Source organism: Trichococcus flocculiformis, from assembly GCF_963662535.1.
GTDB classification, from domain to species: Bacteria; Bacillota; Bacilli; order Lactobacillales; family Aerococcaceae; genus Trichococcus; species Trichococcus flocculiformis.
Map to the genome: position 1 here is coordinate 480,001 of NZ_OY759718.1, position 57,165 is coordinate 537,165.

The 57,165-nt window shown below is 47.0% G+C and carries 55 protein-coding genes, 3 tRNA genes, 3 rRNA genes and 1 riboswitch (2 of these 62 cut by a window edge); of the genes, 45 read left to right on the forward strand and 16 right to left on the reverse strand.

Annotated elements, in window-relative coordinates; translation table 11 throughout:
• The 7 genes from ACKPCD_RS02560 to ACKPCD_RS02590 form a co-directional block, all read left to right on the forward strand.
• Positions 1–573: ribosomal RNA gene (locus ACKPCD_RS02560) — 23S ribosomal RNA — on the forward strand (it extends 2,341 nt beyond the left edge of the window).
• A 94-nt stretch (positions 574–667) separates the two neighbouring features.
• Positions 668–783 (forward strand): 5S ribosomal RNA (rrf, locus tag ACKPCD_RS02565).
• 49 nt (positions 784–832) lie between these two features.
• Positions 833–948, forward strand: a 5S ribosomal RNA gene (gene rrf, locus ACKPCD_RS02570).
• Positions 949–1,450: 502 nt separating this feature from the next.
• The gene (locus tag ACKPCD_RS02575; protein WP_068562662.1) at positions 1,451–1,735 is read left to right on the forward strand and encodes a GNAT family N-acetyltransferase; all 285 of its coding nucleotides are present in this window, start codon (positions 1,451–1,453) and stop codon (positions 1,733–1,735) included.
• Between the two features lie 522 nt (positions 1,736–2,257).
• Positions 2,258–3,202, forward strand: coding sequence for a homoserine O-acetyltransferase MetA (metA, locus tag ACKPCD_RS02580; RefSeq protein ID WP_068562661.1), 945 nt, complete (start codon positions 2,258–2,260; stop codon positions 3,200–3,202).
• A 174-nt stretch (positions 3,203–3,376) separates the two neighbouring features.
• A tRNA-Thr gene (locus ACKPCD_RS02585) sits at positions 3,377–3,449 on the forward strand.
• Between the two features lie 160 nt (positions 3,450–3,609).
• A complete protein-coding gene (locus tag ACKPCD_RS02590) occupies positions 3,610–4,263 on the forward strand; it encodes a hypothetical protein (protein WP_086989496.1) in 654 nt (217 codons plus the stop codon).
• 14 nt (positions 4,264–4,277) lie between these two features.
• On the opposite strand, the gene ACKPCD_RS02595 is transcribed toward ACKPCD_RS02590, so the two are convergent.
• On the reverse strand, positions 4,278–4,715 hold the full coding sequence (locus tag ACKPCD_RS02595; protein WP_321433905.1) for a PTS sugar transporter subunit IIB: 438 nt from the start codon (positions 4,713–4,715) through the stop codon (positions 4,278–4,280).
• Between the two features lie 131 nt (positions 4,716–4,846).
• On the opposite strand from ACKPCD_RS02595, the gene ACKPCD_RS02600 reads away from it, so the two are divergent.
• Positions 4,847–6,226, forward strand: coding sequence for a DUF2254 domain-containing protein (locus ACKPCD_RS02600; RefSeq protein WP_321433906.1), 1,380 nt, complete (start codon positions 4,847–4,849; stop codon positions 6,224–6,226).
• 78 nt (positions 6,227–6,304) lie between these two features.
• On the opposite strand, the gene ACKPCD_RS02605 is transcribed toward ACKPCD_RS02600, so the two are convergent.
• A complete protein-coding gene (locus ACKPCD_RS02605) occupies positions 6,305–7,525 on the reverse strand; it encodes an MFS transporter (protein WP_321433907.1) in 1,221 nt (406 codons plus the stop codon).
• 349 nt (positions 7,526–7,874) lie between these two features.
• On the opposite strand from ACKPCD_RS02605, the gene ACKPCD_RS02610 reads away from it, so the two are divergent.
• Positions 7,875–8,537, forward strand: a complete 663-nt coding sequence (locus tag ACKPCD_RS02610) for a TVP38/TMEM64 family protein (protein WP_321433908.1) — start codon at positions 7,875–7,877, stop codon at positions 8,535–8,537.
• Between the two features lie 47 nt (positions 8,538–8,584).
• Here ACKPCD_RS02610 and ACKPCD_RS02615 read toward each other — a convergent pair whose 3' ends face one another.
• On the reverse strand, positions 8,585–9,172 hold the full coding sequence (locus tag ACKPCD_RS02615; protein ID WP_321433909.1) for an ECF transporter S component: 588 nt from the start codon (positions 9,170–9,172) through the stop codon (positions 8,585–8,587).
• 176 nt (positions 9,173–9,348) lie between these two features.
• Between ACKPCD_RS02615 and yidD the strand changes: the two genes are divergently transcribed.
• From yidD to ACKPCD_RS02655, 8 genes are all read left to right on the forward strand, one after another.
• Positions 9,349–9,633, forward strand: coding sequence for a membrane protein insertion efficiency factor YidD (yidD, locus tag ACKPCD_RS02620; protein WP_086989501.1), 285 nt, complete (start codon positions 9,349–9,351; stop codon positions 9,631–9,633).
• A gap of 45 nt (positions 9,634–9,678) precedes the next feature.
• On the forward strand, positions 9,679–9,960 hold the full coding sequence (locus ACKPCD_RS02625; RefSeq protein ID WP_068561291.1) for a phasin family protein: 282 nt from the start codon (positions 9,679–9,681) through the stop codon (positions 9,958–9,960).
• A gap of 30 nt (positions 9,961–9,990) precedes the next feature.
• The gene (locus tag ACKPCD_RS02630) at positions 9,991–11,574 is read left to right on the forward strand and encodes an ABC1 kinase family protein (RefSeq protein ID WP_321433910.1); all 1,584 of its coding nucleotides are present in this window, start codon (positions 9,991–9,993) and stop codon (positions 11,572–11,574) included.
• Positions 11,575–11,701: 127 nt separating this feature from the next.
• A tRNA-Tyr gene (locus ACKPCD_RS02635) sits at positions 11,702–11,785 on the forward strand.
• 1 nt (position 11,786) lies between these two features.
• Positions 11,787–11,858 (forward strand) — tRNA-Gln (locus ACKPCD_RS02640).
• A 136-nt stretch (positions 11,859–11,994) separates the two neighbouring features.
• Positions 11,995–13,356, forward strand: coding sequence for a metallophosphoesterase (locus ACKPCD_RS02645; protein ID WP_276641771.1), 1,362 nt, complete (start codon positions 11,995–11,997; stop codon positions 13,354–13,356).
• Between the two features lie 36 nt (positions 13,357–13,392).
• Complete coding sequence (locus ACKPCD_RS02650) at positions 13,393–13,632, forward strand: type 2 periplasmic-binding domain-containing protein (RefSeq protein ID WP_321433911.1); 240 nt, start codon at positions 13,393–13,395, stop codon at positions 13,630–13,632.
• Between the two features lie 162 nt (positions 13,633–13,794).
• Positions 13,795–13,995, forward strand: coding sequence for a hypothetical protein (locus tag ACKPCD_RS02655; RefSeq protein ID WP_086989504.1), 201 nt, complete (start codon positions 13,795–13,797; stop codon positions 13,993–13,995).
• A gap of 335 nt (positions 13,996–14,330) precedes the next feature.
• Here the strand turns inward: ACKPCD_RS02655 and ACKPCD_RS02660 are convergent, their stop codons facing one another.
• A complete protein-coding gene (locus ACKPCD_RS02660; protein ID WP_086989505.1) occupies positions 14,331–14,753 on the reverse strand; it encodes a cupin domain-containing protein in 423 nt (140 codons plus the stop codon).
• Positions 14,754–14,974: 221 nt separating this feature from the next.
• Here ACKPCD_RS02660 and cdaA point away from each other — a divergent pair, with 221 nt between their 5' ends.
• The 10 genes from cdaA (at position 14,975) to glmS (ending at position 28,649) form a co-directional block, all read left to right on the forward strand.
• On the forward strand, positions 14,975–15,817 hold the full coding sequence (gene cdaA / locus ACKPCD_RS02665) for a diadenylate cyclase CdaA (protein ID WP_321433912.1): 843 nt from the start codon (positions 14,975–14,977) through the stop codon (positions 15,815–15,817).
• A complete protein-coding gene (locus tag ACKPCD_RS02670) occupies positions 15,814–16,923 on the forward strand; it encodes a CdaR family protein (protein WP_321433913.1) in 1,110 nt (369 codons plus the stop codon). The genes cdaA and ACKPCD_RS02670 overlap by 4 nt, the downstream gene beginning before the upstream one ends.
• Before the next feature lie 63 nt (positions 16,924–16,986).
• A complete protein-coding gene (gene glmM / locus ACKPCD_RS02675) occupies positions 16,987–18,339 on the forward strand; it encodes a phosphoglucosamine mutase (RefSeq protein ID WP_086989508.1) in 1,353 nt (450 codons plus the stop codon).
• 226 nt (positions 18,340–18,565) lie between these two features.
• Positions 18,566–20,257, forward strand: a complete 1,692-nt coding sequence (locus tag ACKPCD_RS02680) for a PTS transporter subunit EIIC (RefSeq protein ID WP_321433914.1) — start codon at positions 18,566–18,568, stop codon at positions 20,255–20,257.
• Positions 20,241–22,274, forward strand: coding sequence for a BglG family transcription antiterminator (locus tag ACKPCD_RS02685; RefSeq protein WP_321433915.1), 2,034 nt, complete (start codon positions 20,241–20,243; stop codon positions 22,272–22,274). Before ACKPCD_RS02680 ends, ACKPCD_RS02685 begins: the two co-directional genes overlap by 17 nt.
• A gap of 17 nt (positions 22,275–22,291) precedes the next feature.
• Positions 22,292–22,726, forward strand: coding sequence for a PTS mannitol transporter subunit IIA (locus ACKPCD_RS02690; protein ID WP_086989511.1), 435 nt, complete (start codon positions 22,292–22,294; stop codon positions 22,724–22,726).
• A 298-nt stretch (positions 22,727–23,024) separates the two neighbouring features.
• Positions 23,025–24,773 carry a PTS mannitol transporter subunit IIBC gene (locus ACKPCD_RS02695; protein WP_321433916.1) on the forward strand — a complete coding sequence of 583 codons (1,749 nt, stop codon included), beginning with the start codon at positions 23,025–23,027 and terminating at the stop codon, positions 24,771–24,773.
• 16 nt (positions 24,774–24,789) lie between these two features.
• On the forward strand, positions 24,790–25,227 hold the full coding sequence (locus ACKPCD_RS02700) for a PTS mannitol transporter subunit IIA (protein ID WP_068561278.1): 438 nt from the start codon (positions 24,790–24,792) through the stop codon (positions 25,225–25,227).
• A 12-nt stretch (positions 25,228–25,239) separates the two neighbouring features.
• Positions 25,240–26,388 carry a mannitol-1-phosphate 5-dehydrogenase gene (locus tag ACKPCD_RS02705; RefSeq protein ID WP_321433917.1) on the forward strand — a complete coding sequence of 383 codons (1,149 nt, stop codon included), beginning with the start codon at positions 25,240–25,242 and terminating at the stop codon, positions 26,386–26,388.
• Positions 26,389–26,840: 452 nt separating this feature from the next.
• Positions 26,841–28,649: a glutamine--fructose-6-phosphate transaminase (isomerizing) gene (gene glmS, locus ACKPCD_RS02710; RefSeq protein WP_321433918.1), complete on the forward strand. Its 1,809-nt coding sequence runs from the start codon at positions 26,841–26,843 to the stop codon at positions 28,647–28,649.
• A 333-nt stretch (positions 28,650–28,982) separates the two neighbouring features.
• Here the strand turns inward: glmS and ACKPCD_RS02715 are convergent, their stop codons facing one another.
• The 3 genes from ACKPCD_RS02715 to ACKPCD_RS02725 are packed head-to-tail and all read right to left on the reverse strand — an operon-like array spanning position 28,983 to position 29,792.
• Positions 28,983–29,249, reverse strand: a complete 267-nt coding sequence (locus ACKPCD_RS02715; protein ID WP_321433919.1) for a Txe/YoeB family addiction module toxin — start codon at positions 29,247–29,249, stop codon at positions 28,983–28,985.
• Positions 29,234–29,488, reverse strand: a complete 255-nt coding sequence (locus tag ACKPCD_RS02720; RefSeq protein WP_321433920.1) for a type II toxin-antitoxin system Phd/YefM family antitoxin — start codon at positions 29,486–29,488, stop codon at positions 29,234–29,236. The genes ACKPCD_RS02715 and ACKPCD_RS02720 overlap by 16 nt, the downstream gene beginning before the upstream one ends.
• A 43-nt stretch (positions 29,489–29,531) precedes the next feature.
• Entirely contained in the window at positions 29,532–29,792 is a 261-nt protein-coding gene (locus ACKPCD_RS02725; protein WP_068561273.1) for a hypothetical protein, read from the reverse strand.
• Between the two features lie 134 nt (positions 29,793–29,926).
• Here ACKPCD_RS02725 and ACKPCD_RS02730 point away from each other — a divergent pair, with 134 nt between their 5' ends.
• The 11 genes from ACKPCD_RS02730 to ACKPCD_RS02780 all read left to right on the forward strand — a co-directional run bounded on the left by ACKPCD_RS02730 (position 29,927) and on the right by ACKPCD_RS02780 (position 39,950).
• Positions 29,927–30,730, forward strand: a complete 804-nt coding sequence (locus ACKPCD_RS02730) for a sorbitol-6-phosphate dehydrogenase subunit (RefSeq protein WP_068561272.1) — start codon at positions 29,927–29,929, stop codon at positions 30,728–30,730.
• Positions 30,731–30,745: 15 nt separating this feature from the next.
• On the forward strand, positions 30,746–32,626 hold the full coding sequence (locus tag ACKPCD_RS02735; protein ID WP_321433921.1) for a BglG family transcription antiterminator: 1,881 nt from the start codon (positions 30,746–30,748) through the stop codon (positions 32,624–32,626).
• Positions 32,627–33,079, forward strand: a complete 453-nt coding sequence (locus ACKPCD_RS02740; protein WP_083546478.1) for a transcriptional regulator GutM — start codon at positions 32,627–32,629, stop codon at positions 33,077–33,079.
• 40 nt (positions 33,080–33,119) lie between these two features.
• Positions 33,120–33,668 (forward strand): PTS glucitol/sorbitol transporter subunit IIC, encoded by a 549-nt coding sequence (gene srlA, locus ACKPCD_RS02745; protein WP_068561270.1) that lies wholly within the window; start codon positions 33,120–33,122, stop codon positions 33,666–33,668.
• A 63-nt stretch (positions 33,669–33,731) separates the two neighbouring features.
• Positions 33,732–34,739 carry a PTS glucitol/sorbitol transporter subunit IIB gene (gene srlE / locus ACKPCD_RS02750; RefSeq protein WP_321433922.1) on the forward strand — a complete coding sequence of 336 codons (1,008 nt, stop codon included), beginning with the start codon at positions 33,732–33,734 and terminating at the stop codon, positions 34,737–34,739.
• A gap of 252 nt (positions 34,740–34,991) precedes the next feature.
• Positions 34,992–35,360 (forward strand): PTS glucitol/sorbitol transporter subunit IIA, encoded by a 369-nt coding sequence (locus ACKPCD_RS02755; RefSeq protein ID WP_068561268.1) that lies wholly within the window; start codon positions 34,992–34,994, stop codon positions 35,358–35,360.
• A gap of 6 nt (positions 35,361–35,366) precedes the next feature.
• Positions 35,367–36,029 (forward strand): transaldolase family protein, encoded by a 663-nt coding sequence (locus ACKPCD_RS02760; protein ID WP_321433923.1) that lies wholly within the window; start codon positions 35,367–35,369, stop codon positions 36,027–36,029.
• A gap of 95 nt (positions 36,030–36,124) precedes the next feature.
• Positions 36,125–36,251, forward strand: a riboswitch (TPP riboswitch).
• A gap of 147 nt (positions 36,252–36,398) precedes the next feature.
• Positions 36,399–37,073, forward strand: coding sequence for a thiaminase II (tenA, locus tag ACKPCD_RS02765; protein ID WP_068561266.1), 675 nt, complete (start codon positions 36,399–36,401; stop codon positions 37,071–37,073).
• A 35-nt stretch (positions 37,074–37,108) separates the two neighbouring features.
• Positions 37,109–37,687 (forward strand): ECF transporter S component, encoded by a 579-nt coding sequence (locus tag ACKPCD_RS02770; RefSeq protein WP_086941883.1) that lies wholly within the window; start codon positions 37,109–37,111, stop codon positions 37,685–37,687.
• A 14-nt stretch (positions 37,688–37,701) separates the two neighbouring features.
• Entirely contained in the window at positions 37,702–39,189 is a 1,488-nt protein-coding gene (locus ACKPCD_RS02775) for an ABC transporter ATP-binding protein (protein ID WP_321433924.1), read from the forward strand.
• A complete protein-coding gene (locus ACKPCD_RS02780; RefSeq protein WP_086989517.1) occupies positions 39,186–39,950 on the forward strand; it encodes an energy-coupling factor transporter transmembrane component T family protein in 765 nt (254 codons plus the stop codon). Before ACKPCD_RS02775 ends, ACKPCD_RS02780 begins: the two co-directional genes overlap by 4 nt.
• Positions 39,951–40,260: 310 nt before the next feature.
• On the opposite strand, the gene ACKPCD_RS02785 is transcribed toward ACKPCD_RS02780, so the two are convergent.
• Complete coding sequence (locus ACKPCD_RS02785; RefSeq protein ID WP_321433925.1) at positions 40,261–40,617, reverse strand: hypothetical protein; 357 nt, start codon at positions 40,615–40,617, stop codon at positions 40,261–40,263.
• 249 nt (positions 40,618–40,866) lie between these two features.
• Between ACKPCD_RS02785 and ACKPCD_RS02790 the strand changes: the two genes are divergently transcribed.
• Together ACKPCD_RS02790 and ACKPCD_RS02795 are read left to right on the forward strand one after the other, a co-directional pair.
• Positions 40,867–41,181 carry a hypothetical protein gene (locus ACKPCD_RS02790; RefSeq protein ID WP_233436867.1) on the forward strand — a complete coding sequence of 105 codons (315 nt, stop codon included), beginning with the start codon at positions 40,867–40,869 and terminating at the stop codon, positions 41,179–41,181.
• A gap of 241 nt (positions 41,182–41,422) precedes the next feature.
• Positions 41,423–41,599: a hypothetical protein gene (locus ACKPCD_RS02795; protein WP_407702681.1), complete on the forward strand. Its 177-nt coding sequence runs from the start codon at positions 41,423–41,425 to the stop codon at positions 41,597–41,599.
• A gap of 122 nt (positions 41,600–41,721) precedes the next feature.
• On the opposite strand, the gene ACKPCD_RS02800 is transcribed toward ACKPCD_RS02795, so the two are convergent.
• Complete coding sequence (locus tag ACKPCD_RS02800; RefSeq protein ID WP_321433926.1) at positions 41,722–42,303, reverse strand: GNAT family N-acetyltransferase; 582 nt, start codon at positions 42,301–42,303, stop codon at positions 41,722–41,724.
• A 137-nt stretch (positions 42,304–42,440) separates the two neighbouring features.
• Between ACKPCD_RS02800 and ACKPCD_RS02805 the strand changes: the two genes are divergently transcribed.
• A complete protein-coding gene (locus tag ACKPCD_RS02805; protein ID WP_321433927.1) occupies positions 42,441–43,007 on the forward strand; it encodes a P-loop NTPase family protein in 567 nt (188 codons plus the stop codon).
• A gap of 29 nt (positions 43,008–43,036) precedes the next feature.
• Here the strand turns inward: ACKPCD_RS02805 and ACKPCD_RS02810 are convergent, their stop codons facing one another.
• Positions 43,037–43,849 carry a helix-turn-helix transcriptional regulator gene (locus ACKPCD_RS02810; protein ID WP_068561249.1) on the reverse strand — a complete coding sequence of 271 codons (813 nt, stop codon included), beginning with the start codon at positions 43,847–43,849 and terminating at the stop codon, positions 43,037–43,039.
• Between the two features lie 1,014 nt (positions 43,850–44,863).
• Here ACKPCD_RS02810 and ACKPCD_RS02815 point away from each other — a divergent pair.
• Positions 44,864–46,267: a hypothetical protein gene (locus tag ACKPCD_RS02815; RefSeq protein ID WP_321433928.1), complete on the forward strand. Its 1,404-nt coding sequence runs from the start codon at positions 44,864–44,866 to the stop codon at positions 46,265–46,267.
• Between the two features lie 454 nt (positions 46,268–46,721).
• Here the strand turns inward: ACKPCD_RS02815 and ACKPCD_RS02820 are convergent, their stop codons facing one another.
• Both ACKPCD_RS02820 and ACKPCD_RS02825 read right to left on the reverse strand, forming a co-directional pair.
• Positions 46,722–48,743 (reverse strand): ABC transporter ATP-binding protein/permease, encoded by a 2,022-nt coding sequence (locus tag ACKPCD_RS02820; protein WP_321433929.1) that lies wholly within the window; start codon positions 48,741–48,743, stop codon positions 46,722–46,724.
• Between the two features lie 105 nt (positions 48,744–48,848).
• The gene (locus tag ACKPCD_RS02825) at positions 48,849–49,505 is read right to left on the reverse strand and encodes a TetR/AcrR family transcriptional regulator (protein WP_068561246.1); all 657 of its coding nucleotides are present in this window, start codon (positions 49,503–49,505) and stop codon (positions 48,849–48,851) included.
• A gap of 158 nt (positions 49,506–49,663) precedes the next feature.
• Here ACKPCD_RS02825 and ACKPCD_RS02830 point away from each other — a divergent pair, with 158 nt between their 5' ends.
• From ACKPCD_RS02830 to ACKPCD_RS02840, 3 genes are all read left to right on the forward strand, one after another.
• The gene (locus ACKPCD_RS02830; RefSeq protein ID WP_321433930.1) at positions 49,664–50,647 is read left to right on the forward strand and encodes a lactate/malate family dehydrogenase; all 984 of its coding nucleotides are present in this window, start codon (positions 49,664–49,666) and stop codon (positions 50,645–50,647) included.
• 233 nt (positions 50,648–50,880) lie between these two features.
• The gene (locus ACKPCD_RS02835; RefSeq protein WP_068561244.1) at positions 50,881–52,689 is read left to right on the forward strand and encodes a DUF4153 domain-containing protein; all 1,809 of its coding nucleotides are present in this window, start codon (positions 50,881–50,883) and stop codon (positions 52,687–52,689) included.
• 168 nt (positions 52,690–52,857) lie between these two features.
• Entirely contained in the window at positions 52,858–53,748 is an 891-nt protein-coding gene (locus ACKPCD_RS02840) for a DMT family transporter (protein ID WP_288925134.1), read from the forward strand.
• Positions 53,749–54,117: 369 nt separating this feature from the next.
• Here the strand turns inward: ACKPCD_RS02840 and ACKPCD_RS02845 are convergent, their stop codons facing one another.
• The 4 genes from ACKPCD_RS02845 to ACKPCD_RS02860 form a co-directional block, all read right to left on the reverse strand.
• The gene (locus ACKPCD_RS02845) at positions 54,118–54,972 is read right to left on the reverse strand and encodes a MurR/RpiR family transcriptional regulator (protein ID WP_321433931.1); all 855 of its coding nucleotides are present in this window, start codon (positions 54,970–54,972) and stop codon (positions 54,118–54,120) included.
• Between the two features lie 11 nt (positions 54,973–54,983).
• Positions 54,984–55,907 (reverse strand): exonuclease domain-containing protein, encoded by a 924-nt coding sequence (locus tag ACKPCD_RS02850; protein WP_321433932.1) that lies wholly within the window; start codon positions 55,905–55,907, stop codon positions 54,984–54,986.
• A gap of 49 nt (positions 55,908–55,956) precedes the next feature.
• Positions 55,957–56,247 (reverse strand): hypothetical protein, encoded by a 291-nt coding sequence (locus ACKPCD_RS02855; RefSeq protein ID WP_321433933.1) that lies wholly within the window; start codon positions 56,245–56,247, stop codon positions 55,957–55,959.
• A gap of 384 nt (positions 56,248–56,631) precedes the next feature.
• A protein-coding gene (locus tag ACKPCD_RS02860; RefSeq protein WP_086990338.1) for a Crp/Fnr family transcriptional regulator crosses the window boundary here: on the reverse strand, positions 56,632–57,165 show its 3' portion. 177 nt of this gene lie beyond the right edge of the window; the window shows 534 of its 711 coding nt (coding positions 178–711); its start codon lies off the right edge, out of view; its stop codon occupies positions 56,632–56,634.

The window sequence follows — 57,165 nt, forward strand, 5'->3', positions numbered from 1 at the left end:
AAGGCAGAAGGGAGCTTGACTGCGAGACCTACAAGTCGAGCAGGGACGAAAGTCGGGCTTAGTGATCCGGTGGTTCCGCATGGAAGGGCCATCGCTCAACGGATAAAAGCTACCCTGGGGATAACAGGCTTATCTCCCCCAAGAGTTCACATCGACGGGGAGGTTTGGCACCTCGATGTCGGCTCATCGCATCCTGGGGCTGTAGTCGGTCCCAAGGGTTGGGCTGTTCGCCCATTAAAGCGGTACGCGAGCTGGGTTCAGAACGTCGTGAGACAGTTCGGTCCCTATCCGTCGCGGGCGTTGGAAATTTGAGAGGAGCTGTCCTTAGTACGAGAGGACCGGGATGGACACACCGCTGGTGTACCAGTTGTTCTGCCAAGAGCATCGCTGGGTAGCTATGTGTGGACGGGATAAACGCTGAAAGCATCTAAGCGTGAAGCCCCCCTCAAGATGAGATTTCCCATCACTTTAAGTGAGTAAGACCCCTGAGAGATGATCAGGTAGATAGGTTGGGAGTGGAAGTACAGCGATGTATGGAGCGGACCAATACTAATCGGTCGAGGACTTAACCAATTTTTAAAAAGAAGAAAACTCAAGCGGTGTTTTCGGAATCCCTTTACTTTTGTAGATTCAGTTTTGAGAGAACAACGTTCTCTAATTAAAAATGTGCGGTGACGATGGCAAGAAGGTCACACCTGTTCCCATCTCGAACACAGAAGTTAAGCTTCTTAGCGCCGATTGTAGTGAAGGGTTTCCCTTTGTGAGACTAGGACGTTGCCGCGCTTTTTTTTGAAATAAAACATATAAAAAATTATATATCAGAATCACCATGTGCGGTGATGATGGCAAGAAGGTCACACCTGTTCCCATCTCGAACACAGAAGTTAAGCTTCTTAGCGCCGATTGTAGTGAAGGGTTTCCCTTTGTGAGACTAGGACATTGCCGCGCATGTTTTTATATAAATAATCAGAAAGCTATCGGCGTAAATGTCGGCAGCTTTTTTTGATATACAGGAATTTATAAAATTTTCCAGAGTGAAAAGTGCATCACCGTAGGTGTTTCACAATTTTGCAACATGTTTCATGCATCTAAAATTATGTCCAGCTTCATGGGTTAGCCCTTCGGAAAGGATAAAGGAACCCCTTGTCTCTGTGAGCCAAGGATACTATTCGACTAACCTGCTGACGCAGGAAGTCTCTCAGCATATTGCGCTCTTCGATGCTCAGTTGCATGGGACTCTTAGGGATTCATCCCTTAGAGCCCCAGTACAAGGTGACCGTAGGGAACGTTGCGTGGACAGATTTCCTAAATTTCTTTCAGGGCTGAACGAACCCGTTCAGCTTTTCTCAGCTTTAGGATTATTCGGATTAAGTCGACTTAGTATATAAAATTGTGGAACCGTGCTAAACTATATTCAAGAGTAATTGTCAGAAGGTGAGGGATTAAAAATATGGTAGATTTTGTTAAGACTAAAAACGGCTTCGCTTTGAATGATGAGAACGAACGTATGATAGCTGAAATTACTTATGCACCTTACGGTGAAGATAAAGTTATAGCCAACCATACTTATGTGGATTCGTCTCTGAGAGGACAAGGCATCGCTGAAATGTTACTGGATCGCCTTGTCGAAGAGATGCGGGAGGAAGGCAAAAAAATTGTTCCGCGTTGCTCCTATGTCGTAGCGATGTTCGATCGCAAACGCGAAAAATATGCCGATATCAAGGCAGAATTTTAATACTGTTCTCTCTTATTTTAAATATAGATGAGAGTAGCGGGCCGGAATTAGGGGAAGTAGTTCCGGCCTGCTATTTTTTATTTGGTGGAAAGGTTCAATGATGATCGGTTTTACCTATTGACAAGATTAAGGAATAATGATAATTTAATTATATTAATATAATTCGAATCTGACAATAGAATGGGCAATGATAAGAAGAGTAACTTTGGGAAGTACGTAAAGAGAGCTCCTGTGTTGGTGAAAGGGAGCGTATCGGAACAAAGTGAAGATGGTCTTGGAGCCTTTAATCGGGTGAATAATCAGCCAGATTACGTACGCAGGCGATATTCTGCAGAGTATATAAAGGATGAGCGATCATGCAATCACTTTACGTACTTTTTGAGGTGAGGATTGTGAAGTCCTTATAAAAATGGGTGGTAACGCGAAGCTTTCGTCCCATGGTCGTAAGACTGTGGTGATGGGAGCTTCTTTGTGCATAATAGAGTTGTTGAATGGACCGGTTAATAAAAAGGAGTGGAAAATATGCCGATCAAAGTATCGAAGGATTTGCCCGCCATCAAAGAGTTGGCCAAAGAGAATATTTTCGTCATGGACGAGCTGAGGGCCGTCACGCAGGATATCCGTCCGTTAAAAATCATCATCGTGAATCTGATGCCGACAAAACAAGCGACAGAAACGCAGTTCATCCGTTTACTTTCGAACACATCCCTGCAGGTGGAAGTGACCTTGCTGCGGATGGAAAGCTATGATTCCAAGCATGTTTCGGAAGAATACTTGGACTATTTCTACAAGACTTTTTCGGATATCAAAGATCAATATTTTGATGGGATGATCATCACAGGGGCACCTGTTGAGAATCTTGCTTTTGAAGAGGTGGAATACTGGCCGGAACTTGTGTCCATCATGGAATGGTCGGCAAGTCATGTTTTTTCAACGATGCATATCTGTTGGGGAGCTCAAGCGGGTCTGTACCATCACTATAATATCGGAAAGTACCCTCTGAATGAAAAACTGTTTGGTGTGTTCAAGCACACGATCACCGATAGCCGAACGATGCTGCTCCGCGGTTTTGATGATGAATTTTATATGCCGCATTCCCGCCATACAGATGTGCGCAAAGCAGATATAGAGTCTTGCAGTGCGCTTGAAATCCTTGCGACATCCGAAGAGGCAGGGGTAAGCATTGTCCGCAGCAGAGACAACCGTTTCGTTTTTGTGACGGGTCATGCTGAATACGATTTTGATACGCTTGATAAGGAATTCAAGCGTGACGTTGCTCTGGAGCGCCCCATCAATATCCCGATCAACTATTATCCTGATGACAATCCGAGCAAGCGTCCGGTAGTACGTTGGCGCGGTCATGCCAATATCCTTTTCGTAAATTGGCTGAATTATTTTGTTTATCAGGAAACACCATATGATCTGCAACGTATCCATGAGCTGCGGAATAAGCCTGCTCAAGATTAAAATTCTTACTGAAGACTGTTGTTGTTGAGTTGTCCTGGATCTAAGCTAAGCTATTTCTGAAGGTATGCAGAGAGGGTAATTTCAATTTGATGAAATTGCCCTCTTTACAAACCAGCAAAATTTATTTATAATTTATTGTGTTGTGGCTCACTTTTTGAGTGAACCTACTGCAAGGCCGGCTTAGCTCAGTTGGTAGAGCATCGCACTCGTAACGCGGAGGTCACAGGTTCAAATCCTGCAGCCGGCATAATAGTATGAACACAGATATATCAAGGTCTCCATTACCTTTGATGTATCTTTTTTTTGTCCATTTTTAACTGAAAAGAATAACGTACTTGTTGAAAAAGAATTTACCCCCTGAATGCGTATCTATTGAGTGAACGGCATTCGTGAAGGAGGCAGCAAATTTGGAAAAAAGCGAGCAGCATCATTTACTGGTTAACATGGACAAGAAAAAAATCATGGAACCGGCCCGACTGACTTGGGCAGGGGATAGCACGATTACAGGGATAGCTGCAACGCATCCGCAGTTGGGCAATCCTTTTCAATATGTGGTGTTCCAATTGTTGATGGACGAATGGAAAGGCGACAGGATCACTTTGGTTGTCGATTCCAAAGAAGTGAGAGATTACTTGTTGAAGGAAGAGGAGTATGCGTTCTATGCAGGATACAAGAAAAAATTATTGCGCCGGAGCCGGAAAGAAGCGGGGATAGATGTTGTCTCGATTGATCCATCCGAAGTTATCCGCTGGAAGAAACAGTGGGGGGAGTTCATCAACCAATACGTGCTGATCAATTATGACTCGCACCTATTCATGACTATTGATCGTCGGTTGTTCAAGCGCACGAAAAATTTGATGCCCTATTTTGTTCTGGCGCAAGCGGAAGAGCAAGCCGAGAGTAACGGCAGTTGGGCCGGGAACAGGATCGGGATTGAGCCGATCGATACGGATACGTTTGACAATGATGTCTATTTTGAAATGTTCCGGATGATAGGGGACAAATCAGCCTGCCAACTGGGTGTCGAAGATTTTCATCGGCGCCATGGCGGGATGAACTAGAAAATACAAAGCCACTATAATGAAGTGGCTTTTTTCGCTTCTTTTTGGAGCACTTTGTTGCGTCGGTAGGCCACGGATCGGGTCACGCGCATGATGTTTTCTTCACCCGGGAAGTGGACGGGGTTGATTGGGCTCCGGCCGTACATTTCGAGTACATCCAGGACATCGGTCGACAATTCACGGATATCGATCAGTCCATACATGCGCGGCGGCAGGATGTAGATGGGTTTATCCGGACTGGCGTTTTGGACCATCTTTTTGACGTCGTAAGTCAGGTGCGGGCAACAGACGACGATATCGAATCGGTCCATTTTTTCTTGGGCGATCATGAACGGAGAGAATTCGATTTCAAATTGGTCTTCCAACTGGTATTGCTGGATGTCTTTTTTTACTTTTGCCGCCAGCGCGCTGGATGAAAATCCGCCGCCGCAGCATAACAGGATATGGACCATATGACTTCCTCCATTTTTTTGATAGGTCCATCATATCATTCAATGGAAGCGCTTGAAATGTTTATGTGCTTTTTGCGGAAGGATATCCTTCTTTGCATACCATATTTTTTTCAATGGAAGGGGCATATGGTATGATGAAAGAAATAAAACGAGCAGGATTTTTACTGAAAGGGGTGAGGGATGTGCTGCAGGCATTCCGATTAACTTTTGAAGAAAAGCGCATGTGGATGACTTTGGGCGGCAGTGTTCTCTTTGCGTTCGTGCTGGCCATCGCGGTCATTCTGCTCGATACGCGATTGGTCACGGCGCTTGATTATTTTCCGGCTTTTTTGCTGACGAGCGTCAACTTGGCCAAATCGATACTGAGCCTATTGGCGGGGTCGCTTTTCTCGGTGGCCACCTTTACGTTTGCTACGATGCTGTCCGTCATTTCCTTCTACTCCTCCAACTTCAGCCCGCGTACAGTCGAAAATTTTCTTTTGCACAAGACCTCTATGCAGACGTTGGGCATTTTTCTGGGGGGATTCATTTACTGTCTCTCGTCCTTGTTCTTTATGCGCAGTTCGGAAAATGAACAACTGGTCATTTCCGCGACGGTCGCCCTCGTCTATGCCCTCGCATGTGTCGTCTACTTCATAAAGTTCGTCTATAATGTCGCAACGTCCGTGCAGTTGGAAAAACTGGTGATTAAAATTTACAAAGAGGCGGATACGATAGTCGATGAGACGATCGCGTACTTTCAGGAGAAACCGGTATTTGACCATCTTCCCCAATTAGAGACTTTGCATCAGTACACGGTCCATGCTGATAGGAATGGTTATGTGGAATATATCAACTTCGATCGTTTGGTGGAGCTGAGTACAGAATTTGAGGGGATTACGGTATTGCGCTTCAGGATTGGGGAATTTCTTTCCGGCAATGAACCGTTGGCCATTTTTTACACGAACCAGAAATTGGAGGATGAGCCGCGGCTGCAGGAAGTGCTGAACCGTAGCTTGACTTACGAAACGGAACCCTCCACGATGTTCGATCCGAATTTTGCCCGTAAAAAATTGATTGAGATTGCGCTGCGGGCAGTTTCGCCGGGAATCAACGATCCGAACACGGCGATTCACATCCTGCATTACAAGGCCTTGTTGGATGCCAAGTTTGCCCGTCTACCTGGAAGATTCGTTTTGATGGGAGAGGAAAAGAAGGACTTCGACGAGGAAGCATTACGTTACAGCGGCTGCGTATTTTATGACTTCAATAATTTCTCCAAAGACTTATATGAAAGCTATTGGCAGCTGATCCACTACATGAAGGCGGATATTTCCGGAGTAGCGGCCCTGTTTGATTCGTTGCTGACTGTCGCTTATGCGGCTCATCCGAAGAAATTGAGCTATATAAAGGATTACAGCAATTATTTGTCCAATCTGACGAGTCCTAACTTCACGGAAAGATTGGACCGGCAAAATATCGAGGAGAGGCAGCAGCGCATTCTGGGAATCGTCTGCGACGAAGAAAAATAAAGAAGAGGAATTCGAGCTCGCTCGAGTTCCTCTTCTTTATGCTGTACGGCACCACTGAATGCATGGAAGGTGGCTAATTCATATGTCTTTATTGTTGCGCTCATAAAGACTGCTGACGGTGAGCGACGTTCCGATCAAGCCTAAAATGATGATGTAACCGGCAATGAACCCAGCCGAGATGTATCCGCTGAGCGTCAATGCAAAAGCCGCCAACAGGTCAGCACCTTGGTAAGATAGGGAGCTGAAGGCCAAATAGGAAGCTTGCTTATCTTCCGGCACGAGATCGACTTTGCGGGCATTGATGTTCGGGGCGGAAGCCAGTTCGCCGATGGTCGCCAAAATCATCAACGGAATCAGAACGTAGATGTTGTTCATGACAGCAATCAATCCATAGCTGACGACATAGATCACAAGACCGTAAAGAATGGTCGCCTTTTCGGATCGCTTATCAGTGAAGCGCGATACCAAGAAAGTGAAGCCAACAACAAGCAATGTGTTGAGGACCTGCAGCAGACTGAGCATCCGGACGCCGTCGATCGGAACCGTGAAGAGTGTCAGCGTTTCGAACTCTTTTGAAAGCCGGACAGCGGTGTAGGTCTTCAGCGAGAACTCGGCCGTATTGAACAACGCCATACCCAGAATCAAAAAGAGCCATCGTGTATCTTTCGCGGCGATCCGGTAGTTCGATAATAGATCTTTTAGCCTGTTACTATGACGTTTCTTCGTGGTGGCGTTCGTGTAGTCCAACTGACTCCGAAACAATAAGGCCATTGCCAATTGCGCTATCCCGGCCACCAGGAAGAGCTGGAAAAGGTAGTGCTGAAACAGGAAGCCGCCAAGTGAAAAACCCAGAGCCATCGACAAATTGAAGGTCCAATATTGCCATTGGTAGGCTTGTTTCCTATTTTCGATGGTAGTGCAGTCCATCAGTACGGCATCGTATGCCGGCGAATACAGATTGAAGGAAATGCCGCAGACAAGGTAACCGAGAATCAACCAACCATCTGCCGAAAGCAGGCCTGAAAATCTGAAGGCGATCAATAATAGGGATCCTCCGTACAGGCTCTGGAAAATATACAGGATTTTTTTTCTTTGGAAATTATCGGCAAGATAACCGCCGATGATGCCGGCCAAGAAGCATACGACCACATTTGTCATGACGAGCAAGCCAGTCAGTTGTTGATTGAAGACGCCGGCCAGATAGATGACCAGAAAAGGAATCGTGCAGGAATAGATCAAACTGTTTATGAAAGAACTGGCCAAAGTCGATCGGATGTTCTTTGAAAATGTAGTTGCCATAAATCACCTATCTTATTAAAGTTTCTATACACTGAAAGTATCACAGCTGCCGGTATTTTTCCAGCCGGAGGCGCCTTTTAGCGCAAGATGTCCTTATTTTTAACGCTTATAAAATCTTAACTTTCTTTTTATGGACAAAATACCGGTAAGTGTTTATAATCGGTTAAGAAAATCCGACTTTTGTCCGAGGCAGACATCGGGCGTTTGCGTTATAGTGGAGACACACAAAAAGGGAAGCGCTATCAAATTTTGAGCTTCACGGAACCGATAAGGTAAATTCACAGAAAGTTTATTTTCGTCAGGTATAATCGGAAATAGGAGCAGCGAAAAAAGAATAAGAGGTGAAGAAGTGGAATTGGAGAACACCACCCATCAAGGGATTACATTGAACCGCAAAATCGTCCAGTTTTTGACGGTAGTGGGAACAGTCGTGACACTCATCTTAGGCATTTGGATCTATCGGACAGGCTTCTTTGAAGCTGAAGGCAGTTTTAAAGCGTTGTTGGATGGAATGGGTATCTATGCTCCTCTCACTTTCTTGCTGATCCAAATTATCCAGGTTGTCTACCCCATCATTCCGGGCGGAGTGACGGTCGTAGTGGCGCCGCTCGTGTTCGGTCCGCTTTGGGGGTTCATATACAGCTTTATCGGTGTGCTGATCGGTTCGAGCATCAATTTCATCCTCGCCCGCAAATACGGGAAGACATTCGTCAGAGCATTCGTTTCGGAAGAAACATACAGAAAATACTATGGCTGGCTGACGAAAGGCAAACGTTTCGAATGGCTGATGGCTTCAGCTTTTGCTCTCCCCGGCTTCCCGGATGATTTCCTTTGCATGGTCGCCGGTCTGACGGAAATGTCAATGAAACGTTTCATGGCCATCTTCCTCCTGTTCAAACCGATCACCCTGTACTTCTACGGCATCGGCGGGGCATCGATTGTGACATGGGTGTTCCTGAATATGCCGACATTCATCAAAGGGTGGCTAGCCATCCAGCCGGTATTGCAATAAAATCCAAAATAAAAACGATGAGCCACGGAGGCTTATCGTTTTTTTGCTTATTTTCTTCTGACTTTCATCAATGCCTTGGCGATGAATGGAGCGATCAGACCGGCGGCGACGGCTTCGCCGAGTCCGTTGGTTGCGACGATGCCGGCCAATACCTTCAACAGGTTGGAGGGATCGACATTCAGGGCTGTGGCGTATTCATTGCCATAGAAAAGGGCGATGAATCCCAGGACAAGCACGGTATTGGTCAAAGATCCCAAAACGGCAGCGGTGACCATCCCGACTTTCTCCTGTTTGCGTTTCAGGAAAGCATGGAAAACAAGTCCTGCGACAAGCCCTACCATGACACGCGGAACGACCGCGATGATCGGATTGGTCCAGAGCAGCAGATCCAACGGGGAAGCGGGCAGTGTGTAAGCTTTGACCATGCGCGCCAAGCCCCAGACAAGCCCAACAAGCATGCCATCCTTCGTGCTCAGGACGAAAGCGGCCACGATGACGGTGATGTGGATGATGGTCGGATTCAGTGGCGGAATCGGAATGTTGCCCAGGAAGGGAACGAATGTCTGGACGATGATGAATGCGGACAGAATGCCAAGAATGGCGATGCGGTACGTTTTATTTTTTTGTGTATTCATGAAGGCTCAACCTCTTTTGTGTTTGCATTTCGGCAAGCGCCGATATATAGGTATTCTACCAAATTGTTCCAAAAAAAAATAGCGGCAGCGGAAGTCCTTTTATTATGATGCGCAATTATTTTATTTTAGGGAGAAAAAGGGTAAAATAGCAGTATAGAGCCAGAAAGGAAGCCGCCATGAAAAAAATTTTTATAGGTTTGATACGTGGTTACCAGAGATTTATATCGCCACTGTTTCCGCCGAGTTGCCGGTACTATCCGACCTGCTCGAATTATTCGGTCCAAGCCATCCAAAAACATGGCGCAATCAAGGGCAGTATAATGGGCATCTCACGCATTCTCAGATGTCATCCTTTTGTCAAAGGCGGCTACGATCCGGTGCCGGAACAATTCAGCATCCGCCGCAACAACAAAGAAGACGAACACAATCATTCGGAGCATGAACATTCCCATGAGCACTAAGATTTTTCGGATTTTCCCATTCCAACAATCAAAGGAGCGAGTACAATGGATGAATTAAAGAAGATTTTCTTAGCAGGTGTCGGCATGACCTCCACTTCGATCGAGAAGGCTGAAAAGCTGATCAATGAGATGGTCGAAAAAGGGCGCGTTACGGTCCAGGAAGGCAAAGAACTGCAGACGGAATTGACCCGGAAAGCATCCGGCATCGTGCCGGCGACGAAAGCGGAACTCGATAATCTGCCGTTCGCCAAAAAAGAGGATGTGGAGGCGCTGGAAGCCAAAATGGACGCGATCAACGCCAAGCTGGATCAATTGTTGAGCAAATAAGCAATCGCAAAAGTTGAAGGAGGGGTCAGGATGGCAAGAGACGAACGGTTGCATGAAATAGTCCGGATCCTGTCCTCTTACGGGCTGCAATTCCTTTACCACAACCAGGTGAAGCCAAGCCGAAAAGATCAGGATCCGGAGAACCTTCGCCTTGCTTTCGAGAAACTGGGGCCGAGTTTCATCAAAATCGGCCAAATCCTTTCCACTCGCATCGATATTCTCCCGCAGGCCTTCGTTGAAGAGCTGGCGCATCTGCAGGATAAAGCGCCGGAGTTTCCGTTTGCGGAAGTCGAACGCATCTTTATGGAAGAAACCAAACTGTCATTAGGCGAAGCCTTCCTGTCCATCGATGAAAAACCGCTCGCCAGCGCGTCGATTGCGCAGGTCCATCGGGCGGTTCTCCGGACGGGGGAGGAAGTGGTCGTGAAAGTGCAGCGCCCGATCATCGATGATCTCTTGATCCGCGATTTGGACATCCTGATCCGGCTCAGCGGAAAGATCCCGAAGGAACTGGTTGAGGTGGTCGATCCGAAAGAAGCTTTGGAGCAGGTGAAAGCGAACACTTTGATCGAACTGGATTTCCGCAACGAAGCCCAATTGTTGCAGCGCTTTAGGGACCTCAATGCCACTATCGCTTGCATCGGCGTTCCGAAGGTTTATCCAGGGCTTACGACGCGCAGGGTATTGGTGGAAGAGTACATCGAAGGCACCAAAATCACCAATCGGGAACAGTTGGACTTGTTGGGCTATGATTTGGATGACATCAGCCGCAAATTGATGCTGGCCTATCTGAAACAAGTTTTCCACGACGGCTTTTTCCACGGAGATCCCCATCCAGGAAACCTGATCATCAAAGAAGGCAAAATCTATTTCATCGATTTCGGCATTATGGGAGATCTATCGGAGACCACAAAAAAATCGCTGAATGATATTCTCCAGGGATTGGCCTCGAAAGATCTGGATCGGATGGTGAAAGTCTGTCTAGAATTGGGGACACCGAAAGGACGGGTCGATAAACGCAATCTGTATGCCGATGTCGAGGTGCTGTTCGATATGTATCTTTCGAACAATATGCTGAACGTGAACCTTGGAACCTTCATCACCGATTTTATCAGAATGTTCAAACGGCATAACATCGCCATTCCGAGCGATCTGACAATCCTCGCGAAGTCTTTGTCGATACTGGAAGGTGTTTTTCTGGAAATTTCCCCTGAATTGAACCTGATTTCGATCGCGAAAGACTATCTGAAGGAAAGTTTTACGCTGACGACGCTGATGCAGAAATTTTCTGCTGAAAAGTTGGCGTTGAGGGGCTATGCCTTCATCAAGGACAGCAGTGAAATCCCAAGCAGTCTATTGGCTCTGTTGAAGCAAACGGCAAGCGGCAGGACCATGTTGCGGATTGACGTCGATCAGTTGGATGACAAGTGGAAGGACGTCAAAAAGATGTCCAATCGTGTTGTCATTTCTTTGATCGTTGCCGGCCTATTGCTGTCATCCGCCATCATGTCCGGTACACCGGGAGGTCAATTCCTGGGGCAAGCGGGCTTTGTGATTGCAGGTTTGTTCAGCATCTGGTTGCTGATTTCCATCTTCCGTTCGGGGAACCTGTAAGCTTAAGGGCTTATGCTTTTAAGGAGTTGCGACTGCATTAAAATATCTTAAAAATTGAAAAGAACCTCTTGAAAATCGATTGCCGCTGTTATATCATATATTGGTCAGCTTTTTCAGGAAAGCTAATGGAGGGATAGCGAAGTGGCTAAACGCGGCGGACTGTAAATCCGCTCCTTCGGGTTCGGCAGTTCGAATCTGCCTCCCTCCACCATTGGGCTATCGCCAAGCGGTAAGGCAACAGACTTTGACTCTGTCATTCGTTGGTTCGAATCCAGCTAGCCCAGTCATAAAAATGAAGAAGCGTTCCGGAATCATACCGATGATTTCCGGAACGTTTCTTTTTTATTAGGGAACAACTCGACAAGCGGCAAGCAGAACAACTATAATGAGTCCAAATGATCCACAAGGGGACAGAAATTTATGAAAAGAATATTCAGGGCACTGACTGTATTGCTGACGGGTCTTTTTCTCTTTGGTTTGAACAATCAAAAAGATGAGGAACGCACGGTGCAGTCGATCGCACCTTTAGTTGGGAAAGACGAAAATTTAAAGATTTGGATGGTGACGGATATCCACTACCTCTCTCCGGATCTGTTCGATGACGGCGAAGCATTTGCTCGAATGAAGGCAACTTCTGCCGGTAAAGACTTGGAGCACGTCCCGGATATGATGGAGGCGCTTGTGTGGGAAGCAGCGAAAGAACAGCCGGATCTGTTGATCGTCAGTGGTGATTTGACCTTCAACGGTGAATACCAAAGCCTGGTGGAGCTTGCTGCATTTTTTGAAAGAATCGAAAAAAATGGGACGCAGGTCAGTGTGATACCCGGAAACCACGATATCCACAGCGGCTGGGCCCGGAAATTCGAAGGCGAAGAAATGGCTGTCGTTGAGCAAGCAACACCAGAGGACTTCCAACAAATTTTTGCGGACTATGGCTATGATCTCGCCATCAGCAAAGACCCGGAGTCCTTGAGCTATGTGATGGAGCCGAAAGCGGGATTTCCTTTTTTGATGATCGACACCAATATATACAGCGAAACGAAGAGCACAAAAGCCCCGAAAACGGAGGGAAGAATCAAGGAAGAGACATACGCCTGGTTGGATGAATATTTTGCGCTGCAGGAAGAGCACCTGCAGACGATCCAGCTGGTCGGGCATCATCCGCTGCTGAACCATACCGGCAGATTAGGCGGAGGGTTTATTTTGGAAAATGCGGAAGATGCAACCGACTATTTTGCCGGAAAAGGCGTCCAAACGAGCTTTGCGGGGCACATCCATGCACAAGATATTTCCGAGGCGACGGATCGGGAGGCTCCTTTCTATGAAGTCGTAACCGGAGCACTTTCGATATTCCCCAACGCGATCGGAGAAATTACATTAACAAATGAAGAATTAGCTTATCAGCGCAAAACCTTGGACATTGAAGGTTGGGCGGAAGTTACAGGGGTTGAAGCGCCTGAATTGCTTGCCTACACGCAGACTTCCCATGACTTGTTCAAGCGCGATGGCGAGAATCTGGCTTTGCAGATGATGTTCGAAGAACAGTGGCATGAAGAGATCTATGAAGAAGCTGTCATGGATTATGTCGGAAAGATGAATGTCCGCTTTTTTTCCGGGGAGGATTACGTCGAGGATGAGCGTTCTCTGGGAGAATGGACCAGCCATGCCGGCTATCAAATCATTCAACAAAACAGTGATAATTTTCTTAAGAAATACACGAACCAATTGCTGCAGGATAAAAATCTGGATGATCGGCACATTGTGATTCCACAGCGGCAATAAGGAAGAGGTTGGGCGGGTTGCCTAGCCTCTTTCTTATTGCCGTTTTTTTTTGCCGAAACAGGTTTAGGGATCGAAATCCGTCAATACGATACGCATGAAGGCCCGCAAGAAGATACACTGAAAGGTCAAGTCGCGTTTCCCTTTGCTAAAGATGAAGCAGGCGAAAAATTGCGTAAAGCGTTTGGTGAAAAATTACAGAACTTGCTTGCTGACGGTACAATCAAAGCCTTGTCTGAAAAATACTATGGCGTCGATGTGACAGAAGTAACGGAATAATCCACTCCAGCAAACCTCCTAGGGCGATCTGATCGGCTTTCCCGCTCTTGAGATAAAAGTTCATAATTTGGAAAAATGTTTCATCAGAAAAACATGATATGATGGATGAGGCGTATGTTTCAAAAAAATAGACAATTATCGAAGAGAAAGCAGGGGAAATACATGGCTAAATGCACAGATTGTAACGTCGATTTGATTGAAGGGCTAGGTTTGTATTCGCAAGGGGTTTATCTTGTTGAATTGGCGAAGGAAAAAACATTGAACGGACACACAAAAGCGGCTTTGGAAGCGGCAGTTTGTCCAAAATGCGGCAAAGTATCGTTCTACTTGCCTGAAGAGCAATTAGCGAAATTGATTGATTGATTCTTGTGAATAATAAAGGGGCTGTATCAAACCAGAAAAGTACGTTCTGGTTTGATAGGCCCCTTTTATTTCATTTGGGAATTGAATTCACGCTCAGAAATAACCCGTCAAACCCTTGTTGGCGGGGAAAATCAATTCAAATCACAGTCGGAAAACCCGCCAAAGCCTCCTTGGCGGGGAAAAATGTTCGCGGACAACACGAGATTCCCCGTCAAAACCATTTTGACGGGGAAGTACGCTATGAACGCAATCCCCAAACTATACAATCATGCCATCAAACCAAAAAGAACGGGACTGCCTCAATTTTTGAGACAGTCCCGTTCCGCTTTTCCTCATTAATGTTCGTTCGGGTCGTTTTTTGCATCTTCATGGGTCGGGTGGACGGTTCCGGGCACATGGTCAGGGCCTGCATAAATCGTATACAGTTTGAGTGGTTTGTCGCCTGTGTTGGTGATGTTGTGCCATTTGTCGGCAGGGACAAAGACAGCGTCATCGTCGGAAACTTTCTGTTTGAAGTACAGATCGTCCTCTGAGTCGCCCATCACGCACACGCCGTCGCCTTCTTCGATGCGGATGAATTGGTCGATGCCATGGTGGACTTCCAATCCGATGTCATCGTTCGGTTGGATTGTCATCACCGTCACCTGTAATTTTTCGCCGGTCCAGATCGTGGTGCGGTAATTCTCGTTCTGCAGGGTTGCATCCTCGATGTTCACTACATAAGGTTTTTTGCCGTGATCCTTAAAATCGATACTCATTTGAATTCCTCCTAATTTAAATTAATTATCTTATTGTAATAACTATAAACTAAGTATAGCAAAGTGAGCCGGATTTGCAAACGATATGCTTCAGCTGTGATCGATTGCCCATCTGCTTCCATTGTAACGCTTATAAAGCGCTTTCTCAAGGAAACGATGCCATTGGGTAAGTTTATTTGTGATATAATTGATGATATAACTTTAAACATGGAGGTGCGCATGTGTCAATCGATTGGGGAGAAGTGATCACTTGGAGCAATGCCTTTGATATAGTGGATATCCTGTTGGTATGGTATCTGGTCTACAAGTTGATCATGATTTTAAAAGGTACACGTTCCATTCAATTGCTGAAAGGAATCGGGATTATTGTGCTGATCAAACTGGCTGCGGTCACGCTTCAGTTGCAGACTATAGATTGGATCATGAATCGCGTCATCCAGTGGGGTGTCGTGGCGGTCATTGTCGTTTTTCAGCCGGAAATCCGAAAAGGATTGGAGCATTTGGGAAAGACTGGATTCAGAAAGAAAGCCAAACGTTCAATCAATACGAGTGAACGTTTGGTGATGGAACTGGATAAAGCGGTCCAATACATGGCAAAGCGAAAAATTGGAGCTTTGATCTCCATCGAGCAGCAGGACCTGTTGGACGAGTACGCTGCCACGGGGATAAGAATCGGTGGGGAAGTGACTAATCAGCTGCTCATCAATATTTTTATTCCCAATACGCCTCTTCATGACGGAGCAGTCATTATTCAGGATTACAAAATCGCAACCGCAGCCAGTTATCTGCCCTTGTCGGAGAGTTCTTTCATCCCGAAAGAGTTGGGAACAAGGCATCGTGCCGCAATCGGACTTGGTGAAGTCAGTGATGCCATCACCATCATCGTTTCGGAAGAAACAGGTGGTGTCAGTATAGCCCATAAGACAAGCCTGCTGCGCGAAATGAGCCGAGATGATTTTGTCGCCTATCTGACAGACCAACTCGTTGTGGAGGAAGAGGAAGAAAAAACTACCAATTTCATACAAGATTTCTTTGACAATACGAAATGGGGTGGTTCTGAATGAGAAAACAGCAGGATGATAAGTTTCTGGAAAATAAGTGGGTCGTCAGAGGCCTGTCTTTCTTGATCTCCTTATTGTTGTTCACCTATGTCTACTCAGAAAACTACGGCTGGTCCACGAGCACCAGCAATAGTTCCATCAGCACCAGCAAGCGGGAAACCATTTCGAATGTCCCGATCCAGGTGAATATCGATACAGACGAATATTTTATTTCGGGATTGCCGGAAACGGTGGTTTTGACATTGAATGGGCCGGAGAGCGTGCTCGTGCAGACGATTTCGGCCGCGGATTACCGCATCGTGACGGAGAATCTGGATGAATTGGGGCCAGGGACGCATACGATCCAATTGACGGCCGAGAATCTATCGAATGAAATCGATTATGCGATTACGCCATCACGAGTGAATGTCGTCATTGAAGAGCGGGTTGCCATCGAGAGCCCGGTGGAAGTCCGCTTCGATGAATCTTTGGTAGATCCTAAATATTTGGCAGGCGTTCCGGAACTGAGTGTGGATACTGTAACGTTGACTGGTCCGGCTTCGACCATCAGCCGTGTGGATAGTGTTTATGTGACAGTCGCAGCTGAAAATGGCTTGACAAACACCGTGAATATGAATACTGTAGTACAAGTAGTGGATGCAAGTGGGAATAAGTTGAATGTTTCCGTCGATCCGCAGGAAATTTCCGTCCGCATTCCGATTTCACTGTACGGGAAAAAAGTTCCGTTGGTCATCCAACAGATCGGGGTTCCGCTTGAAGGGAAAGCCTATACGATTGACGTAGATGGAGAAGCCAGTGTGACCTTGACGGGCGATAAGTCTATTCTTGCTGATATTGATGAGGTATTTCTGCCGGTCAGTGTCACAGGCGTAGAGAGCAATACCACCCAAACACTCACGATTCCGGTAGTGAATGACACTTTGACGGCCACACCGACAACAATCAAGGTAAACATCCGTGTGTCGAATGCTGCCGAGACCCCAGCTGATTCGGAGACGACCGCTGATGAAGGAGAGTCCTCCTCTTCCGCCGACGAAAGCAGTGCTGTCGCATCTTCGGCTTCAGATAATCCGAAAAGCGAAGAGGGTCAGTCGGATAGTAGTTCATAAATTAAAAATCAAACGAATCCATGCAAAGAAAATAAATGAAAAATCTAAAGGAGATTATAAGTAATGGGTAAATATTTTGGAACAGACGGTGTCAGAGGCGTTGCGAACAGCGAATTGACGCCGGAATTAGCTTTCAAATTAGGCCGTTTTGGAGGATATGTTCTAAGACAGCACGCTAAAGATATCGCACATCCGCTTGTGTTGGTTGCGCGTGATACGAGAATTTCCGGTCAATTGTTGGAATATGCATTGGTTTCCGGCTTGTTATCAGTCGGTATCGAAGTATTGCAATTGGGAGTCATCCCGACACCGGGCGTGGCTTACCTGACACGCATTCAAGGTGCCGTTGCAGGGGTCATGATCTCTGCTTCGCATAATCCTGCAGGCGATAACGGTATTAAATTCTTCGGATCGGATGGCTTCAAACTGTCGGACGAACAGGAATACGAGATCGAAGCCTATTTGGACCAAGAAGGAGATGATTTGCCGAGACCTTCCGCAGACGGATTGGGCACGGTGGATGAATATCCGGAAGGCGTCCTGAAATACGCACAATACCTGCAGACGACCATTCCGGATGATCTTTCCGGCATCACAGTCTGCTTGGATGCGGCAAACGGGGCAGCTTCGCCTGTCGTCAACCGTCTGTTCGCAGACTTGGAAACAGACTTTTATACAATGGGTGCAAATCCGGACGGCATAAACATCAACAAAGGCGTCGGTTCGACTCATCCGGATGTCCTAGGTAAATTTGTCGTTGAGAAAAAAGCGGATGTCGGCTTGGCATTTGATGGCGACGCCGATCGCTGTATCGCTGTAGATGAGAATGGACGCATTATCGACGGCGACCGCATCATGTTCATCTGCGGTAAATATTTGAAAGAGCGCAACAAATTGAATCAAAACACAATCGTCTCGACAGTCATGAGCAACCTGGGTTTCCATTTGGCTGTGGAAGCTGAAGGCATGACGGCCTTGAAGACGCAAGTCGGCGACCGTTATGTCGTGGAAGAAATGCGCAAAAATGGTTACAATTTGGGCGGCGAGCAATCCGGACACGTTGTCTTCCTGGATATGAACACGACTGGGGATGGTCTTTTGACGGGTATTCAATTGTTGAACGTCATGAAACAGACCGGTAAAAAACTTTCTGAATTAGCTGATGAAGTGACGCTTTACCCACAAGAATTGGTGAACGTACGCGTTTCCGAAAAAGACGGCGTAATGGAGATTCCGGCTGTGAAAGCTGTCATCGAAGAAGTTGAATCCGAAATGGCAGGCAAAGGACGCATTTTGGTGCGCCCAAGCGGAACAGAACCGTTGTTGCGCGTTATGGCTGAAGCTGAAACAGATGAAAAATGCCATGACTACGTTATGCGCATCGTAAATGTCGTAAAAGCCGAAATCGGCATCTAAGAGATAGAGCCTGTAAACGATTTTATGGTCGTGGAACACTGCAGAGGTGGTGTTCCACGGCATTTTTTGTTTAGTGATCAGTGGTGAAGTATAGCTCCCATGAGTGGTTTGAAGCCATCCTTCAGAACAATGATTGCAAATATACACAATCATAAGTTTATGGTTATAATGTAAGCGAAACCAATGCGTAACGAAATCGACAGGTTAATGATAGGTAGGTGCAATCATGATAAAACCAAAACGATTCTATGTGCAAGCAGATCTTTTCGAATTACCGAAAACAAGGCGGGTCGGTCATTATCTCAGCGGAATGATCATGCCGAACGTGAGTGTCTTCATCACGTGGGGAATCATTACCACACTAATCCAATATCTTCGGGGACCGCTCCAAAGCTCTTTTCTTGAAATGGATCGCCTCATGATTCAGTTTCTCTTCCCTGTGCTGATCGCTTATACCGGGGGACGATTAATCGAAAATCGCGCCGGAGTAGTGGCGGCTGTCGCAGTGATCGGAATGCTCACGGAATCAGAAGATCCGCAAATACTGGGGGCCATGGTCATCGGCCCGTTGATCGGCTGGATTGTGTTTCTGTTCGACAAATATGTGTTGCCTAAAGTAAAGCCAGGTTATGAAATGCTTGTCCGTAATTTTTCGGCGGGAATCCTAGGCATGCTGTTCGGCTATTTGAGCCTTGTATTTATCGGCCCAATCATTGCGGGCATCACGAATCAGATTGGATTTTTTGTAGGCTGGCTGATCCAGCGGAATCTGCTGTTGTTCACGAATCTTTTTATAGAACCGTTGAAGGTATTGTTCTTGAACAATACGCTCAACCATGGCATCCTTACGCCGCTGGGGATTGAACAGGCAGGGGATGCGGGGACCTCGATTTTGTTCTTGATCGAGACCAATCCCGGACCGGGTCTGGGGGTTTTGTTGGCGTTCATCCTGTTCAGCCGAAAGGAACTGAAGGCCACAGCCAGTGGTGCTTTCATGATCCATCTGTTCGGCGGGATCCACGAGATTTACTTCCCGTTCGTTTTGTTGAATCCGCTGCTGTTTGCAGCCGTCATTTTAGGCGGGATGAGTGGCACTTTGATTTTCGAAATGTTTCAAGTGGGACTGAAAGTTCCGGCTTCACCGGGATCAATCGTGGTGATTTTGGCGAATGCACCGCAAGAGATGTTACTGGGGGTTGCGAGTGGCATTGCAGGAAGCACACTGGTAAGTTTTATAATCGCTGCCCTCGTGATCAGGAAAGACCAGACAAAAAAAGAAATTTCAGAAAAGGTGACGAAAGTGACAGAAATCCGGACAATTTTATTCGCATGCGATGCAGGAATGGGTTCAAGTGCGATGGGAGCCAGCCTGATGCGCCAGCAATTGCAAGCGAGCGGGATTTCGATCCCGGTGGACTACACGTCGATTTATCGCGTGAACGATGATCCCCATCTTTTGCTCATTACCCAAAATGAGTTGAAGCACTTGGCCGAAATCCAAGCCCCACACGCACAACTTGTTACAATCGGAAATTTTTTGGACCAGGAAGAGTACACGAAAGTTATCACGATGCTGACTGATGAACAAGAAAATGAAATGATTCCGGAAGCAATTGGAAAAAAACTGCCGTACCAGAAAGTCATCTTTTTGTACGCGGATGGCGTGCGTGGTTCACAGACGATGGCCGTACAAGCGTTTCGGAATCTGGCGGAAAAGCAAAATATCGGAGTTGATGTCGAAAAGCAGCCATTGGAACAGTTGATTGCGGACCAACATAATTTGTATATCGTCACGGAGGCCTTTGCTGCTGAGAACGAGCTACCAAAGGGGCCGTTGCTGGTCGTCGAACATCTTATCGCAACGAATAAATACGAGAAACTATTAAGGGGAGATTTGTCAGATGTTTCTAACTCCTAGAGAGACCCTCATTCTAAAAGAATTGCTGCATTCCGCCTCACCGGTTACCGTGGAACGCTTGATGAGCCTGCTGAAAGTCAGCAAGCGAACGGTCTACCGTGAGTTGGCAAATCTCGAGCTTTCTTTGGAATCCATCGGCGCAAAGCTGGAGAAAGAAAGCCGGGGCCGCTTTCGCTTGCTTGCGGAGGATGCCGCAAAAGCAAAAATCCTTTCCATTGTGTCTGAGGATGAACCTTCCGAATTATCCGCCACGGAGCGCCAGCATGCCATTTTGCTGCAGCTGTTGAACAGTGACGAGCCGATCAGCATGCAGACGTTTTTGGACGAATACTTGATCAGCAACACCACGTTTTTTGCCGATATCAAACAGTTGGAGCTACGTTTGGCGCGTCTGCCCTTAACGATCGCGAGAAACCGCGGCTATGAACTGGTAGGCAGCGAAAAGTATCGCCGACTTCTGTTGGCCAATATTCTGGGAATCGAGATCAATGAGTACCACTTCTTTCACTTTTCTGAATTGGAAGATAAAGAAAGTTTCTTTATGCAATTCGTCAATCAGGAGCAGCTGCTTTTTGCTCAAAAATTAGTGCGAGAAATCGTCGAGCCCCGCTTTTCCGACTTGAGTGATCGGAAGCTGGAGTTTTTGATTTTGATGCTGACGATTTCCATGGATCGCGTCCCGCGAGGCCGCCAACTTGTGGAAGAGTCCTATGCGGGACAAATCAACAAGGAAATTTTGGATCTGTCGAAGCAGATTTTTGCTAAAATCGCAGCCCATACGAAGCAATTGTATGCGGTCAGCGAAGTCGTTTTCTTCGCTAATCTGTTGGGCGATTTCTTCAGTGACTTGGATAATGATTTTTTTAACGAAAGCTTCGATCCGCGTTTGGCGTACCAGGTGAAGCAATTGATCGAGAACGTCAGTCAGGATGCCGAAGTCAATTTCTTTGAAGACAGCAATCTTTATAAAATGCTTTTGACGCATCTTTCCGCGGCGTTGAGCCGCGCCATCCTGAATCAAGGGAGCCTGAACAATCCCATCCTGGAGCGGATCATGGGGCAATACTCGGAAGTTGCGGGTGCGATCCGCAAAGCCTTGCCGAAGGTGTTCCCGCAGCAGGAATTTTCGGAAGAGGAGATTGCCTATATGGTGCTGCATTTCGCCAATTCCCTCGAACGCAGCCCGAAAGTCATCGCGGTGGATATTGCCGGCATTTCCCCGAGCGGCTTGGCCTCTACGCGGATGCTGGAAATGCGTTTGCGGAAACATTTTCCTTTCATAAATGAAATCGTCTTTTTCCGGATAGCCGACCTCGGAAAACTGAATCTGGAAGAGAAGTTTGACTTGACCATCTCCACTTCCTTGTTGCCGGGGTACAGCGGGAAATACTTATTGATTTCCCCGTTGCTCCTGGAGGACGAGATCAAGCAACTCAAAGAAGCGTTCCGCGCAATCGATCATACGACGCGGCATGTTCAACCCATGGCGAAGTCCAGTCTGCCCGACAATGATGACTATCAGGAAGTCATGACATTTATCGATGAAATCAACCAGTTGCTGAAATACTTCTTCGTCAAGATGCTGGAAAACAGCGCCAGCATTTCCGAAACCGTCGCTTTGGCAGTGGAAAATATTTCAACTGAAATCATTGCGGACCCGGCAAAAGTCCGGGATAAATTGATGAACCGCTATCAGCAAGCGCCGATCGGGATACCAAATACCCATTTCGCTTTGTTCCACGCCTCCCATGCTGCGGTCCTTCAGCCTTGTTTTTGTGTCTTTGATCTGCAGACACCCCTGGAAATAGTCGGTATGGATAAGGAACCGATGACTTTGACGCGGATGTTGGTCATGCTGGCGCCCGATCCGATCGAAGAGAATGTCGCTAAGATGCTGGGGAAAATCAGTGGAGCGATCATCATGAACGATTTAGGGATGGAGATTTTCAATTCCGGTAATGAAGCAATCATCTACCAATTGTTGTCGGCGCTCCTGATCGAAGAAGTCAAGAAGTAAAGAATTGAGGAATCCGTATGATTACAATCAAAGATGAGCATATATTGTTGGACCAAACCTACAACAACGCCGAAGCCGCAATCGTTGCCGCCGGTGAATTCCTAGTGGGGCAAGGATTGGTGTCGCCGCCTTACATCGATTCGATGCTGGCGCGCCAACGTAAAGTGAGTGTCTATGTCGGCAATTTTGTCGCCTTGCCTCACGGGGATGGCGAGGGACAGCCCTATATTGAAAAAGAAGGTATCTGCTTGATTCAGGTGCCCGACGGCGTCAACTTCGGCAGTAGCAAGGAGCCGCAAATCGCGACTATCCTATTTGTGGTGGCATTGAAGGAAAAACAATTGGAAGCTTTGCAGGACATCGCTTTTTTCTGCTCGGATATCGAAAACGTGATGGCGTTGAGCGATGCCAAAGATCTGCGGGCGATCCAGAATATTCTCCAAAACAGTTAACAGGAACAAGTAAATATCAGTGCAAAAAGCAAGCAACATCCCCTCCGGTGGAATGTTGCTTGCTTTTTTTGTGCGCCTGCTGACAGGAGAAGAAGGAAGGAATGAGGAATGAGGGCGCAGCTCCGGTAAAGAGTCCGTTCCCCGGAGAAGAGTGAAACAGATCTCAGCAACGATGCGCTCCGGATACATGTATCAAGTCCTGGCACAAATAAACGTGCCAAAGCACGACTATAAACCAATCGAGGAAGCGCATACAATAAAGACATCAAAAGAAACAGTTTGAAGGGAGAAACAAAAAATGGAACAGACACAACAAGCCTCGCTGAAGGCAAAGGTTCAAAAGTTAGGCAGCACGCTTTCAAGCATGGTGATGCCGAATATAGGGGCACTCATCGCCTGGGGAGTTTTAACGGCACTATTCATCCCGGATGGTTACTTGCCGAATGAGTCCTTCGCTTCGATGGTCGGCCCGATGCTTACGTATCTCATTCCTTTGTTGGTCGGTTACACGGGAGGTAAAGTGATCGCAGGCGATCGTGGTGCGGTTGTCGGCGCCATCGCCACAATGGGCGTGATTGTAGGGACGGAGATCCCGATGATCATGGGTGCCATGATCATGGGACCGTTGGGCGGTTTCACGATCAAGAAATTTGATGCGATGTTTCAGAACAAAATCAAGACCGGTTTTGAAATGCTGGTCAACAATTTCTCGGCCGGCTTGATCGGATTCGCTTTGGCACTTGTAGGGTTCCAAGCGATCGGACCTGTGGTTGACCGTTTGACACAAGCAATGGCAGCCGGGGTTGAAACGATCCTGAACGCACAATTGATTCCTTTAACGAATATCTTCATCGAACCAGCAAAAATTCTTTTCCTGAACAATGCAATCAACCACGGCATTTTGACACCGTTAGGAACGGAACAAGTCAGCGAAACAGGACGTTCGATCCTCTTCCTGCTTGAAGCAAATCCTGGCCCTGGTTTGGGCGTGTTGTTGGCTTTCACTCTATTCGGCAAAGGCTCAGCGAAATCAACAGCACCGGGCGCGATGATCATCCACTTCTTGGGTGGGATCCACGAAATCTATTTCCCTTACGTCATGATGAAACCGCTATTATTTCTCGCAGTCATCTCGGGTGGTGTTTCCGGAAGCTTTGTGTTCCAACTTTTAGGCGCTGGTTTGCGGGCTCCGGCTTCACCAGGTTCGATCATTGCGATTTTGGCTATGACACCGATGGGTTCTTACTTGCCAGTCATTTTAGGGGTTGTCGCCGGTGCGGCAGCATCATTTGCGGTAGCAACGGTCATTTTGAAGGCAGACTCCAAAGAAGCAGTCGATAATTTTGAAGAAAGCGTCAAAGCGACCCAAGCCGCAAAATTAAGCGCAAAAGGCTCAGCTGGACAAACAAGTCTGACAAATATGTCGGGCATCCAACACATCATTTTTGCTTGCGATGCAGGGATGGGTTCAAGCGCAATGGGCGCTTCTATCCTGCGCAAAAAAATAACTGTAGCCGGGTTACCCCAAGACGTCACCAACCGCGCCATCAATAATCTGACGGATGCAGCCAATACGTTGATCGTCACCCAGGAAGAACTGAAGAATCGTGCCCAACAGAAAGCACCGAATGCAACGTTTGTGGCGATCGAGAATTTCCTGAACTCGCCAAAATACGATGAAATCGTAGCTACGCTGTCCGGAACCGATCTGAAAGAGACAGCCGTTGCACCTGCAGCATTGCGCCTTGACGTTGACTTAGCGCACATCAATGAAATTGTCTTGGTCCATGATGACCGCAAAGGCTCCGCCACCATGGGGAAAAAAGTAGTGGAACGGATTTTGGAGAGGGAGGCGCTGGACATCCCTTTAAGAAAAATGCATATTGACGAGCTGAAGGCATCTCCGCAAACATTGGTGATCAGTAAAAACAGTCTGACGCAAGCGGCCCAGCAAAAAGTTCCTGCAGCGGTTCATCTGTCAGTAGACAGTTTGATCACGACATCGAAATACGAGAGCGTCGTCGCCAACTTGAAGCAAATAGCGTAAAGAGAGGAAGAATAAGATGAATAATTTAGATAAAGAAATGATCGTTTTGAATAAAGCGTTCGCTTCAAAAGAAGAAGCTATTCGTTTCTGCGGCCAAAAATTAGTGGACGCAGGCTGTGTGGATTCGGATTATGTGGAGGCTATGGTGCAACGCGATCGGATGTTGTCAGTGTATATGGGGAATTTCATCGCGATTCCCCATGGCACCGATGCAGCCAAAGAGCACGTGAAAAAATCAGGCATTTGTGTGGTGCAAGTGCCTGACGGGGTCGATTTCGGCGACGAGCAGGAAGAAAAAGTGGCAACCGTTTTGTTCGGCATCGCAGGAGTCGGCGATGACCACTTGGAATTGATCCAAAAAATCGCGCTGTATTGCAGCGACGTGGATAACGTCGTTACTTTGGCGGACGCTTTGACAAAAGATGAAATCACTGGCAGCTTAGCCATTGCATAAGGAGAGATGAAAATGAAAGCAGTACATTTTGGTGCCGGAAATATCGGCCGCGGCTTTATCGGGGAAATTTTGAATCACAACGGGTATGCAATCACTTTTGTGGATGTGAACGATACAATCATCGAAGCTTTAAAAACACGTGGCGGCTATACGATCGAGCTGGCGGACGAGTCACGCAAACAGATCCAGATCGAGAACGTCACTGGTCTCAATAATGCCAAAGAAGCAGAAAAAGTTGTGGAAGCGATCGTTGAAGCGGATCTCCTCACGACTGCCATCGGACCGAATATTCTGCCCAGAATCGCGCAATTGATTGCAGAAGGGATCAAGGCACGTGCAGTCCGGAACATCCAACAGCCCATCGACATCATCGCCTGTGAAAACATGATCGGCGGATCGACCTTCCTGGCGGGTGAAGTCAAGAAATATTTCACGGACACGGCTTACCTTGATGCGTATGTCGGCTTCCCGGATGCGGCGGTGGATCGGATCGTTCCAATGCAGCAACATGCGGATCCGCTCTTTGTGCAAGTGGAGCCATTCAGCGAGTGGGTTGTACAAGGGACAGCCTGCAAAAGCCCGATCCGACTGGAAGGCGTTGCCTATGTGAACGACCTGGAGCCTTATATCGAACGCAAATTGTTCAGCGTCAATACAGGACACGCTACGGTAGCCTATACAGGAGCTCTGCAGGGCTATGAAACCATCGATGAAGCGATGCAGGATAATCTTGTCGTCATCCAACTGCGCTCGGTATTGCATGAGACAGGCAAATTGTTGATCGCTAAATGGGGATTCGACGCAGCCGAACACGAGAAATATATCGAAAAAATCATCGGCCGTTTCCAGAACAAATACATTTCCGACGCGATTTCCCGTGTGGCGCGCACGCCTTTAAGAAAATTAGGCAATCATGAGCGCTTCATCCGTCCGATGGTTGAATTGACACAACTTGATGAGATACCCTTCCATTTGCTGGAAACGATCGGCATGGTCTTCAATTATTTCGACCCGGAAGATGAACAATGCCAAGAACTGAAAGAAATGATCCTGCAAAAAGGCTTGGACAAAATCATTCCGGAAATAACCGGGATAGACAATCAAAAAATCTTGGGCAGCATCAAACAGAACGTCGAGAAGTACGCTTATAAGGTGGCTTGATCACTGCCTTTCAATCAGCAACTTTCAACTATACGCGTTGTGCCGGTCAAGGAGACATTTGAGACATCTTGATGAAATCAAACGGCACAACGAGTATAAGTTTTTCTTAAATAATGCTTCAAATCAACATTACAAGTGAAACAGAACAAGAAACATTTTGACAAGGTCACTGCTTGTAGGATAAAATGCATGTATTCTGGAAAATATAAAGCTAGGAGGATAGAGGAAGAAGCAAATGGATAGCGCCAGACTTCAGGGAGCACAGGTAAATTGGCCCTGAAGTGACGAGGATTGGGTTTATCGAAAGATTCGGCGGATGACCCAAGGCAAGTGTAGTCTACAGGATTGAGGTAAAAAAGACCCTTTTGCGGCTGCAGAGCCCAGAACGGTCTTACAGAGATCAATCCCCACACCCAGAAAAAATCGAGATAACAAAGGGGATTTTTACGCTTATGTGTGGAATAGTTGGATATGTAGGACAAGGCAATGTACAAGAGGTATTGTTGCATGGATTAGAAAAATTGGAATACCGTGGTTATGATTCAGCCGGTATTTTTGTCGTAGACGCTGAAAACCAAGGTCATGTATTCAAAGAAAAAGGCCGCATCGCTGATTTGCGTGCAATCGTCGACAGACAGGTGGATGCGCATACAGGAATCGGACACACGAGATGGGCAACACATGGCGTGCCGAGCGCAGAGAACGCGCATCCGCACCAATCTGCGGATGGACGCTTCACTTTGGTTCATAACGGTGTCATCGAAAACTTCAAAGAAATCAAAGACGAGTATCTGCAGGGCGTTAATTTTGTCAGCCAAACAGATACGGAAATCGTTGTGCAGTTGATCGAAAAAATCGCTGCCGAAGGAAATCTGGACGGAAAAGAAGCTTTACGCCGCGCTTTGTCGATCGTAAGGGGTTCTTACGCTTTCGCTTTAGTCGATGCACAAGCTCCGAATGTCCTTTATGCAGCTAAAAACAAAAGCCCGTTGTTGATCGGCTTGGGTGATGACTTCAACGTCGTTGCCAGTGATGCAATGGCTACTGTTCAAATCACAAACCAATATGTCGAAATCCACGACGGTGAAATGATCACATTGACCGCTGATGGCGTCACAATCGAAAAATTAGACGGAAAAGCGGTAACACGTAATCCGTATACGGCTCAAATCGATGCCAGCGACTTGGAAAAAGGGACATACCCTTACTACATGTTGAAAGAGATCGATGAACAGCCTGCTGTTATGCGTAATATCATCCAAAAATACCAAAACGCAGAAGGTCGCTTGACTGTTCCAGAAAAATTGGTCACTGCTATGTTGGAGTCTGACCGCATCCACATCGTGGCTTGCGGAACGAGCTACCATTCCGGTTGGGTAGGCAAACATTATCTGGAAAAAATTGCACAGATTCCGACAGAAGTGCATGTCGCCAGCGAATTCTCCTACAACCCGCCGCTATTGAAAGGTAATCCGTTCTTTATCTTCCTTACCCAAAGTGGGGAGACTGCGGATAGCCGCCAAGTATTGGTGAAAGTAAAAGAATGGGGATACCCAGCTTTGACGATCACAAACGTGGCTGGTTCAACCTTGTCGCGTGAAGCGGACTACACATTGCTGTTGCATGCAGGTCCAGAGATCGCAGTCGCTTCAACGAAAGCTTACACGGCACAAATCGCTGTCTTGGCTGTCTTGTCGGATGCGTTAGGCGCGAGAACGGGTCATGATATGGGAATCGACATGGTCCATGAATTAGGGATCGTCGCAAATGCGATGGAAGCGGTCATCGATGACAAAGAGCGCATCGCTGCATTGGCTGACATCTACTTGCCGAACACCCGCAATGCTTTCTACATCGGCCGCGGGTTGGATTACTTCGTATCGATGGAAGCTGCTTTGAAACTGAAAGAAATTTCTTACATCCAAACAGAAGGTTTTGCTGCCGGAGAATTGAAGCACGGCACGATCGCCTTGATCGAAGAAGGAACTCCGGTCTTGGCTATCATTACCCAAGCAGATGTTGCCAGCCACACCCGCGGAAACGTCGAAGAAGTGCGTTCGCGCGGAGCAAACACTTGCGTATTTGCAATGGAAGGTTTGGCTAATGAGAACGACCAAATCATCTTGCCGGCTGTTCACCCAGCCTTGGCTCCACTGATGACAGTCGTTCCGACCCAACTGATGGCTTACTACGCAACGCTTCACCGTGGCTATGACGTCGACAAACCAAGAAACTTGGCTAAATCCGTTACGGTTGAGTAAACAGCATCTTGTTTAAAAAACATATATGAGCAGTATGGGATCCTTCAGGGATTCCATGCTGTTTTTTTGCGTTTCTTGTTTGGGGGTGCTTGTGCTTACCGGAGCAGCGCGGAAGCGGTCCTCAGCTCCGGTAAGGTGGACGGCTACCGGAGAACACCGGTAATTTCAACCGCAACTCCGACGAAGCTCTTCTTATCGGAGAAGGTAAGAAAATACGATTGGAACTCTGGCGAAGCCTCCGTTCACCGGAGGAACGTGCCGGAACGTCCGCTAATCCAATCCCGGAGAGAAGTTTCAGAAAAAAAGATAGTAGCTGCCTTGATGCGGCAGCTACTATCTTTCGTAATGTGTCCAAGCAGACCAGATAATGACTTCTTTTGTGGCAATGTCAACAGAATAGACTACCCGATGTTGGATATTTAACCGTCGTGAATATTTATCATTCAGATTTCCGACCAATTTTTCATAAGGCAGTGGATTCTGAGAAGGGTTTACTTTTAAAATCTCCATTAATCCGATGAATTTTTGATCTAAATGAGCGGATTTTAAATTTTTTAGGTCTTTCATAGCGGATTTTACTATTTTTACAGAGTATCCCAATCGATATCCCCCAGTGCAACAAATTCCTGTTCTTGTTCACGCTGGTGGATGACATCAGCTACTCCGGAAGATTGAAGGTACAGCGTTTCTTGAATAGCATCCCAATCTTTTTTGCTGACCATAACCGCTTCGCTTTCTTCCTTTTTGCCTGATATGTAGACGGGTTCATGGGTTTCGTTGACATCTTTCAGTAATTGATAAAAGATTTTGCGGGCTTGGCTTGGATTTACGATCGACATAGGATCTCCCCCCTTTTTAGTTTCTTGCATCATTATAGCGTACTTAATTAAGTACGTAAAAAGGCGTGCCGAAATGAATTGCTGAGAAGTTGCGCAGTTTATGGTTCTCCTGATGTATTTTTTCGACTTTGCAGGGTCTGATTAGTTCAAAGATAATAGCACTGCAGTGAAGCAATAGTTGCACTAATTCGCTGTTTTCACTGGAAAAAGTTTTGCTGCGCTGGAAACCGCAGGCGTAAAAAATCAATTTTCCCCATTCGTGGCGCGCTTTTCCAGGAATCAGACCATCAAATATGATTTTCACCCTCCCCTTCTAAATTCCAACAATTGAATTAGTTCAAAAATTGGACTCCTTTTCCGGTTCGAGGACTGTATTAATTTATTTTTTATTTGGTCTATACTCTGGACTATAGAGATTGAAAGGGGATACAAAAAATTATGGCAAACAACTGGTTGGAATTAGACGGAAAAACGGTTATCGTTACAGGAGGAAATTCAGGGATCGGCTTACACATCGCGGATCACTTGAAAGAACAAGGCGCAAACGTCGTTGTAGCTGATTTAAGTGTTGAAACGGGAACTAGTGTATATGGTAAACTGAATGTGAAGACAGATGTGACTTCCATCGAGAGCATCGAGGCAATGGTCGAAAAAGCTGTTGAGAAATTTGGAAAAATCGACGTTTTGGTCAATAATGCAGGTATGAACTTGCCGCGTTTATTGGTGGATGTCTACAGTGATGAAAGAAAATACGAAATCGATGAAGACTCATTCAACAAAATGACAGCAGTCAATCAAAAAGGAATGGTATTCACTACCCAAGCCGTCGTCAGAAACATGCTGAAGAACAAAGTGGAAGGCACGATCATCAATATCTCTTCCGAATCCGGCATGGAAGGTTCGGTCGGCCAAAGCATCTATTCAGCAACAAAAGGCGCTACGAATTCTTACACGCGTTCATGGGCAAAAGAACTGGGTAAATTTGGCATCAAAGTCGTCGGTATCGCACCGGGGATCAACGAAAAAACAGGATTGACAACTCCTGCCTACAATGAAGCATTGGCTTACACAAGAAACATACCGGTTGAGCAATTGGACACAGGGTATGAAAAGAGCATTCCACTGGGACGCGTCGGAAAATTGGATGAAATCGGCTACTTAGTGGCATTCTTATCTTCCAATAAATCCGCTTATATCACTGGAACAACAATCAACATTACAGGCGGGAAATCTAGAGGATAGTATGGGGGCATTAACATGTCAACGGCAAGCGATAGAGAAGTTTTGCTGAGAAGTTTACTCTCAAATAAAGAAACAGATCTTCAGAGTCTCGAGGAAGCAACGGGAAAAAATAGATACCAAATCAAAGCGATCATTTCGGAATTGAACGATGTCTACGAAGGGTTCTTAACAATCCGGTACAAGGATGAATCACAAGCTGGCATCGTCAGAAAGGAGGGGGCGAACATATTCAACACACTTCAGTACAATACCCATCAAGACTTCAATAAGGTAGAATGCAGGGTCGCCTATCTGCTGTACCGCTTGATATGCACAGAGGAGTATCTGAATATCGGCGACCTCTCCGAAGAAATGAGCGTAAGCAGGAGTACGGTGAATAATGACCTTAAAAAGCTGAAGCAGCTTTTGGAGAAATACAATGCGAAAGTCGTCGGAATCCCGAACAAAGGCATCACCTTCCAGTGCAGCGAATTCGGCACCCGCTTGGTTCTCATCTATGAAGTCTTCGAGCTGCTGCAGATGACCTTCCTGCCGGACCAAGAAATCCAGGCTGCACTTGACGAACTCGTCCGGGACTACAAGCTGGATGAGCAGGCGAAAGAACTGCTTCATAAGGCGCTGGCCGTAAGCGTTCACCGGGTCTCACAAGGGCATACGATAGCTTCCGAGATTCCGATGTACAAAAACTTTGAGGCGGATTCGGCGAATATCATCGCCTATATCCAACTGCTGCAAAACAAATTTGCGGTTGCCTTGAATGAGCATGAAATTGCTTTTCTTGCCTTCCCGATCAATACAAGGAACTCCGCTTACGTAAAAGGGACCGAAAACGCCGAAAACGAAGAGGTCCTCAGACAAGTCGTCTCCAGCATGCTGAAGACGGTGCGCGATCAAGTCATGATCGAAATCGATGAAGAAGCCTTCTTCGATAAAGTCAAATACCATCTGCTGTTCTTGATAAACAGGCTGGTCTTCCGGATCCCGAACACGGATCTGTATCTGGAGCAGATCAAGCTCAAGTATCCTTTGGCCTTCGAGCTGGCGAAGATTTCGCTTTCGGAACTGAATCGCCTTTACCAATTGAGAGCCAGCGCGGACGACATCAGCTATCTGGCTGTCTATTACGCACTGATGCTGGACGAAAGGCAAGCGAACGATTCCACAGGGAAAAGCACAAAGGATGTCGGCATCATCACGAACCTTGGGAGAGGGAGTTTTGAGCTGATCAGCAGACAGATCAAAGAGATCGTCGGGAATGAGATGAATATTGTCCACCTCAACACCGATAGCCTGCCGAAAGAAAAACTGAAGCGGTTCCGACTGCTTTTCACAACCGAAGAGATTTCTGTGGACACCGAAGTCCCTGTCATCAAAATCGACAGATTAGTCAGCCCGGACGACTTAGCCCAAAAGATCTATGCCGTGGAAAAAGATCAATATAACATCAAATACCTGACAAACGAGGACATCAGTTATCACCTCGTCAATCTGAAGGGTCAAATGGGTTACTTCGATTATGTGGAAGAAATCATGTCCTACCTTTCCAGAAGATACCGTCTGTCCGAAGATATCCTGGACCGGTTCGTGGAAAAAGAAGAAAGACACACAATGATTTATGAAAACAAGGTAGCTTTCCCGCATTTGACCGACCCAAACATCAACAAGTTGGTGTTTGTCCTGGGAAACATCACGATGGCCAACCGCAACGACGCGTTTTCCTTGATGTTATTTCTAGTGACACCCGAGAAAATTTCTGAGCAGCAAGAGAGAATCTTGATGCAGGTATATGATTTTGTCTTTAAGGTCATCAATGATCCAACTCTGATCAATGATCTGAAAAAAGTGGATGATGCACAAGGACTTATTGAGATGCTGGAGAAAAGAGGTACGAAATAGATGAATAATATGCTTGCATTGGGTATTCTGGTTGTCGGCGCTTTTTTGATCCAAAGCGCACTGGGCTTTTTTCAGATCAGACATTTCGGCAATGAATACAACGAGTTGAAGGCGGACGGCAGAGTTGCGATAGGCAAACGGGCAGGGAAGCTGACTTCCGGAACGATCATCATGTTCCAACTGGATGAAAAAGGCGTCATCGTCAGAGGCAAAAAGCTGCAAGGGACCACAATCTTGGCCAGGTTCAAACCGTACAACAAGTTCAACGGCAGACTGATCGAAGCCATCAAGGCAGAGGATCCGGATGTGCTGGCTGAAATCAAGATCACCCGCAAAACCATCATGAATGCGGTCGCTAATTACCGGATGTTCATAAACGGAGAAATCATTCCGGAGAAAGAATCTCCCTTTAAGGAATTGACCAAAAAAATTACAAACATTAAGTTCGGTTAAATTGTGTCAGAAATAATACATATAATAAGGAGTGTTACATATGGACTTTCTAGTTAAAGGTGCAGAAAGCTTTATCGGATTATTTCAATTAGGTGCAAATACATTTATGAGCTGGATGACCGGCATCGTCCCAATCGTATTGATGCTGATGGTATTCATGAATGTCGTAATCAAGCTGATCGGTGAGGAAAAAATCAACGGCCTCGCACAACGCTTCTCTAAATATTCCTTGGTCAGAAACTGTATCCTGCCTTTCTTGGCAGCCTTCATGTTGGGGAATCCCGCATCATTCACGTTAGGAAGATTTTTGCCGGAGTTCTACAAGCCAAGTTTCTATGCGGCGCTTGCGCAATACAACCATACGAGTAACGGCCTTTTCCCGCACATCAATGCAGGCGAATTGTTCGTATTCCTAGGAATCGCTTCGGGTGTTGAAACGTTAGGATTGAGCACCACGCCACTGGCTATCCGTTATCTGCTTGTCGGGCTTGTGATGAATGCTGTAGGCGCATATGTAACCGACTTCACAACGGCTTATGTCTGCAAAAAATCTGGAATCCAATTGAGCAAAACAGCGAAAGTTCAATAATAACGACCAAGAAGATGTTGCATTAAACAAATAGAATGCATGAGAACGAGAGGGGTATTCATTATGACAAAATATAACAGCATCAAAGTCGAAAAAGGTTCCGGCGGCTGGGGCGGACCACTGATCATCACACCAACAGAGCAAAAACATAAATTCATCTACATCGTAGGCGGCGGAGAAAAACCTGCCATCGTCGACAGAATCGCTGAACTTACAGGTATGGAAGCCGTAAACGGATTCAAAACATCCATTCCGGATGATGAAACAGCCTTGGCTATCATCGACTGCGGCGGAACATTGAGATGCGGCATCTATCCTCAAAAAGGCATCCCGACAATCAACGTTGTTGCCACCGGTAAATCTGGTCCTTTGGCTAAATACATCACCGAAGACATTTACGTTTCAAATGTTGGCTTGAATCAGATCCAAGTAACTGGCGAGACAGCAAATGTAGCGGCAGCAAGCGTAGCAACTGCAGAACCAGTGGCAGAAGAGAAAGTCGCTTACACTACAGATAAAAAACTGACGCAACAAAATGCCGAAAAAGGCAGCGTAGTGGCAAAAATCGGTTTGGCTGCAGGTAAAGGGATCGCAATCATGCTGCAATCAGCCCGTGAAGCGGTGCAGACAGTCTTGCAGACGATCATTCCGTTCATGGCCTTTGTAGCGATGCTGATCGGTATCATCCAAGGCAGCGGAATCGGTAATATGTTCGCGAAAATGATGATTCCATTGGCAGGCAATGTCTGGGGCTTGATGGTCATCGGTTTCATCTGCTCCTTGCCGATCCTTTCTCCGCTATTGGGACCTGGTGCTGTAATCGCGCAAGTTATCGGAACATTAATCGGTGTTGAAATCGGCAAAGGCAATATCGAACCAAGCTTAGCTTTACCGGCTTTGTTCGCCATCAACACACAAAATGCTTGCGATTTCATTCCAGTCGGGTTAGGCTTGCAGGAAGCAGAAGCCAAAACAGTAGAAGTCGGCGTACCATCCGTTCTTTATTCTCGATTCCTGAACGGTGTGCCCCGCGTATTCGTCGCTTGGTTAGCAAGCTTCGGATTATATTAAGAAAAAGAAAAGCTGAACGGGTTCGTTCAGCCCTGATAGAAATTTAGGAAATCGTGCCGACTGAGCATCGCAGAGCGCAATAGGCACGATTTATCTAATTTCCGAAGGGCTTACCCGTGAAGCTAGCCATCTTTTGGGAATGCAGAACATTTTGCAAATGTGTGAAGCAACTAAGGTGATGCACTTCTGAAATTGAATATTTAATAAATTACTATTGCTTTAAAAACTAATAATCGGAAAAGGTGAAGAAAAATGTCAATTTATTCAACGGTAGTCACAGAAATCGGACCTAATGCTAAGGAGTTTTTAGCTGAGGATATGATGGTATTGTTCGGAGACGATGCTCCGGAAGCATTGCGGCCATATTGCTTCCTGATCGAACAAAATGCACTGGAGCAGGATATTCAACTAGGACACGCGTTGGTTATCGGCGACGATAGTTATCGCGTCACAGCAGTGGGTGATGTGGTCAACAAAAACCTCAGGGATCTGGGGCACATCACCATTAACTTCAGCGGAGAAACAGTCGCTGAATTGGCAGGCTCTCTGTATGTTGAACACAAAACAGTGAACGAAATCGCGGAAGGCACCATCATCAAAATCACTGAAACTGTGGGGTAGTAGCGTATGTACATAGATTCGAACGACATCAAAGCAATCGGAAGTTTTTTGAAAAGCGGATTTCTGAAAGGAGTCACCACCAACCCGACGATTTTGTCGACTGGTTCCGGCAGTCGCTTCAAACAATTACAAGATTTATTGGCTTTGGAGCCGACGGAACTTTTTGTACAATTGCTGGGTACGACTTCTGAAGAAATGTTTGCCGATTATGAAGCAATAAAGACATTTGATGCAAATCACCGACTTTCGATAAAGATTCCCGTTACACAAGCAGGCTTGGAAACAATCAAAAAAGTGAAAGAGGACGATCCGGAAAGAGCGATCCTGGGGACACTGATCTATTCTGCGGACCAGGGGATCCTGGCCACCGCAGCCGGATGCGATTATCTGGCACCGTATGTGAACAGGATGCTGAACAATGCGATCGATCCCTTCAAGGCGATCCGTTCCATGCGGACGTTCATCGATGCCAGAGGCTACAAGACCAAAATCATGGCAGCGAGCTTCAAAAATTCCCAACAAGTCATCGATTCATTGGAGTCGGGCGCGCATACTGCCACGATCCCTCCGGATGTCCTGAATAACATGATGAACAAGGATTTGGCGCTGCAGGCATTGCAGGTTTTTGAAGCAGACGGACAAGCGTTGTTGGCTGCATATGGTGAATAAATACAAGAAACGGTAACGTTTCGTGCAACAGAACGAGTTGACTTCCGGAAAAATTATGATACGATTAGAACAACAGCAAATGAACTGAATATTCTTTTTACCACTAGGGGTGCTTTACCGGCGGATGACTGTCCGCCAAAAAGCTGAGATCGAAGTAGGACTTCGAGACCCTTAGAACCTGATCTGGTTTGTACCAGCGTAGGGAAGTGGCGGCCTCTTTTGGCTAAGTAAGTCCCTATTGCATAAGGAACATACAACCACTTTTTTCCGTTGGGAAGAGAGTGGTTTTTTTGTTTGCAAAAATCAAGAGCGGCCGTTCGGATAAGTCGGGACCCTTGCGGAGCGCTCACAGCATATGGAGGGAAAGCAATGACATTTTCAGCACAAATCCGCCAAGCGGTAGAACCGATCTGGGCAGCCAGCATGGAGCATCCGTTTGTGAAAGGGATCGGGGACGGCACCTTGCCGTTGGAGAATTTCCGTTTTTACATCCAGCAGGATTCCTATTACCTGACGCGCTTCGCCAAAATTTTGGCGCTCGGCGCAGCCAAAGCACCGGATATTGCGACGACCAACCAGTTCGCCGACTTCGCGAAGCATACGTACAGCGCCGAAATCGGCCTGCATGAACAATTTTCGAAAAGGATGGGCATCACCGCGGAAGAAAAAGAGTGTTTCAAACCCGCGCCCACAACATACGCCTACACGTCCCATCTCTATCATGCCGGCCACTCGGGGCATTTGGGGGATGTGATCGCCGCCGTTCTGCCTTGCTACTGGCTCTACGCCGAAATCGGCGACGCCTTCATTAATGCAGCACCGGAAGAACCGATCTATCAGGAATGGATCGCTACCTATGGCGGGAAGGATTTTCAGGACCGGGTGGATGAGCAGATTGAGCATCTGGATAAGATTGCCGCAGCCGTGAGTGAAGCCGACCGCGAAAGGATGAAAGAGCATTTCATCATCAGCAGTCAGTACGAATACGCATTTTGGGAAATGGCCTATCGCATGGAAACGTGGCCGGTACCGTTGGAGCAATAAGAGACAAAATAAAACACAATGAGGAGACAGATAAAATGAAAAAAGAATTGAAGCTTACAGATATTTTGGTGACGATCGTCATCGCCATCGCTTTTGGGATTGTCTACATCCTGTGGGGAACAGTCTATTACGCGGTGCAGCCGTTGGGTCTGCATCTTGATCAACTGCTTTACGGCATGTGGTTCATCGCCGGTACCGTCGCCTATTTCATCATCCGCAAACCGGGTGTGGCGCTGTTGGCGGAAATCGCTGCGGCTTCAGGTGAATTCCTTTTGGGTTCGCCATGGGGTCTGACCGTCTTGCTTTCCGGCGTGGTGCAGGGATTGTTTGCGGAATTGGTGTTCATGGCTTTCCGCTACAAACGTTTTGACCTGAAGGTTGCCGCTTTGGCAGCTTCGGCATCTTGTGTGGGTTCGCTTTTGGTGGATGCTTTGAACGGGCAGATCGCTGAGCTGGCTCCTTGGAACTTGGCGCTTTACTTGCTGGCCCGTTTTGCCGGATCGATTTTCTTTGCCGGGGTGCTGGCCTATTATTTGGCGGAAGTCCTGGAGGATACCGGCGTGACGAACCTTGTCCGTCCGCTTTCGACTGAAGATTTCACAGATATGGATTAAGGAGGATGGCGGAAATGGAGCAGCGAGCGTATGTGGAAAAGCTGAAGTTGAAGTTTCCCGGCGACGCCGATTTGTTGTTCAAGGACCTTTCCTTTTCGGTGGCTGAAGGCGAAAAAGTGCTGCTTTTGGGGCCGTCCGGCTGCGGCAAATCCACGCTGCTGCAGGTGTTGAGCGGGCTGATTCCGCAATCGATCGAAGTGCCGATGAAGGCCGAAAAGCTCGTGACGCCGGCTTCCTGGGGCTATGTTTTTCAGGACCCGGACAGCCAATTCTGCATGCCCTATGTCGATGAAGAACTCGCTTTTGTGCTCGAAAATCTGGCGGTTCCGCGCGAAGAGATGGCTGCCAAAATAGACTTTGCGCTCCGGCAAGTGGGTTTGGAGCTGGCGGACAGCCATATCCCCATCGAAAGCCTTTCCGGAGGGATGAAGCAACGGCTGGCGATCGCCTCGGTATTGGTGTTGGATCCGGAAGTGCTCTTTTTGGATGAGCCCTCCGCCATGCTGGATCCGGAAGGAACGGAAGCGATCTGGGAGGTCCTGCAGGATGTCTGCAAGGACAAAACGGTCATCATTGTGGAACACAAAATCGATCATGTGCTGGCATTCGCCGAACGGCTCGTGTTGTTCGATGCATCCGGCCGCATCATCGCCGATGGACCGAACGAAGAAATCTTCTCGGCCCACAAGGACGAGATGAAGGAGCAGGGCATCTGGTTTCCGGGGGTATGGGACCAACATCTGGCGGAAACGCCCTTGCAACGAAAGCAGAAGTCCTTTAGATTGCAGAGTCCGCTGCTGGAACTGCGCGATTTTAAAGGCTTGCGCAATGGGGAAATAAAAATTCAAGGGGCCGGGCTGGCGGCCTATCCGGGTGAATGGGTCATCATCCGCGGCCAAAACGGAGCCGGAAAAAGCACCTTCCTCCATGCCGTCATGCAGTTCATCAAAACGAGCGGGCACTACGAGTTGGAGGGAAAGCCAATCAGAAAATTGAAGAAGCTAGCCGAACGGGTGGCTTTCGTTTTCCAGAATCCGGAGTACCAGTTTGTGGCGAACATGGTCTACGAAGAGATGGCTTATTCGCTCCGGTTGGACGGCAAGGGGAATTCGGAAATCGAGAAGCTGGTGGAGGAATACCTGGAACTCTTCCAGTTGAGCGGGCAGCGGGAGAAAAATCCTTTCCAACTTTCGATGGGGCAAAAGCGGCGTCTGAGCGTCGCTGCGACGATCATCCAAGGTCAGCGGCTGATCCTTTTGGATGAACCGACTTTCGGGTTGGATTCCAAAAACACCTTTGCCTTGCTGGAATTTTTGGAGAGTTACCGGAAAAAGGGCGCCGTCATCCTGATGGTGACCCACGATGAAACACTCTCCCGGAACTACGGAACAACGTTTTGGACGGTTGTCGACGGCGAAATCCGGGACACCACCGGATCGGCTACGGACATGCGGACTGCATTCTCCGCTGATTTGCGCTTGGAAGGGGGACTGTGCAGATGAAGGAATGGGAACAAGCGAAAGAAACTTGGCTCCACCGTGTCAACCCCAGCCTGAAATTGGGCATGTCGCTGCTGCTCTGCATCGCAATTATGTTTGTCCGCAACCTTGAAATCATGGCCTTCATCGGCAGCGGGCTTTTGATCCTGTTCCTGCTGTTTACGGGACAGCCGTTGAAGCGGATTTTGTTGCTATTGATCCCTTTCTGCGCCATTTTCGTGTCGACAGCCAGCGCCATGATCTTGTTCGGAAAAGGCGAAACGCTTTGGTTCGAATGGGGGCTGATCCGCATCACCGAGGAAAGTTTCTTGCGGGGGATGCTGATCGGCCTGCGCGCATTGGTCTTCGCTGTTTTGGGCTTGACCTTCGCATTGACGACGAGGCCGGTCAACTTGTTTTATTCGTTGATGCAACAGCTTCGGCTGAATCCTAAATATGCCTACAGCTTCATGGCTGCACTGCGGTTGATCCCGATCATGACGGAAGAATTCGAAACGATCCGCAATGCTCGCAAGGTGCGCGGAAGCGAAAAGGTGAAAGGCTTGCAGGGTATTCTCTTCAGGATGAAGGTCTACACCATCCCGCTCTTGTCAGGGAGCATCCGGCGTGCGCATCGCATCGCCGTGGCGATGGAAGCGAAAAGGTTTTCCGGCAATGAGAGCCGGACCTATTATTATAAGATAGGTTTTTCCGGCAACGATTTTGTTTTCCTCGCGTACATGGCGCTGCTTGCGGTCATGAGTTATGGGCGAAGCATTGGATAGGTTGAGGAGTTTTTGCATGGAGAAGTTGTGGGGCTACCGAGCTCCGGTTAAGGAGGCTTCGCCGGAGTTGACACCACATTCAGATGCCGTCTTCCGACCAGCTGAAGCTACATCGGAGAAGAGCCCATCTATTTACCGGCTCCTCCGGCGAACGAAAGCCTGGCCGGAGCTGGCGGGTATGTTTTTGCAGTCTTGTTCTCTCGATCTGTGGGATTTCAGCTGCAAAAGTGGAATACGCACAAAAAGGGGCGATCTCATTGCGAGACCGCCCCTTCTTGTCTTATAGTCTTCACTCTAATGTGATGGACTGTTATTCAGTTTGGCAAGATTGATCGCGGACACCGTTTTTGCCGTCATTGTCCGTTTCAGCCGTACCGTATTGGTTGCCGTCGCCGTCTGCTTCGCCCGTAGCGTTTTGGTTACCATCCTGATTGGCTTGCGTACCCGTTCCATCGCACGTGTCGCTTTTCTCGCGGGCACGTTTCATGGTTGCCTCTTCATTGCCTTGTTTTTTTGCTCCTTCATTTGTGCATTCGCCTGACTTGATTTGCTCTTGGGTCATCATGCCGTTCTGGGCTGCCGTGTCGCTCGCTGCCAGTACCGGTGCTGCACCTCCAACAAATAAGCCTGCAACGGATAGGATGGTCATGATTCTTGTCTTGTTCATTTTTGTTTCCCCCTGGTATGATTTTTTGTTATTTCTTACTGACCTAAGAATAATCAAAAAGTGCTTTATTTATAATATTTTTTTCATTTCAACAGTTAATAAAATTCTGTATTGATATCACACAAAGAAGGTATGACTAATATGAAACTTATAAATGAGAAGAACGCTTTGAATGAAGAAAATGAGGTTTAATGTGGATACGGTCAATCTTCTAATGGTATTGAAAAAATGATAGAATGGAGAATTAAGATGAAAAAGAGTCTAAAAGTTTTTAAATTTTCATTATTAACAGCACTAGTTTTGGGGACAGTTATTCCAGGAACGACAGCTAGTGCCTCAGAATCAAATAATGAAGGTCAAACCCCTTTGTGGGTTATTGAGAATGAAACAAATCCAGCATACGATATTAAACAACCATTAATTGACACGCTCTCAGAAAATGTAGTTATAGAATATACAGATGAAGGAGCCATTGTAACTGTTTATGAAGATAATGGACATATTTCAAAATCAAACTCAATTAGCCTCGCAAGCACAGCTGTTTATAGTTGGGTGGCTTGTTGACGGCTAGTAGTTGGACAAAACTAGGAGGTGCTCCAGGAGTAGCCGTTGCTAATAACTGGGATAAAAATGGAAATGGATGGGTAGGTTTTTATAAGAGCACTGGATACGATGGTGCTAGAAGAGCTGTAGCAACAAGATAAAAAACTTTATAAATAGACAGATTTGAGGTTTAAACATCATGAATTTTTATAAGAAATTTTATCAGAAACATCCGTATCTTAATGTCCTAATAAGTCTAACTATGGCAAGTCTAATAGGGATTGCTATAGAATATTTTATTAATAGAGATTTCATTGGCTCTGGATTCTATACAGCAGCATTTTTAACGTTGCTTGAGTTGTTAAGAGTTAGACGTGAACGGAATAAACTTAAATCAAAAGCAAAATCTCAATACAATGTAGATGGAGAAAAAGATTAGAATGGAGAACAGACGAAAAAAGTTAGGGTTATCAGTAACTCTATGCTTTGCTTTATTTATAATATTTTTTTCATTATTTTTAAATAAATAGCGGGACTGCTTTACAAACGGCGACTGATTTTTTATTTGATATCGGCAATTCTTTCGAGTTCCCACTGCATATGATCATAGACATGCCCGCTCAGCGTTCGCTCGGAAACGGTCCGGAAGCCGACTTTCTCATAGAGTTTTTTTGCCTGCAGATTGTCTTTTTCGCAATTCAGGCCGATGACGGTTTCACCCGCGGCCGAGGCGAGTGTCGGCAGTGCTTGCAGCAATTGGTAAGCGACGCCTTTTCCGCGCGCTGACTGCTTCGTCACGATGGAATCCAGATACCATTCTCCGGCAAATGTTTCGCTATCAGGGAAAAGCCTGGCTGCCGTGATGTACATCTTATCGAAAGCGGTCTGGAGTGCGGCATCGATGATAGGTTCGGACGCTCCCGGATAGCCGAAACAACAGCCGAGAATTTCGCCATTTTCTTCATAGACAAGGCCATTCCGGTAACTGAACCGGTAGACGTCCTCCTGCATAGCCCGGACCACTGCGGCTTTCAGGACATCCGGTTCCAACAGGGTGAGCAGTGGCAATTCCATGTCCACTAAGATTTCGTGGATCAGATCATACAATTCCGGACAGTCCTCTTTTCGTGCTTTGCGTATCATTCCGCATCGTTCCTTTCAGTTTCTGTAATTCAAGTATACCATTAGTTGCGGAGGCGCATCAGTTACTGTTCACTGCATTTCCGCTGTGGTAAACTGGTCAACAGAAGAAAATATCTCGTTCAAAAGGAGGGGTCGGTTTGGCGAAGATGAAGGACAGCGGGAGTGGGAAGGCAATGAAACGGATCGTCGTCATCGGATGCAGCGGATCGGGAAAGTCTACTTTTTCGCGCAAGTTAAAGCAAGTGACGGGCAATCCGTTGCATCACCTCGATAAACTGTATTGGCTTCCTGATTGGAATCTCCGCGCTGCTGAAGAACAGGATCGGATCCAAAAAGAACGGATCAAAGACGAAAAATGGATAATCGACGGCAATTACCAACGGAGCCTGCCGATTCGGTTGGAGCGTGCGGATACAGTTTTCTTTTTCGACTATCCAAGGAGTTTGTGTCTCTATCGCGCGTTGAAGCGGATTGTTTTGAACCGCAAAAGGACCCGTCCTGATATGGGGGAAGGCTGCCCGGAGCGATTCGATTGGGAATTTATGAAATTCATCTGGAACTTCAACAAAAACAACCGCCCGGGTTTGATTGCTTTACTGGATCAGGCGCCGGCCGGCATCGAAATTCAACATTTCCGCAAACCGCGCGAAGCAAGAGACTATTTGCGGGCATTGGAGGAACAAAAAGAAGAAGAAGTCGCTTAAAACAGCGGCTTCTTCTTCTTTTTGTTGTATTATTGGTTTCCTTGACGACGATACTGTGAAGGCGTGCAGTTCGACAATTCCCGGAATGTTTTCGAGAAGTGTGACGGAGACTGGAAGCCGACCAAGTGCGCGATATCGGCGATTGCGATATTGGTGTTGCGTAACATTTTTTGCGCTTCGTCGATACGGATATGGATCAAGTAGTCGATCGGCGACATGCCGACTTCTTGCTTGAAGATACGGATCAAGTAGAATTTGTTGATGTGGACCAGATCCACTAAGTCATCCAACGTGATGTTCTTGTGGTAGTTCACTTTCATGTAATTCTTGACCGTTTGGATTTCTTTGTGGTTCTTTTTGTTCAGTGAGTTCCTGATCGAAAATTCTTCCAGACGCAACAAGTGGATCAGGATGATCTCGACGAAACGTTTGCTGACCTCTTCGTATCCCTGGCTGCGTGTGCTCATTTCATCCAGCAATAAATTCAAGAAAGTCGCAGTTTCTTTTTCACCGTCGTTGTGGCGGTAGTAAGAGAAATCGCTTTCTGCATCACCGATTTTGGAGAATTCAAGCCCGTGGATGCCGACTTCGATAATCTCTGCTGCTTTATCTCCTGTCAGGTCCCAATAATACTCTACATTTGGGTTCAATAAGATCAGTTGATCTTTTGAAAGCTTTTCTGTTGTTTCTTTCATGACTAAAGAAACATCCCCTGTTGTAACATAGAAAAGTTTAACATAAGGGAATTTTTGGTAGTTTGTAGGTTGGGCTGATGTGATTGTATTCTTTTCAGCAAGAACAATCTTCAAGGAGAGGTTTTTTATGTTGGACATTGTGTACATAGTAATCCTCCTGACGTAATCTATCTGATAGCAACGGTTCGACAATTTGAAAATTAATTGACTCAAATTCCATATCATCTGAGCGAGCCAATAACAATAATAATATACTATTTTTTTTTTTTGTCTAGTATATTTTAAAAAAATAATAAAATTTAATCCTTGTCACAAAAAGCCTGGGTTGTAATCTGTCTGTAATTTAATCCGACATGTACAAATGATAGGCTAGGAAAAATAAACTTATTGCGAGTAGTATGTTGTCGTTAACAAAACCAATTTATTGATGCGGCAGATGGGACAAATATTTCGCCAGCAAAACACCTGGATTAAGGAATCGGATCGGATCATCCCAAGCGAGTCCGATTACAGGAAAGTGCCGGGCTAGAGTAATCATTATCTATTTTTGGCATGCAATTTAATGGCCGGTACAACACATTTTTTTGGTCTTGGGACAATTAAAAAATGTACCGGAACATAATGGACATAACGCTTGCTTTTGTTCATTAATAATAGATGAAAAACAAAATAACTATAGCGCGTTGCAATTGAGTGTTTATTTAGCAATTTTTCATAGGAAATGAGAAAATTAAATTGGCAATATAACTGATGTAAAGATATTTGTTTTTTTAAATCAGGATTTCTTTTCATCAATAAGTGATGGACGGGGACGTGAAGGGATGGGTGCTTTTCGGAAAAATCCTTGCAGCGTCGGAATCTTCGGATACTGCGCCATGTTTGTAGGATAATAGGACGAACGTCATTTCATGTATAGTATAGCACCCTAGCGCGAAAACGTCATTAAATAACTGAATATTTTTATATCAACTGACCGGAATTTGTATAAATTTTAATAAATTCTATGTAGGATGTTTGTTTCAGCTTTCGGGTAATTGTTCAATTTTCAGTATTTGGCAGTCACTTTTATCAATTGGTTAGGCTTTCTTTCTTCGTTTTGTGAGCGATATGGTAAAATGGACTTAGAATTGCAAAGGATTACGGTCCGGAGGTGCAGAGAAGATGAACGGTGATTACAGTCTGTTTTTTGAGTATTACTACGCGATTTATGACTATGTACTGACTGCCAAAACCACAGTGTGTGAGCGTACGCTGCATGATTTTTTGCATACGCAACAATATTATCGATTATCCCATGAAGCGCAACGTTTTGCGAAACGGATTGCCGAAAAGGACATCGCTGTGGATCGGCTGTTGCTGAGCGGACCAGAAGCGCATGAGTGGTATCTGTTCTATTACAAGCAGAATTTTCCTACGGGATATCCTTTCAGTCATGTGAATCTGGAATTCATGGAGGGGGAGTATGAACTGAAGGAATTTTCACCGATAATCGGCCCTCTTGGTCACCAGCCTTTGCATGTCGGGATTTTACGAAAAAGAATGGGTGAAGACTACCTTATTTTCCCCTACTTCAAGAATCAAACGAAGATATCGCACCTCATTCTCAGAATTATAGTAAATAAATTAATGACAGAAAAAAAATATACTGTCAGGAAGTCGATTGAACTCGTTCAATTATTTGAAGCTGAGGCAATCGGATCGGATTGGGAGCCTGCTAAAATCAAGGCGCAGATGGAAGAAGTACTGCGGCAACAGTTGCATTTTCGCGTCAATGATTCTGACATCAAAAAACTATGGCTGCAGATGATTTTCATTAATTTCCGCTATGAAAAAGATGAGGCGAGTTACATCCAGTGGGAGTGTCATGCTTACGCGGATACTGTCCGAAAATTGGAGAATTTTGCAGCGGTTTTGGACGGAAAGCCGGATATCCATCTGACTGCCGAAGAAGGTGCGTTGCTGAAGTGGGTCCGTTTCGTTGTTTTCCGCTCCCGTGGCATGCATGGTAAGGCAATGGAAGAAGCGCATAAACTGCTGGAACGTGAAGAATTGTTGATTGGTGCAAGCAGGCAGCCGTTATACAGCAAGTTGGACCTTGTGCCTATCAATGATACTTATAAGGACTTGGTTGTCCGAAAACTATCGATCGATTTCCGGGATATTTTGGTTTCCTATTTATTGGACAGCTACATAGCCAATCAGAAATATGAAGCTGCTTTTTTCCTGCTGCAGCAATCCGACCCTTATTTCAAGCACTTTATACCCCGGTATTACCTTAGTGCAAACCAGAATGAGTGGTTGTCGGGAGAAGGTGAAATTTCGACGGAGCAGCTTTTCCGAGAACAGTTCCAACGGGTACGCATTGTTCTGGGAGATCATTGGGTCGATGCGTTGCATAAAGAGATAGAGGAAGAAGCGAAAGCCGGGCTTACTTTGAAGAAGGATGCTTTTGACTGGTTGTTGCGTTACCTGTACAACGTGATGAGCATCTTCCATGAGATGCAGGAAAATGAATTGGCCGATCAGATGAATGCCTTTTATGCGCAAATCCGCCTTGCTGAATAAATAAAAAGAAGCAGCCGACTTGAAGGTCGGACTGCTTCTTTCTGGGCTCGATTTCTAAACGGGATTCATCGTATCCTGGTAGTTGAACTCTGAATCCCAGAACTCTCCGCCTAAGCTGAAATACCCACCTCGACCAAAACCGGGTCGCGGTGGGTATTTCCTCTTAGTGCTCGATTTCTAAACGGGATTCATCGTATCCTGTAGTTGAGTTCTGATTCGCAGATACCACTACCGTTTCGCACCCCGCGGAGTGAACAAAAGAGGTTCACTTCGTGGGGTACTCCAACGTCCGGGTATCTAAACGCGAATCATCACATCCTGGTAGTTGAGTTCTGAATCCTAGAGTTCTCCGCCTAACGCTGTTCAGGCCCACTCAGCCAAAAGCAGGCTGCTTGGTCCTGAACCTCGTTAGTGCTCAAACTCTGAGCTCAGGATTCATCACATCCTGTTTTTTTTAATCGTGTCTTAGGGCTTCTACTGGGTCTAGGCGGGCTGCTTTTTGGGCTGGCATCAGGCCGGCTACCATGCTGATGATCACGCTGGTGACGATGCCGAACACCGCAAATGCCGGTGTCATATTCAGGATGGCAGTATCAAACAGGTTCTCCACAACAATATTTCCGACGACGGTGATGAGGTAGGCGATACCAACACCCAGAATGCCACTGAACAGACCGATCAGGAAGGACTCAGAAACGAAGATGCGGCGGATATCTTTCTTGCGGCCACCGATTGCTTTGATGACACCGATTTCTTGTGTCCGTTCCACTACGCTGATGTAGAGTACCGTCAAAATCATGATGGCGGACACGAACAAGGAGATACCGGCAACCCCGGAAAGGATGTAAGTGAAGATATCCAGCATTTGGGTGAACGTGGAAGCCAGTGCATCCGTAGATGAACCACGGTAACCTAGGGCGGCCACTTCATCTTTGATGGCTTGGGTATTTTCCGGATCATCAGATACCAAGTAGACAACGTTCGGTTCTACTTCCAGATTGTTTTCCGCAGTCAAGGTTTCGAATGATTCCGCCGACATATAGACGGATTCAAATGCACCGATAGCTTGGCCGGCTGAATAGATGCCGCTGATGACATAATTTTTTTCCAGCGATTCACCGTCTATAGTAACATCCACGGTCACTTCTTTTCCGATGGCTTCTTCGGCAGTGCCAGCCATCTGATTGGCGACACCTTCTGTGATCAGGATTTCGCCAGCTTCAGGGAAAGCACCATAGAGGATGTTGGAATCGGTCATGCCGGAGGTTGTCCCAAAGTTCATGAAGGCATATTTTTCGCCTTCATAGATGACGTTATCGCTGCCGATCGTAAGCGAAGAGTAGGCCAGATTGACTTCTGCCACATGCGGAATATTCCGTAGTTTTTCCAGATCTTCTTCTCCAAACGGGTCAGACTGCGTTACCCCGGCAGGAGGACCTGATGGCGCGGATCCGGCAGGTATCTCTGCACCGGCGGGAGTCATGATCATCATAGAGGAGTCAGTGTTTTCGCTGTTGTTGGTTTCCATCACGATGGGCATCCGCACTTCACTTACGAGCGGATTGACGTTGGCGTTCATCGTTTCGGTCAGGTAGTCATTGACGCCTTCGCCAAGGGAGAGCATCACGATGATGCTCATGATGCCGATGCTGCCGCCAAGAGCAATCAGGATATTCCTCGCCAGTTTTTCCTTCATATTAAGAAGAGCCAAACGGATTGCTGCAAAAAACGTGAGATTTTTGCTTTTACTTTTTTGCTGCAGTTCAAATGCATTGTCGTGCAAGGCGATCTCGCCTTGATGGATATCCCCGATGATTTTTCCGTCATCAATTGTGACGACGCGCGTGGAGCGGGCCGCTACTTTCTCCGAGTGGGTGACCATGATGACCAACTTACCGGTTTTGGCGATGTCTTGGATGATGTCCAGCACCTGATCAGTCGTTTGTGAGTCCAAAGCTCCGGTAGGTTCATCGGCAATGATGATGTCCGGGTCGTTGACCAACGCACGGGCGATGGCCACACGTTGCTTTTGTCCACCGGATAACTGGCTGGGTTTCTTTTTGTATTGGTCGTCAAGGCCAAGTTGCTTCAGGACTTCTCTCGCCCTTGCGACCCGCGTTTTTTTATCGACGTTCGAAAGCGTCATCGCCAACGTGACGTTATCCAGCACGCTGAGGTGGGAAACAAGATTGAAACTCTGGAAAACGAAGCCGATCTTCTCTTTGTGGTAATTCACGAAATCTTTTTCCTTGAACGTACTCATGTTTTGGCCGTCAATGGTTATTTCGCCTGAGAACTGGCTGTCGAGACCGCCCAACAGATTCATCAAGGTTGATTTACCGCTGCCGGATTCACCGACGATTGAGACCAATTCGCCTTTGTCCAAGGAAAGGTTGACGTCCTTAAGTGCCTGGAAATCTTCCGAGCCGCTGATAGGGTAATATTTATTCAGATTTTTTAGTTCGACAAAAGCCATAGTTAGGGGATGCCTCCTTATTATTTTAAAAGAAATGCCGATGAGTGAGTATTTACTCACCGTACGATTAGTCAAGTATAGCGATTCTGTAAAGGGCTGTCAATGCTATTGCTTATCGGGGCTGAGGCCTTTGACGATCTGTTGGGTCAAATAAGTGATTTCGGCTTCTTTGTCGCGTTTTGTATCCGTGAAAAGGACGTAATGGGTCAGGTGATTACCGAACAGGATGCTCATGATAAATTGCCAAATGACGGGATTCGGCCAATCGACGATCTCATTTTTCTCTTTATAGCCGTCGAGGATCGCATAGATGCCTTCAATTAAGTCCTTTGGAATCATGGTGATGAATTCTTGGCAGCGCTGTTTGTCGTACATCATTTCGGTAAGAAAAATTTTACCGGATTGAAAATGCTCTTCCGGCATCATAACATCCTTGCGCACGATGAATGCCACGAACCGCTCGAACGGCGCGTTCTCTGCAGAACTGCGGAACTGTTGCACTTGAGCGAGCGCTTCCGTAGAGATAATGTCGCGCAGAATCGGGAAAATCGTAGCGTAAAGCAAGTTTTCCTTCGTCCCGAAGTGTTTGTAGATGGTTCCCTCAGCAACATTGGCGGCTTTGGCGATGTCCTTTGTGCTGGTGTTGGAAAATCCTTTCGTTGAGAATAGTACCACGCAAGCATCCAGAATATCCTGCATCTTGGGCGACAAGCCCTCTTTACTACGAATTTTTTGTTTTAAAGCTTCCACAAACTTTTCCATTTAACGTATGCTCCTCTTGGTGATGTTGCTTCCATAGTACTCGGACGGACGGATTATTGCAAGCCGGCACAATGATTCAGCCTCCTTCGCGAAATACTTGTGATAAATCGCCGAAAAGATGCTAAGATGAAAGTATGATGAGAACTGGAGGGAGAAAGATGCACAAAAATAAACTTGTTGTGGTGGGTGTGGGGCATGTAGGTTCCTATGTGTTGGCGGATGCGATGAAATTGCGGATGTTTGCGGAAATTGCCACGATCGATATTCTGAAGGATGTTGCCCATGGGGAAGCCTTGGATCAGGCGCATGCGACCGCGTTGACCTATATGTCCAATGTGGACGTACACGCCGGGGATTATGCCGATTGCGCGGATGCGGACGTGATCATCATCGCTGCCGGGCCGAGCGTCCTGAAGGATGAAAACGATCCGAATGCCATCCCGGATCGCGCTTCTTTGACCGGAAAAAATGCTGCGGTCATCCGTGAAGTGATGACTGAAATCGTAAAACATACAAAAGAAGCCATCATCATTCTGATCACAAATCCATTGGACACGGTTACTTATATCGCGGCCAGCGAATTCGACTATCCGGAAGGCCGGATTTTCGGGACCGGCACGATGCTGGACTCGGCCCGTCTGCGCAAAGTGATTTCGCAACAGTACGGTGTCGATCCTAAGAGCGTGACCGGCTATATGATGGGCGAACACGGCTTCACAGCCTTCCCGGTGGTGAGTCGGTTGGCTATAAACGGGATTCGCTATGAGGAGTTCGGAACTTATTTCCCGGAAGTCGAGACGTTGGAACCAGAAGAGATCGGAGCGGCGGTCGTGAAGTCAGCCTACGATGTCTTGAACGGGAAAGGCTGGACGAATGCCGGGGTTGCGCAATCCGCCATCACCTTGGCGCAAGCAGTCCTGTTGGATGAAAAGAGCGTCCATCCCGTCTGTACGATTCTGCGCGGACAGTATGGGCATGATGGCGATGTGGCTTTGAGCATGCCTTGCCTGATCGGCCGCAACGGCGTGGAAAAACAATTCGGGGTTGCTTTGAATGAGAGGGAAACAGCCAAACTCAACGCTTCCATCGATTATATCCAATTGGCGATGAAGGATGCGAAGACGGGACCGTTCAAACAATAAGAATGAGGAGCTGGCTAGCGCAGAGGTAGTTGTATTTTGGTGCGCGCCCTTAAAGGCACCGCAAAATTTGACAAAGGTGCGCTTGGATATCCATAATTAAGATAAGCAAACTGGACGATTTCATCGGGAACAATAGAAGCAATGTGGGTGCAAAGGATAGGGGCTGGAAGGGGGAAGGTCTCGGAAAAAAGAATGCTATCCGATCATCCGAATGCCTGAAGGGAGTGGCAAAAATGAAATTCAAAGACGCATTGTGGAAAGCCTACAAAGGAATGGGGCGTTCCATCAGTCGTTATCCACTGACCGTCGTTTTTTTGATTGCGGTCGCAGTATTGAACAGCTTCATGATCGAAAATCCGCGCGAGGATTATGCCCGCTATCTGTTCACTTTTTTGGTGGGGGCCATGCTGAGCATCGTTGGCCAAATGATTTACGAAAGGTTCTTTACGCAAATGAACGCCCGCTATCTGCTGATGGGCGGAGCGGTATTACTTGCAACCGGCTATTACTTCGCGGTAGGACCGCAGACACTGTATAACATCGCCATCAGCGTCAAAACCGGTGTGGCGCTGTTCGCCCTTATGATTGCCTTCATTTGGATACCTTCGATTGAAAATATCAAAGTGCCTTTCCACCGGAGTTTTTTGTCAGCGCTGAAAGCCTTCTTTACGACCATTCTTTTTTCAGGAGTGTTGGCAGCAGGTATCAGCGCCATTTTTTACGCTACGGATTACCTTCTCTTCAATATCGATTATAAAATGCTCACACATCTTCTGAACATAGTCGGTTCATTGTTCGCGCCGATCTATTTCTTGTCGATGACACCACTGTACCCGGGCAAACGTGAAGAAATGATACCGGATGAGGCGTGGGCGAAACGCGGCGAAACGCTGGAACGTCAATTTATGGTACCGCGCTTCCTGGAAGTTCTGATTTCCTACATCATCATTCCTTTGACGGCCATTTACACGTTGATTCTCTTGGTCTATGTCGTCATGAACATCCGCGGAGAATTCTGGACAGACAATCTTTTGGAGCCGCTGCTTGTTTCCTATGCGATCATCGTCATCATCGTCTATATCCTCGCCTGCAATCTCGAGAATAAATTCGCTGATCTGTTCCGCAAAATTTTCCCTAAGGTCCTGATTCCGATTGTCGTCTTCCAGACCATCGCTTCCTTCTTGAAAATCAGGGAGATGGGTATCACGCATGGCCGTTATTACGTCATCCTGTTCGGGATTTTCGCTACGATAGCCGGGGTAATCTTCAGTTTCATGAAACCGAAGCACAACGGATTGATCGCCATCGCCTTACTGGTATTGTCGGCTATTTCCATCATTCCGCCAATCGATGCCTTTACCGTCAGCAAGAATAACCAGATCGGTTTTTTGGAACGGAAATTGATCGAAAATGATATGTTGGTGGATAACGCAATCGTGCCAAAAAGCGACGTTCCCCTCGGTGACAAGATTGTCATCACAAAGGTCGCTTCCTACATCGACAACATGGGCTACAATAAAGAGGTGGCCTACCTGCCGAGCGACTTCAATGTCTACAGTGATTTCACTGATACCTACGGATTTGACATGACCTACTCCGAAACGGATTACCCGCAAGGCGAAGGCGAGTTCGTCTACCTGAACTGGGATGCCGATCCCGTAGTCGGAATCGCAGGCTTTGATGTCATGCTTCACCAGTATCTTTACTACTCCGAAGTCGAAACAAGTCCAGTTGAAACTACCGATTTTGAAGTGGATGGACAACCATACCAACTGGAAAAAAGGTTGGATGGCACGTATTATATCTTGACGGTAAAGGATGCGGCAGGAGAAGAATTGATTGCCTACAATACCCGGGAAGTGTACGATACTATTTTCGAGCAGTCTGAAACGTCAGGATTCGATAAGGGGAATCTGACAATCGAGGATGCGACGATAACCACTGAAAATGACCAGATCAGAATGAATATTTTGGTCAATTCCTTGGAACGCACACCGGATTTCACAGGTGGAGATCTTTATCTCTTTATTGAATTCAAATAAACAAGAGGTCAGTAAGCATACTCTCCTAGCCCCGGATGCGCAAATGCAGCGCATCCGGGGCTTCTTTATTCATCAGTGGACTTTATTGTGCGGAAATCATCCACGGCCGGCAAACTCTGTGATATGATGGATGTACTATTTTCATCAATCAAGGGAAGGTGTGGGGTTGTGTCGAAAGGAAAAGGGAAAGTGATGCTGTCGATGCTGATATTCGGGACAATCAGCATCTTCGTTAAGAATATCGATTTGGCGTCCAATCAGGTTGCCTTCTTCAGGGGAGCGTTGGGGAGTCTGTTCCTCTGGGGGACATTGATGGTGCGCAAGGAAAAGATCCCTTTGGCGTCGGTCAGGAAAAATGCCAAGTTCCTGTTGCTTTCGGGTTTTGCTGTCGGCATGAACTGGATTTTGCTGTTTGAAGCTTTCCGGTACACGACGGTATCGAATGCGACGTTGAGCTATTATTTCCAGCCGATTTTCATGACGCTGTTGGCGCCGTTCGTTTTCAAGGAATCCTTGACCGCGAAAAAGATCGCGTGCGTCCTTTTGGCGATGCTGGGGATGTTCCTGATTATCGGCGTGAGCCCGAATGCGGGGAATTATAATCATCCGGTCGGAATCGGCTTCGGTTTGGCTGCAGCATTTTTCTATGCGGTGGCCATTATGTCCAACAAAAAAATTGTAGGTCTTGGCGGGATCCCGCTGACTGCTTTGACGCTCGTCATCGCAACAGGAATCCTGACTCCTTATGTCGCTCTGACTTCCGGTTTCGGATTAGGACAATTGACTGGCGGCTCCATCACCAGTCTGCTGGTTTTGGGAATCATCCACACGGGAATTGCCTATGTGCTTATGTTTGCAGGCGCCCAAGTTGTCGAGAGCCAGACATTCGCTGTCCTCAGTTATGTCGATCCGGTGACGGCGATTGTGGTTTCGGCCGTATTCCTGAAAGAAGACTTATCACCCGTGCAATTGGCGGGAGGCGTGCTGATACTGGCTGCGGCCTTTCTGAACGAATTTCTGGGCAACCGGGACAAACAGATAGCCCTCAGCAAAGAATAGCGAAAAAGAAAAACGGAAACGAGGCAGCCTCGTTTCCGTTTTTTGCCGAAGAACCACAAAAACCCGGACAGATCTGTCCGGGTTTCGCAGAGAAGGACGCCTCATTGCGTATGGCAGTACGCAGATAAGGCCTTTCTTCTCAATGATGGAGTCATTTTTTTCCGACGCTTACTGACTGAGCGATCTCACATCGGGAGGATTTCATTAAGAAATGAAAGGCCCTCTTTTATGGATGCACTCAGTATAAGCCATAACTATTTGCGAAAAAAGATGCCGAGCCCCGAATGAAAGAAATTTCTCAGAACTTGCATCCATACGGTTTGAACACTGAGAGGATTCTTTCAGAAGACCTTGTTGACTTAGTGAACCTCACCAGGTGATTCGACTGATTTTTTTGTAATAATCCATTTTCATTGCGACATTGTGATCGTAGTCGAGTTTGAAATAGCTTGTGTAGAGGCAATCCAGCAAGAACAGTAATGAAAGTCTGGTCGAAAACGAAGAGATCTTATTGTAATGGCTTTCATTTGAACTCATGTACAGGTGGTGCGTGGCAGCACCCGCGAAAGGGATCGCATCGGTGGATGTGATCAACAGAATGGGTGATCGGTTATTCTTCAAGATTTTCACGATTTCGGGAATGACCGTCCCCCGTCCGCCGTATGAAACAACAATCGACAGGTGCGAGGGATCGCTGGCTGCCGCTGTCAGACGCTGATGATATTCTTCGATCGGGACATTGACGAATCTGCCGATTTCCTGCATCTGAAACTTGAAGTTCTCGGCGAAAAACAGATTGCCGGCAGAGGTATACAGGTCGATGGATGGCACCTTTTTCATCAAGGAAGCCGCCTGCCGCAGCTGCTCCAGATCGAGATTGTTGAGCGAGGACACAACCGTCTGTTCGTAGAGTTCCTGCATCGTCCGCGTAATCTGATATTGGGTTTCGTTGGGGTGGATCGGATAGTTGAAATCCAGCGTTTTCCGTTCTTTCAGATAGTCTCCGACCGAGGCCGAAACCAGAATCTTCAATTCGGAAAGTCCGGCCAAATCCATTTTTTTGCATAAGCGATAAATCGTTGCGTTCGAAATAAAACTGGCTTCGCTGATTTCCGCTGAAGTCATTTTCACAAAAGCCTCGGGATTTTCTTTTATATAGGAAACCAAAATTTTCTCATTTTCGGTCAGGCTCACTAAATTGTCCATTTTGCTGAAGATATTCATCTGTCTTCACCTCATTCCTTCAGAAAGTTGCGCAGGAAATCCGATTCCGAAAGCATCGTCAAATTGTGGCCGCTACCTTGCAGCTCGCGGACTGCCTGGATTTTGCGGCTCTCGCTCGGTGTGCCTATCTTGCGCCAATCGCTGTCGGCGACGACCAAATAAAGGGTCTCGTAACTTAGATTGGCATCGAAATGGCCGCCGACGTCGACGACGAGCTGGGCCAAATCGTTGCGCTTCAGTTTTTGGAAGCGACCGGTAAAGCAGACGTGCTTGTCGTAAAAGACGTGTTCCCTATCGAACAGCAGGCTCTTCGGCTTCAGCGGTGCCGCCGTTTTTGTTCGTCTGGCAGGCGTACTTTTGCCGCCTTTCGCCACTCCGAAAGCATGCGAGAACAATTTGCCCATCCGGTATTGGTATTCGTCCAGAAAACCTTGGATATCATAGTCGTATTGCGCCAGCATTTTGCTGGTGATCAGCCCGCAGGCGACCGCATCCTCCACGGCATTATGGTGGTTATCGATCGTCATGCCGAAGTAGTCCAACACGGTCGGCAAGCGGTTATTGTGCAGATCCAGCATACGCTGCGCCATCTTGCAGGAACAGAAAAACTCATTCTGCATCTTCGGCAGTTTGTAAGTTTCAATCGTTTGTTGCAGGCAACTCATATCGAATTGGGCAAAGTGGGCCACCAGCGGATCGCCTCCGATGAAGGAACGGATGTCTGAGTATAGGCCGGCAAAGTCGGGTTCACGAGCGACCATGTCCTCGGTGATGCCGTGGATTTGAATATTCCCGCGGCTGAAATATTGGCGCGGATTGATGAGCGCATAGTAGCGGTCGACTTCCTTACCGTCGGAAAAGCGGCTCAAGCCGATGGAACAGACGCTGTCACCACGGCTGTTTGCAGTTTCAAAGTCAATGGCGACATAATCCATGTGCATACATACTCCTTTTTGGTTGTTTTTTGAATAATGAATAGATGGCCTATTGCTGCTGCAAAGCCATGATCTGTTGGTAATAAGGGATCATGCTGCCCAAAGCGGCACCGATGATGAAGAACAATAGCATGCGGATCAGCAGGTAGGCCCAGCTTTCCGAGTAGTCGCGCTCCGGATTCTTGTTCGAGCGGCGGAAGAGGATGAACATACCGATCCCCGCAATCCAGCCGATGCCCGACAAAAGCGCCTGCGAAGTCGCCGGATTCAGATAGCCGATCACGAAGCCGACAACCGTGGCAAAGGCCAACAAAAGCCGTTGCTGCATTTTTTCTGTCATCAAAATTTCCCCCTTTTTCGTAAACTGTCCAGTGATTCAAGCCTGCCCCTCGGAAATTAGATAAATCGTACCTATTGCGCTCTACGATGCTCAGTCGGTACGATTTCCGATTTCCTAAATTTCTTTCGAGGCAGAGCGGGCTTGTCTCACTTTTCTAGCCTATTCTACCACAAAGCGCGCTTTCGGAATACGGTTGTGATCCGGCAAAAAGTGAGCGGATTGTATGTCTGTCGGGGGAACCGCTCGCTGCGCATCGCAAACAACCGAGAGATCCCACAACTGTCAGGTAATCGCAATGCGTAGCTATCCCAATACCCGACAGCTGACTATTCATGCGTCTGCAAATCAAAAAACCGTCCCATTAAGAGACGGTCGTGAGCGATTTTAGAGAAACAATAAGCCATCGAGATCGAGGATGACGATTTCGCGGTGGTTCAGTTGTTTGATGAGGTGATGATCTTCCAATGAGCCCATCTTCCTGCTGATCGTTTCCGGTGTCGTCCCGAGGTAGGAAGCGAGATCCTTCTTCGACATCGGCAAAGTGATGGTGTCGCCGTCTTTCTTGGCCAGTTCGGCAAGGTAGAGGGCCAAGCGGGCTTCGACTTTTTCGGTCGACACGTAGGTCGTCTGCCGTTCCGACTTTTCCAGACGGTTGGAGAATTCCTGCAGCAATTTCAGCGAAATGGCCGGGTATTTCAACAAAAAGTGCTGTAGATCGTTCCTTTTCATCCGGCAAACTTGGGTTTCCTTCACCGCTTCGGCATAGGCCTCGTGCTTCGATTCGCTGAAGAGGGCCAACTCACCAGTGAAATCGCCAGGATTGAGGAAACGCACGAGCTGCTCTTTTCCGGACTCGGCCAGCCGGTAAATGCGGATCAGGCCGGAATGGAGGATATAGAGTGTATCCGACGTATCACC

What these genes read in the sequence shown, in the direction of transcription:
- ACKPCD_RS02645 (WP_276641771.1), top strand. Translation starts at nt 11,995, where the DNA reads ATGAAAAGAATATTCAGGGCACTGACTGTATTGCTGACGGGTCTTTTT.
- ACKPCD_RS02705 (WP_321433917.1), top strand. Translation starts at nt 25,240, where the DNA reads ATGAAAGCAGTACATTTTGGTGCCGGAAATATCGGCCGCGGCTTTATC.
- ACKPCD_RS02700 (WP_068561278.1), top strand. Translation starts at nt 24,790, where the DNA reads ATGAATAATTTAGATAAAGAAATGATCGTTTTGAATAAAGCGTTCGCT.
- ACKPCD_RS02575 (WP_068562662.1), top strand. Translation starts at nt 1,451, where the DNA reads ATGGTAGATTTTGTTAAGACTAAAAACGGCTTCGCTTTGAATGATGAG.
- ACKPCD_RS02735 (WP_321433921.1), top strand. Translation starts at nt 30,746, where the DNA reads ATGTCAACGGCAAGCGATAGAGAAGTTTTGCTGAGAAGTTTACTCTCA.
- ACKPCD_RS02740 (WP_083546478.1), top strand. Translation starts at nt 32,627, where the DNA reads ATGAATAATATGCTTGCATTGGGTATTCTGGTTGTCGGCGCTTTTTTG.
- ACKPCD_RS02630 (WP_321433910.1), top strand. Translation starts at nt 9,991, where the DNA reads ATGGCAAGAGACGAACGGTTGCATGAAATAGTCCGGATCCTGTCCTCT.
- ACKPCD_RS02825 (WP_068561246.1), bottom strand. Translation starts at nt 49,505, where the DNA reads ATGGAAAAGTTTGTGGAAGCTTTAAAACAAAAAATTCGTAGTAAAGAG.
- ACKPCD_RS02680 (WP_321433914.1), top strand. Translation starts at nt 18,566, where the DNA reads ATGATAAAACCAAAACGATTCTATGTGCAAGCAGATCTTTTCGAATTA.
- ACKPCD_RS02605 (WP_321433907.1), bottom strand. Translation starts at nt 7,525, where the DNA reads ATGGCAACTACATTTTCAAAGAACATCCGATCGACTTTGGCCAGTTCT.
- ACKPCD_RS02775 (WP_321433924.1), top strand. Translation starts at nt 37,702, where the DNA reads ATGGAGCAGCGAGCGTATGTGGAAAAGCTGAAGTTGAAGTTTCCCGGC.
- ACKPCD_RS02660 (WP_086989505.1), bottom strand. Translation starts at nt 14,753, where the DNA reads ATGAGTATCGATTTTAAGGATCACGGCAAAAAACCTTATGTAGTGAAC.
- ACKPCD_RS02815 (WP_321433928.1), top strand. Translation starts at nt 44,864, where the DNA reads ATGAACGGTGATTACAGTCTGTTTTTTGAGTATTACTACGCGATTTAT.
- ACKPCD_RS02795 (WP_407702681.1), top strand. Translation starts at nt 41,423, where the DNA reads ATGGCAAGTCTAATAGGGATTGCTATAGAATATTTTATTAATAGAGAT.
- glmM (WP_086989508.1), top strand. Translation starts at nt 16,987, where the DNA reads ATGGGTAAATATTTTGGAACAGACGGTGTCAGAGGCGTTGCGAACAGC.
- ACKPCD_RS02790 (WP_233436867.1), top strand. Translation starts at nt 40,867, where the DNA reads ATGAAAAAGAGTCTAAAAGTTTTTAAATTTTCATTATTAACAGCACTA.
- ACKPCD_RS02855 (WP_321433933.1), bottom strand. Translation starts at nt 56,247, where the DNA reads ATGACAGAAAAAATGCAGCAACGGCTTTTGTTGGCCTTTGCCACGGTT.
- ACKPCD_RS02655 (WP_086989504.1), top strand. Translation starts at nt 13,795, where the DNA reads ATGGCTAAATGCACAGATTGTAACGTCGATTTGATTGAAGGGCTAGGT.
- ACKPCD_RS02800 (WP_321433926.1), bottom strand. Translation starts at nt 42,303, where the DNA reads ATGATACGCAAAGCACGAAAAGAGGACTGTCCGGAATTGTATGATCTG.
- yidD (WP_086989501.1), top strand. Translation starts at nt 9,349, where the DNA reads ATGAAAAAAATTTTTATAGGTTTGATACGTGGTTACCAGAGATTTATA.
- ACKPCD_RS02850 (WP_321433932.1), bottom strand. Translation starts at nt 55,907, where the DNA reads ATGGATTATGTCGCCATTGACTTTGAAACTGCAAACAGCCGTGGTGAC.
- ACKPCD_RS02770 (WP_086941883.1), top strand. Translation starts at nt 37,109, where the DNA reads ATGAAAAAAGAATTGAAGCTTACAGATATTTTGGTGACGATCGTCATC.
- ACKPCD_RS02600 (WP_321433906.1), top strand. Translation starts at nt 4,847, where the DNA reads ATGATGAAAGAAATAAAACGAGCAGGATTTTTACTGAAAGGGGTGAGG.
- ACKPCD_RS02785 (WP_321433925.1), bottom strand. Translation starts at nt 40,617, where the DNA reads ATGAACAAGACAAGAATCATGACCATCCTATCCGTTGCAGGCTTATTT.
- ACKPCD_RS02595 (WP_321433905.1), bottom strand. Translation starts at nt 4,715, where the DNA reads ATGGTCCATATCCTGTTATGCTGCGGCGGCGGATTTTCATCCAGCGCG.
- ACKPCD_RS02625 (WP_068561291.1), top strand. Translation starts at nt 9,679, where the DNA reads ATGGATGAATTAAAGAAGATTTTCTTAGCAGGTGTCGGCATGACCTCC.
- ACKPCD_RS02760 (WP_321433923.1), top strand. Translation starts at nt 35,367, where the DNA reads ATGTACATAGATTCGAACGACATCAAAGCAATCGGAAGTTTTTTGAAA.
- ACKPCD_RS02780 (WP_086989517.1), top strand. Translation starts at nt 39,186, where the DNA reads ATGAAGGAATGGGAACAAGCGAAAGAAACTTGGCTCCACCGTGTCAAC.
- ACKPCD_RS02845 (WP_321433931.1), bottom strand. Translation starts at nt 54,972, where the DNA reads ATGAATATCTTCAGCAAAATGGACAATTTAGTGAGCCTGACCGAAAAT.
- ACKPCD_RS02670 (WP_321433913.1), top strand. Translation starts at nt 15,814, where the DNA reads ATGAGAAAACAGCAGGATGATAAGTTTCTGGAAAATAAGTGGGTCGTC.
- ACKPCD_RS02720 (WP_321433920.1), bottom strand. Translation starts at nt 29,488, where the DNA reads ATGTCGATCGTAAATCCAAGCCAAGCCCGCAAAATCTTTTATCAATTA.
- ACKPCD_RS02755 (WP_068561268.1), top strand. Translation starts at nt 34,992, where the DNA reads ATGTCAATTTATTCAACGGTAGTCACAGAAATCGGACCTAATGCTAAG.
- tenA (WP_068561266.1), top strand. Translation starts at nt 36,399, where the DNA reads ATGACATTTTCAGCACAAATCCGCCAAGCGGTAGAACCGATCTGGGCA.
- ACKPCD_RS02835 (WP_068561244.1), top strand. Translation starts at nt 50,881, where the DNA reads ATGAAATTCAAAGACGCATTGTGGAAAGCCTACAAAGGAATGGGGCGT.
- srlA (WP_068561270.1), top strand. Translation starts at nt 33,120, where the DNA reads ATGGACTTTCTAGTTAAAGGTGCAGAAAGCTTTATCGGATTATTTCAA.
- ACKPCD_RS02810 (WP_068561249.1), bottom strand. Translation starts at nt 43,849, where the DNA reads ATGTACACAATGTCCAACATAAAAAACCTCTCCTTGAAGATTGTTCTT.
- ACKPCD_RS02690 (WP_086989511.1), top strand. Translation starts at nt 22,292, where the DNA reads ATGATTACAATCAAAGATGAGCATATATTGTTGGACCAAACCTACAAC.
- glmS (WP_321433918.1), top strand. Translation starts at nt 26,841, where the DNA reads ATGTGTGGAATAGTTGGATATGTAGGACAAGGCAATGTACAAGAGGTA.
- ACKPCD_RS02695 (WP_321433916.1), top strand. Translation starts at nt 23,025, where the DNA reads ATGGAACAGACACAACAAGCCTCGCTGAAGGCAAAGGTTCAAAAGTTA.
- ACKPCD_RS02730 (WP_068561272.1), top strand. Translation starts at nt 29,927, where the DNA reads ATGGCAAACAACTGGTTGGAATTAGACGGAAAAACGGTTATCGTTACA.
- ACKPCD_RS02820 (WP_321433929.1), bottom strand. Translation starts at nt 48,743, where the DNA reads ATGGCTTTTGTCGAACTAAAAAATCTGAATAAATATTACCCTATCAGC.
- ACKPCD_RS02685 (WP_321433915.1), top strand. Translation starts at nt 20,241, where the DNA reads ATGTTTCTAACTCCTAGAGAGACCCTCATTCTAAAAGAATTGCTGCAT.
- srlE (WP_321433922.1), top strand. Translation starts at nt 33,732, where the DNA reads ATGACAAAATATAACAGCATCAAAGTCGAAAAAGGTTCCGGCGGCTGG.
- ACKPCD_RS02615 (WP_321433909.1), bottom strand. Translation starts at nt 9,172, where the DNA reads ATGAATACACAAAAAAATAAAACGTACCGCATCGCCATTCTTGGCATT.
- metA (WP_068562661.1), top strand. Translation starts at nt 2,258, where the DNA reads ATGCCGATCAAAGTATCGAAGGATTTGCCCGCCATCAAAGAGTTGGCC.
- ACKPCD_RS02830 (WP_321433930.1), top strand. Translation starts at nt 49,664, where the DNA reads ATGCACAAAAATAAACTTGTTGTGGTGGGTGTGGGGCATGTAGGTTCC.